The sequence below is a fragment of the Natronocella acetinitrilica genome (assembly GCF_024170285.1).
GTDB lineage: Bacteria > Pseudomonadota > Gammaproteobacteria > Nitrococcales > Aquisalimonadaceae > Natronocella > Natronocella acetinitrilica.
The window spans coordinates 169,032-226,702 of sequence record NZ_JALJXV010000009.1; the positions used below are offsets into that span (position 1 = coordinate 169,032).

A 57,671-nucleotide genomic window follows, 5' to 3' on the forward strand; every position below is an offset into this window, starting at 1 on the left:
ATCGATTATCAGGGGGTCCCGGGAGACGATTTCCCAGCCCTTGAAGTGACGTTGAAACACTTCGAAGGTGGGCACGTGGGCCACGTCGAAAAGGCGGCTTTCCTCCTTGGCGCGATCGAAGTTCAGTATCCAGGGCAGCACGATATCCGCCAGGGAAACCCGGCTGCCATCATGCCAGCGCCGCTCCAGGTAATCGTCCTCGTATTCCAGCCGGATCCGGGTGCGGGCGGTGAGCCCGTCCGGGTGACGTTCGCCCACGGTGATGAAGCGCTGTTCCTCGGCATCCCAGTCGATCCAGGCGCTGTCGCTGACTTCGATCTCCCGCAACATCTCCAGGTCCAGCCAGGAACGGCTGCGACTCACGGGAATGTCCTCCTGCACCGAGACCAGGGCACCGCTCAGGCGTTGCGGCAGGTGGAGGCCGGTGAACGGGTCCGGCATGACAGTGCGATCCTGCAGCGCGTTGGTGATCATGTTGTCGAAGATCCAGTTGCTGCCGGCAACCGGGTTCCAGGGCTCGGTCAATACGCTGGGTGCGCCGAACAGCATGCTGCCGCCCACCCGGTCGCGGTAGCGGATGGTGTAAGGCCACAGCGCCGAGCCGGACATGCCCCCGGCCAGGTCCACGGCGAGTTGCACGTCTGTGGAGCGAGGCCAGATGTTGAGCTGATCCACCAGCCAGATGCGCACCGAGTCTTCCATGGACAGGCGCAGGGCGTCGGCCATCATCTGTTGGCGCTCGTCCCAGGACTGGTAGTCCCGCCGCTGTAGCCGGTCGGCGATGTCGTCGAATTCCTCGGTGGGGGTATAGGCCTGCCAGAGTGGCTCTGGCCGGCCGCGGGGCGTGTAGAAGGCGCTGAAGTTGGCAGCGAGATCCCGCTCGATACGGGTGGACACCCAGCCGCCGGTGTAGATGTGCCATTGTCCGGCGGCGGGATCGCTGGCAATCCAGATGCGGGAGGCTTCTTCCGCGGTGCGGTAGCGCCGCTCCACCTGAAAGCCGATATCCTCCAGAAGATTCCCGACGTAGTCGCCCACCTGTCGGCGTTCATCTTCGGTGCGAATCAGCAGAACCACCCGCAGTACTCTGCCGTCGTGGGTCCAGCGACCGCGTTCGCGGCGTGCGCCAAGGCGTTCCATCTCGCGGCTGATGATCCGCTCCGCGCCTTCCGGGTCATGCTGATAGCGCAGCTCAAGCTCCCGAGCCACGTCCGCGAGGCGGGCGTAATCCGGAAATGCCGTGTTCAGCGCCAGAAAGCGTGGCACCGCCAGGCCGCCATAGATCTCTTCGGCGATGTGTCGCCGATCCACCAGCTTGTTGAAGGCTTCGCGGATTGCGGGCACATGAAAGGGGTTGATCTCACCATTGCTGAAGCGGGGTCCTGCCGGGTTGAAGGACAACTCCACCGACGAGCCGTAGGACAAGTCGTGCGCCGCGCGGGGCGCTGCACGCAGTTGCCGGAACACCGTGCTGCTGGTAATGCCCTGGGCAAAGACTTGATGTGAGCCTGTCTGGATCAGGCCGGTGATCTTGCCGGCATCTGTCTCCTGGGTGACGACGATCTGGTCCACCAGCGCGCCGCGGCGTTCGGCAAGCATGGTTTCGTCGGCTGGCACGCCGGTGTCACCGGCTCTGCCGGCGGCGTCATCAGGGCTCGGGCGCATCGCTGCAACCAGCAAGACCGCGACCACCGCAAGTCCGATCAGTCCCACCCAAATGCCTCGGCGCATCAGCAGGCTCTCCGCCGGGCAATGATCGGTGCCGCCCGGGCGGGGCGGGCAGCAGCGGTTATCGGGCAGCCCTCGGCAGTGCGATCCATGAATCTACTCTATCGTTATTTGCGAAATTTCCAATCGCATTGACGTCGCCGGCCCGGCAACGTTCCCCGGGATGCGCGATCCGCGCAGCGGCCTGGTCGAGCAGCGACGTGCTACTGTCTGCGCCAAAACAACCATGGGAGGGCATGCGTGAACGCTGCGGATCCACGTCCTGAGTGGGTAAGCCAGATTCCCGTCTTCGTGTTGCTGTGGGTGGCCGGCTTGTACCTGCGCATGCCCATCATGATGGGGCCACCGCTGGCGCCACGGATCGCCGAGGATCTGGGGCTGGGCGGTATTGGCACCGGCGCTCTTACAACGATTCCGGTGCTTTTGCTGTCCGTGGCTGCATTGGCCGGGGCTTTCATGATTACCGTGACCGGCGCACGTCGCGCGGTGGCCATCGGTCTGCTCATCGTGGCGATCACCTCCACGGCCCGGGGTCTGGCCATGGAGCCCTGGCAGCTCTACCTCATTACCGCCGCCATGGGGCTTGGCATTGCAGTTGTGCAGCCGGCACTGCCGGCGCTGCTGACCGTTTGGTGTCCGGGGCGAGTCGCCCTGGGCACAGCGGTCTACATGAACGGCATGCTGGTCGGGGAAGTCATTGGCGCCGGGCTGACCATTCCGCTGTTTCTGCCCATGGCCGGACAGGACTGGCGCCTGGCACTGGCTATCGTCTCGTTGCCGGCGCTGCTCTGTGTCGCCGGCTTCGCGCTCTATCGGCGGCCTGGGGAGGAACGGGCCGCCCAGGCGGTGCCGATCTGGATGCCCGCCTGGCGGCACAGTCTGGTATGGCGCATGGGTCTACTGCTCGGAACCAGCGGTTCGCTGTTCTTCGGCGCCAACGCCTACATGGCGACTGTGCTGGCGGGTCGCGGCGAGGTGCATCTGCTGGCGGTGGGCCTGTTGCTGTTCAATTCCGCCCAAGTGGCGGCGTCTATGCTGGCTTTCCGCTATGCCGGGCGATGGGTACGGTCCAGTGGGCCGACTCTGTTGGCCATGACCAGCACGGCTCTGCTATGCATGGTTCTGTTCTTGCTGCTACCCGGTGCTCCCGCCTTGCTGGCGGCCTTCGTGGTGAGCTTCACCACCGGCATCATGCTGATTCTGCTGGTGACTCTGCCACCCTCCCTGGCCTTTGACGAGGGTCCGGCTCCCCTGGCGGCGGGGATGTACACGGTGGGCTACGCCTTGTCCTTCGCCGTGCCGCTGCTCGGTGGCGTGCTCCTCGATCTCACCGGCTATCCGGCGGCCGCCATGGCACCGGCCATGGTGCTGGCCATGGTGGCTCTGCCCTTGTGCATGGGTTTGCCGCGAGGGGGGGATGATGCGCGTTGAGGGGCGGAGGTCGGGTGCGCAACTCAGGGACACGCCGTGAATACCTCCATGTAGGCTCGACAGCGACATCCCTGTCGCTGACGGTCCCTGAGTGGCGCACCCGACCTCCGCCTCCGGTTTTGACGGCATGATCATCCGTCGGAGAGGCGCATTATCCCTCCGTTACCGCCCCTACCTTGTCGTCGTCATGGGCCATCTGCCACGACTGGGCGATCAGTTCCTGGATGAAGTTGCGCACGATCAATGACGGCCGTCGGCCAGAGCGGGTGACCACGCAAAAAGGCGACTGAATGCTGATCCGGTCCGGAATGAGAGGGCGCAGATCACCGTTCTGGACCCATTGGGCTGCGTAGTGGTTGGGCAGGTTGCCGATGTAGTGGCCGCTCAAGATCAGCAAGGCCTGGGCCTCCATGTTCGAGGCGTGGGCACCCACGATGGCGCCGGGAAAGCTGTGCAATTCCTGCAGGTTGGCGTAGGGGCGCACCACGAACGGGTGCTCGATCAGCGCGTCGATGGTCATGGTCTCGTCCGGCGAGCCATACAACGGGTGCGTCCGGGCGCAGTAGACGCTGTGAACCTCGGTGTAGATCTGGCGATACTGCAGCCCTTCCATCTGGCTGGTCTCGGGCAGGATCCCGAGCTGCAGCTCGCCGTTGGCGATGTCGCCCATCAACTGATCTGGGCTGCCCACGGAGATATCCAGCCGGGCCTGACGGTTCTTGCGCAGGAATTCCCGCACCACGGCGTCCATGCGCAGGTTTGTATCCATGATGGTGTTATCGACGATGCCCAAGCGCAGCGTGCCGATGACCGTGCTTCGCAGCTCGCCCATTTCGCTGTCGAAGTCGTCCACCGCAGCGAGAAGAACCTTGCCCCGCTCGTAGGCGATGGCTCCCCGGTCCGTGAGTTCGAAACCCTGCCGGCCGCGTCGGCAGACAGTGAAACCCAGGCGTTCCTCCAGCGCGCGTACATGAAAGCTGATGGCGGACTGGCTCATGTTGAGTGCCGTCTGGGCACCGGCGAAGCCGCGGTGCTCGGCCACGGCACGAAACACGGCGAGGCTTTTCAGGTCGGCTGCGGACAGTTTCATGAACGCCCCTTTTTGGTGCGAATTTACATCAATATTTGTGGAGTGAGTTGCAAAAAATACCAATTTTGTTGTTGCAAAGAAACTGTTTCACTGGGCCTGCGAAATCACTGAACAGCTCCTGCTCCTGCATGATTCGGAGGTTGCAACAATGAAAAGCTTCTTCGGCACACGTCACCTTAAACGAGTTGCCACGGCGCTGGCGGCACCTGCAGTCATCGCCCTGGCGGCGATGCCCACGGCGTCGGCGGACCTGCTTGAACAGATTCTGGAAGAGGGCGTCTTCACGGTGGGCACCGAGGCCCGCTATGCCCCGCACGAGTTCATCGAGGACGGTGAAATCGTTGGTTATTCCGCTGACCTCATGGCGGAGATCATGCCGCATATGGAGGGTGTCGAACTGATCCGCATGGATCTGCCCTGGCAGGGCATCCTGCCCGGCCTGGAGCGGAGCCGCTTCGACTACGTGGTGACTTCCGTCACTGCGACGCCCGAGCGAATCGCACGCTACCATCTCAGCGCTCCCATCGCCGACGCGACCATGGCCGTCCTCAAGCGGGCCGGTGACGACAGCATCAGCACGCCGGAAGACATCGCTGGAAAGGTTGCCGCGGCCCAGGCGGGTTCGGCCCAGTTGCAGGCTCTGGAGGCGCTTGCCGAAGAGCTTGAGGCGGCCGGTACTCCGGTCTCCCGTATCCGTACCTACACCGCTGTCGATGAAGCCTACGCCGACCTGGCCGCCGGCCGCGTTGACGCGGTCGTGAACAGCCTCCCCAACGTCCTGGAAGCCGAACGCACCCGCCCGGACGTTTTCGAGGTGGTGGATACCTTCGGTGAGCCCCGTTACTTCACCTGGGCCGGTCGTCCGGACGAAGAGAGCGCGAGCCTCAATGCCTTCATGGATGAGCAGATCCGCCGGCTCAACGAAGAGGGCATTCTCAACGAACTGCAGGAGAAGTGGTTCGGCGCCCCCATGAATGTGCCCCTGGAATTGCCTGGCGCAGAGTGAGTGCCGCCCCGGCCGGTGCCCATAGGCGGCACCGGCCGGACCAGTCCCCGCCGCCCGGCCGGAGCTTCCCATGATCGACATACTGATCGGACACTACGGCGTTTTCGCCCAGGGGCTGATGACGACACTGATCGTGTCCTTGTCTGCGATCGGGGTTGGCCTGGTGCTCGGGGTCACCCTGACTTTCGGTCTCACCAGCCAGTATCGGATCATCCGCTGGCCCTGCGGGTTGTATCGCAGTTTCTGGCGTGGGACCCCCATCCTGCTGCAGCTCTTGCTGGTTTATTACCTGTTGCCGGATATCGGCATCGAGGTGGCACCGATTACAGCGGCGATTCTCGCCCTGTCATTGAATACGGCTGCCTTCCAGGCGGAGATCTTCCGCAGTGGCCTGGCCCATGTGCCGGCCGGTCAGGTGGAGGCCGCCCGCATGGTGGGCATGGGCATGTGGACGATCCGTCGACGCATACTCATGCCGCAGGTCTTTCGCCTGACGCTGCCGCCGTTGACCAACGAGGTCATCACCATCCTCAAGAATTCCTCTCTGGTGTCGGTGATCGCCGTCACCGAATTGATGCGGGTGAGCGATCAGATCGTCTCCCGCACCTTCCAGCCGCTGGAGACCTACCTCGCGGCTGCGGTGATCTATCTGTCGGTAAACCTGGTTCTGGCCCGTATCAGCGCGCTGCTCGAGCGGCGGATGCGCGGCGGCCTGGCCGCGGACTAGGAGGCGACGGTCATGATCGACTTTCAATTGCTCATCGACATGCGCGGCCTGATCCTGCTGGGGCTGTGGAATACCGTCTGGATCTGCTTTGTCGGCTGCATCATCGCCATCGTGCTCGGTCTGGCGCTGGCGTCCCTGCGCCTGGCGCAGCCCAAGGTCTTTGGTTGGCCGATCGCCGCTTATGTGGAGATCTGTCGCGGTACGCCCTTGCTGGTGATTCTCTTCCTGCTCTATTTCGGAGGCCCCAGCATCGGTCTGCGCCTGGAAGCGGAAGTGGCCGGGCTGGTGGGCATCGGGCTCTATGGCGCCGGCTACTTCGCGGAGATTTTCCGGGCCGGGTTCAAGTCCATACCGCCGGGTCACGTCGAGGCCGCGCGGATGCTTGGTATCTCTCGCTGGCATGTGCTGACCCGCATCCAGATTCCGCAGATGATGCGGCTGATCGTGCCGCCCAGCACCAACCAGTTGATCATCCTGGTGAAGGAGTCCGCGCTGTTGTCCGTCATTTCGGTGGATGATCTAACCAAGAACGCCACCACCATCGTCAATCAGACCTTTGTGGTGGTTGAACCCTACGTCGCGGTGGCACTGCTTTACTGGCTGATCATCGAGATCGTGGCCCGCGGCGGCTACTACCTGGAGCATCGACTCAAGGCCCGGCAAACGCCGCGGGTGCGGGCCGTGCAGAGAGGAGGAGAAGGACATGCGAGCAGCTGAACGGGTCCAGCCGGTCGAGGATAGTTCGGTGGAAGGCGCCGTTGTTTCGGCGAAGGGGCTCGGCAAGACCTTCGGTGATACGGAGGTTCTGAAGGACATCGATTTCTCGGTGGCTGCATCAGAGGTCGTGTGTGTCATCGGGCCGTCGGGGTCGGGTAAATCCACCCTGTTGCGCTGCCTCGCTTTTCTCGAGGCATACGATGCAGGCAGCGTGCATATCGGTGGCCAGCTGCTCGGCTACAAGGATCAGGGTGGCATGCGGGTGCGCGCCAGTGAGCGAGCCATCGACCGGGTCCGCGCGCCCATCGGCATGGTGTTCCAGCATTTCCACCTCTGGCCTCACCGCACGGCGCTGGAGAATGTCACCGAGGCGCTGCGCCTGGTTGCAGGATTGTCGCGCCGTGAGGCCGAGAAACAGGGCATGGACATGCTCGAGCGGGTCGGTCTTGTCGATCGTGCCGATCATTATCCGGAACAGCTTTCCGGCGGGCAGAAGCAGCGTGTTGCAATCGCCCGCGCCCTGGCAATGAAGCCCCAGGTCATGTATTTCGACGAGCCCACCTCGGCCCTCGACCCGGAATTGGTCGGTGAGGTTCTTGAGGTGATGAAACAGCTCGCCCGAGAGGGGATGACCATGGTCATCGTCACCCATGAGATGGGCTTCGCCGCCCACGTGGCCGACCGCGTCGTCTTCATGGATGCCGGGAAAATTGTCGAATCCGGCAAGCCCGAAGAAGTCTTTCGTAACCCAAGTAGCCCACGCCTTCAGCAGTTTCTGAATACCTGGCGCGAGCGCAGTATCTAATCAGAGGAGAATGTCATGAGTTTCGATCACGCCCGAATTGCCACGATGCCGCAGCTCAACAGCAAACCCTGCGGTAGCAACCACACCCTGGAAGACCCGATCTCCGCCGACGGCACGCCGGTGATCGGCGAGCGCTACCATGTGGCCGCCCGCGGTGGACGTGCGGTGCGTGTGAAGGCCGGTCAGACCATTCGCATCATCAATACCCACGGCACCCAGGTCTGTGATACCTGGGCATTCAACCAGGACAACCTCAACGAGTTCATGTCCTGGGAGCATGGCCGGGCCTGGATCGACGGCTTGATCCCCAAGGTCGGTGATCCGCTGATGAGCAATCGTCGGCGCCCCATCATGACCTTGACCGCTGATACCTCACCGGGCATCCATGACACCCTGATGGCGGCCTGCGATCTCTACCGCTACATGACCCTGGGCGTCGAAGGCTACCACGACAACTGCGCCGACAACCTCCGTCTGGCCATGCAGGCCATTGGTCTGGAGGCACCTGAAGTACCGCAGCCGCTCAATCTGTGGATGAATATCCCGGTGGATGACCAGATGAAGATCCAGTGGTGTGCGCCGGTTTCCCGGCCTGGGGATTATGTGGATCTGCGCGCAGAAATGGACTGCATCGTTGCCATGTCGGCCTGTCCGCAGGATATTATTCCGATCAATGGAGATGACTGCAAACCCGTAGAACTGCATTTCGAGGTACATGACTGATGCCTGATCAATCCGCCCGAGCCGCCGCTGCGGTTGATTCCCGACGGTTGTGGGAAGACCTGCGCAACCTTGCGCAATTGGGTGCCAGGGCGGACGGCGGGGTGGGTCGTCTCGCCCTGGATGAAAATGACGTGAAGGCCCGTCTCTGGCTGGTTGAGCAAGGGCGTGCGCTGGGTTGCTCGGTGCGCATGGACGCGGCGGCAAATGTGTTTCTGCGTTTGCCGGGCGGCGATGAAAACCTGCCACCGGTCGTCACTGGCAGCCACATGGACAGCCAGCCGGCCGGTGGCGCCTACGACGGCGCCTATGGAGTGCTCGCCGGGCTTGCGGCGCTGCGGGCCGTGCATGAAGCCAGAATCGCCACCCGGCGTCCGCTGGAAGTCGTGGCCTGGACTAACGAGGAGGGCGTTCGGTTCTCGCCGGGTACCTCCGGTTCGGCCTGTTTTGTCGGCGTCCGCAGCCTTGAGGAGACCCGCGCGCTCACCGACGGTGAGGGCATCAGTTTCGGCGAAGCCGCCGACGCTTGCCTTGCCCGTCTTGAAGCGCAGGGCGTGCCGACTGCGGATTTCGCGACGCCCATGTCGGCGTTCGTGGAGCTGCATATCGAACAGGGGCCCGTACTGGAGCGGGCTGGCGCCCGTGCTGGTGTGGTCACGGGTATTCAGGGGGTGAGCTGGTTCGAGTTCACCGTGCGGGGTACGGCAAACCACGCTGGCACCACGCCCCGCGCGGCGCGCCGCGATGCCCTGGAGGGTGCCTGTGCGCTTGCAGTCGCGCTACGCGAACAGGCCCGGGATGATGCCGACGAAACGCGGTTCACCATCGGCCGCTTCCGGGTGTCGCCGGACTCGGTCAATACCATTCCCGATGAGGCGGTGTTTACCGTGGATCTTCGCGATCCCGACCAGGCCAGGCTGGATGCGCTGGAAGCAACCTTCCGCGACCTTGCGGCGGGCGAATGGGCTGGCTGTTCGGTGGAGGTCACCCGGCTGTCGCGGATCGACCCGGTTGTATTTCCGGATGCGGTGACCGGGGCGGTCGCCGAGGCCGCCGAGCGGGATCTGTGCATGGAAGCGCCACGGCTCATGTCCGGTGCGTTCCATGACGCCATTCACTTGGCGCGGCACTGTCCCACCGGGATGATCTTTATCCCGTGCAAGGACGGTGTCAGCCATCATCCGGCGGAAAGCATCACCCCCGATCAGGCGGAGGATGGCGCCCGTCTGCTGGCTGCCACGCTGGTCCGACTGGCTGAGGTGGCGTAGGGTCCCTGTCGCGTCGGGACCTCGATGCCCCGGCGTGGCATTTCGGTCTATGCTCGGTCCATTGGCCCCGGATGCGCAACTCGGCGCTGGATAACAATCACTCAACGGTGTGGATCGGTCCCGTAGCCGCGTCCCTGCCCCTCCACTACCAGCAAGCGGATTCTGCCGACGTAGAGCAGGTGGTGACTTGCGATCTCCAGGCGACGCATAAGCGTGTCAACATCGCCGCCTCCCGGTGACTGCCGGACCAGGATATCGATATCCACCCCGGACGGTTTGTAATGCAGGGTCAGTGTGCGCTGCTCCGGTAGTTCCTCGATCTCATTCCAGGCGCGGGAAAGATCCTCGGTGATGACCTCCCGGGGAGGCAAGGCGTCTGCCGGTGAATCTGCCAACTCGTTATCCGGCTTGATACCCACCAGCACGTCGGACACGGCGTCAATCCGCCCGAGCAGGGCATGCTGGACCTGGGTGGCGATACGGTTGGCCTCCGACAGGCGAATATCCGGATCCAGCATCAGATGGACGTCCATCACCACCTGGCCACCCATGCGCCGAGTGCGCAAGTGCTGATGCCTGCGCACTCCCGGCACCGCGTCGATCACCTGCTCCAGTTCCCGCAGTTCGTCATCGGCGAGGCCGGTATCCACCAGCTCGACGATGGATTGGCGAATGAACCGCCAGCCCATACGGCCCAGAAACAAGGCAACGACAATCGCCGCGACGGCGTCCAGCCAGGGTGCACCGAGCATGGCTCCCGTCACGCCGACCACCACCACGATGGATGAGAGCGCATCGGAGCGGTGATGCCAGGCATTGGCCTCGATCAGCGGTGAGCGCGTGTCGTGGGCAACCTTCAGGGTGTAGTGGTAGAGCGCCTCCTTGGTGCCCACGGAGGCCACCGCGGCAATCAGCGCCAGCCATCCCGGATGCAGCAGGAGATCCGGATTCAGCAGACGCATCACCGAGTCATAGACGAAACCGCCGCCAATCATGAGCAGCAGCGCGCCGATCAGGGCGGTTGCCGCGGTTTCGATACGGGCGTGGCCGTAGGGATGGTCCTCGTCCGCTTCCTTGCTGCCCCAGCGGGCAGCAAACAGCACCAGGCCGTCACTGAGCAGATCGGAGAGGGAATGAACGCCATCGGCGACCAGTGCCTGGGACTGGCCGAAGATGCCGGCGGCAATCTTCCCCACCGAGAGGAAGCAGTTGACGACGCCCCCTACCAGGGTGACCCGCCGCTTCGCCGGCCAGTCCGAGGCCGTGTTGTTCTGTCCGTTCTGGGTTGCTGTCTGCATCGCTTTCGCGCATCAGGGTTCCGGGATCGGCTCCTATTGTGCCCTTGGTGGCCTGCGTTGTCTGTTGTCGAATGCTCTATGATGAGGCGCGATAACACACAACAGGATTGCGGGAGGAGAGCATGCGTCTGAACGGAAAGGTAGCCGTCGTGACCGGTGGTGGGTCCGGATTCGGTGAGGCCATCGCGCGGCGGTTTGCCGGGCAGGGTGCCCGAGTCGTCGTCGCCGACATCAATCTCGAGGGTGCCGAACGGGTCGCCGAGGCGATTGCGGAATCGGGTGGCGAGGCTTTGGCCGTGCGTACTGATGTCAGTCAGAACGACGATATGGCGTCACTGGTGGAATCCACAGTCAGCCGGTTCGGTACGCTCCACGTCATGGTCAATAACGCCGGGACCACGCATCGAAACGGTCCCATGCTGGATGTGGACGAGGACACATTCGACAGGGTCTATGCAGTCAACGTGAAGAGCATCTACCTGTCGGCGCGGCATGTGGTGCCGGTATTTCGTCGTCAGGGCAGTGGCTGTTTCATCAATGTGGCGTCCACTGCCGGCGTTCGGCCCCGCCCGGGGCTCACCTGGTACAACGGCAGCAAGGGAGCGGCGGTCATTCTCACCAAGTCCATGGCCGTGGAGCTTGGGCCGGAACAGATCCGGGTCAACGCCATCAATCCGGTCATGGGAGAGACGGGGCTGATCGACCAGTTTCTCGGCGACAACAGTCGCGAGGCAGTGATCTCGGGAATCCCGATGGGCCGTCTCAGCCAGCCGTCGGACATAGCCTCGGCCGCCCTGTTTCTTGCCTCGGATGACGCCGCTTTCATCACCGGGGTCTGTCTGGAGGTGGACGGCGGGCGTTGCGTGTAGCATGCGGAATCGATTTGCGTTGCAACAGGGTGTTTCATGAAAAAGGGACTTTTGATCGGCATGGTCGGCGCGCCGTTGGCACTGTTCACCTTGTATCTCGGTGCCATGCACTGGAGTGGTCAGCGTGTCGAGGCCGAGTTGCGCGAGACGCTTGCCGCTCTGGACGGGGTGGCGGGCGTTGAACTGCGGGATATTGCCATCGACCGCAGCCTGCGGCAGACACGGGTGTGGTTGCGCGTCCTGCCCGGGGGGCCGCTGGATGTCATCCATCGCCAGGAGCTGGAGGATGCCGGATTGCCCCCGTCGCCCCTGGAGTACGAGGCGACGCTGTCCATCGACCATGGGCCAGTGATGCTGCAGGGCAGTGGCCCCGGCTTCGGGCTTGCTGCTGGCCTGGTCGAGGTGACACAGCCTGCCCATCATCTGCTGAGAAAATATGGCGACCATCATCCGGAGCCGGGTCGCGGCATATTCCGGGTGGACTTCTCCGGCGATGTGATCGGGGATTACACCCAGCCCGCGTTCGAGGGCACGGCCTGGACCCGCCTTGACCACGATGATCGTGCCGATGATCTGCCCTACGATCTGTGGACAGATACAGACCATGTCCGCTACCGCTACGCCTTGTCAGACGGCCAACTGGAGGTCGCAGGAACACTCGGTGAGACCTGGCTCGAATGGGAGCACGGCGTGCGGGCAGGGATTGGCAGCGGCGATTTTGAAGCAGGTGGCGTACTCCGGCCGGAGCGGCATCGGCTGGATTATTCCATCAACCTTGCCGAATTCCATTATCGCGATAACGCCATGGACTCGGAGCAGGTTCTCCGCGGCATCGCCCTGAACGGCAGCACCGCGGGCAATGGCGGGTATCTGGATGAATTCGTGCTGTATGGCAGCATCGACGAATGGGATAACGCACTCGCCGCAGATCGCCTCACCGGGCGTTCAATGCGCATACGGGCCGAGGTGGACCGCGAAGCTGATGGCGCCTGGTTTGCCGACCTGGATCTCGCCATGGGGCCAACGCTCATGGTTCTGGGCGATGCGGGTGATGAACCGCTGGGGGTCGATGGCGCGACACTGGGCTTGCGGCTCCTGGAGGGCCATGACGGCGTCACTGTGGCGATGGAGATGACGGCCGCGGGAGAGCTGGGTGGTGAGCCTTTCTCCCACGCCGCCGCTCTATCGCTGGAGGGCCTGGAGCGCGACGCCTATGGCGCGGCATGGCTGGAACTCGAACCGGCACTGCGCGCGGACGCGGATTCAGCGATTCTGGTCGACATCCTGTCACGCCATTTCGACGCGCTTTTCGCGGGTCAACCGGCTCTGCTGATCGGCCCGGTTCGGATTGATGTCCTGGGGAACGTACTGGATATCGTGGCGAGGTTTCCGGTGCAACCCGACTGGATCGCCGAGTTCGGAAGCCCGGGGCTGTTCTGGCCGCAGGCGGGCCTGCGTGGCCGGTTGGACATGGATCCGGGGTTTACCGTAATCCTGGCCCGGCTGGCGGCGACGCAGATGGAAGGGTCTCCGCTGTTCGTGCAGAACGCCTTGCAGCAGCAACTGGATGGGTTCCTGCGCAGCATGGCCGACATTGGTCTGATCGCCGAAGTTGATGGGCGCTACAGGCTGGACTGGCGGGTGGAGGATGACCGCCTTCTGGTCAACCAGGGCCTGGACGTGACCGAGGAATATCAGATGTTGCTCTATCAGCTGCCTGGCCGCTTCTGATCAGGGGCGGCAAACGGCTTGATAAATCGCACAAAGTTGGTGCAATCTGGCCGCGATCTTGTCGAAGCCAGCGGCTTTTTACGAGCTTTCGTGACCTGCGTCGAACATTCTGATTTTCTATTAAGTCCCCGTAAGAAAAAGAATTAGTCCTAATTCCACCTAGCTATTTCAGGTCTCTTGTCCGATACTTATGTTGCGGTGCAATAATTCGCACCATTATTGGGCATTCTGGATCGGTGAGGTGGATCGTGCGACATGATCAGCAGTTTTATCGGGTTACGTACCACGAGGCGGAGCGCATTCGTCGCGAGGCTATCGAGTTGCGCAACAGGGCCATCGGGGATGCCGTGCGGGCGGCCGTTCGTAGCGTCCATGCAGCCCTGGATCGCGTCAGTTTCCTGTCCCCGAACGCACAGCTTCGGCGGGTAATACCGGACAGCGACGTCCGGACATGAGTGTCTATCCAGAGCCCCGGTGCAATCGACCGGGGCTTTTCGTTTCAAACCCGCATACGTCTCGCCCATCCTTCCTGCCTCATGTAATCTTGCAGATCGAATCCCCGTGGTATTCAGGAGTCGCCCCCAGCGCATGGATGAGTTTCGTCATTGGTGCAATCGATGAGCTTTGCCAGTGTAGACTCGGGCAGCCTGCCGAGCGGCAGGCCGGACCGAGACCGTTTCGATGAGCGGCCCAAGTCCGTGGAGCAATGGCTTGCACAGTTGCCTGTCGCGGACCCGAACGTCACCGGTCGGCGTATTCTGGATGTCCTGGAGGCGGCTTCCGCTACCAAGCTCAAACCAGAGGCCCGACTTGGCCACCTGACCCAGCTGGAGCGCATCGTCGCCTACGTGGTGGACAGTCTGCGCAAGCGCTATCACCTGCAGCCATTGCCCCTGCCCAGTCGCAGTGCCCAGGCTGCGCGTTTGCTGTTTCAGTTGTCCGAGGCCATGGTACGTGGCTATCGGCTCGTCCTGCTCACCGACCCGCGTGGCCTGTTCGGGTTGCGGCGGGGTCAGCGCGCCAGGGCGCAGCTTGGTGTCTGTCGTCACACAGGCGTGGTGCTGATGGAATGCTGGCAACTCTACCGTCGCCCGCCTCCGGGAGTCTGGATCACCCTGCACGGCAGTTGGCGGGTCGCCTCGGCCCAGCGCATTCATCGTCGTCCGATACCGGCTCTGGATGGACGACGCAGCGTCGACGACGTATACAAGCAACTGCTTTTGACAGCGGCCTGTGACCCGTGGCGCATGCCCCGTGGCCGGGTCCAGGTCGTGCATCGGATGCTTGGCGAGCTTGCGCGATATGCGGTGTTCGGCGAGGTTGATGGCAAGGGTGGACCGGCGTTCCTGGTGAATGCCGAAGGTGATGAAGAGCCGTGTCCCGTTGATGCTGCCCAGGGGCAGCCAACGGAGAATGCGCTTTACCTGCAGACGGATGGGCTCTGTCGCGTGCTCAGTGAACGCCGCGACAAGCAATTGCGGACTGATCGGGGGGGCGATGACAGGGGTGATGACGATGCCACCACCATGCAGGACATGATTGATGCGCTTGCCCGGACCACCAGCCGTGCCTTCGACAGATCACCTCAACGCGGTTCCGTTTCATTGGTCTTCGGGCTTAGCCGCATTCGCCGTGTCCTGGAGGTTGCCTCGGAGAAAGCTGCGACTGAGCCGGTGGGCAATGGCAGCGACTTCGGTGCTACTGAACTCACCTGGGAAGGCGCGGAAGACCTGGACGACGACATCTGGGAAATTTCATCGCAGCTACGTGCCGACGCCGAACACCTGGTCGCAGCCCCGGTGGAGGGTTTCTCAGGTCGCGAATACGGTGATGCAGAGACTGAACAGGAGCGAGGCTGGCATCTCGTGAATCGCAGCCCCGGAGGCTACTGCCTGCATTGCCCGGAGAATTCCGGCAGCCGGGCCCGTGTCGGTGAGATCGTGCTGCTCAGTCATATCGAGGGCGGGCACGGTGGCCGCGGCGAGACGGCGGTGGTTCGTTGGCTCAAACGCGAAGGTGGCGCGGGCATGCGTATAGGCGTGGAGCTGCTTGGCACAGAGCCCCTGCCGGTCATGGCGGCAGTTCTGAATCCGGACATGGCCACCACCGATCCCCGCGAAAGCCTGCTGTTACAGGCAGATCCCGATGGCAAGCCTGATGAGACCCTGGTCGTGCCACCCATGCAGGTCGCCACCGAATACCGGGTCGAAGTGCGTGGGTCGACCTTGGTTCGCGAACTCGAACTGCTGGAAGAGCGGCAATCCAGTCCGGTTTTCAGGCAGTTCGCATTCCGGGGGATGGGACACTAACGTCGTTATTGCTGCTGGTGTCGCATGGCCTGCTCGATGCGCTGCAGCGCGAGTTCGATCCGGTTGAGTTCCTCTGCGGTGACGCGGGCTATTTCCTGAAGGACCTCGGCGTTCTCAAGCTCCTGGGCCTGTTCATCCAGATCCCGGTCCAGCCCACGGCGAAAATCCAGATTGATCTTGCGCAATCTCTCGGCGAGAGCGTCGCGTTGTTTTTCCAGCGTCTCCCGGCGCTGCTTGAGATCCTGTTGCATTGGCGCACTCCGCGTTACGCGTTGCCCGCTGGCCGATGGTATCTTTGCGGCTGCCGGGGATGAACCCCATTGTCAGCGCGAAGGAATGTAATGTCGATAGCCCGTCGTCTGTTTCGGGGCCTCCTGCCCCTGCTGATCCTCGGATCGGCGATCCTCGTTGTTGCTGCCCTGATGGCTACCCGACCGGAGACGGTGCCGGTCCCGGCGGAGGAGCGGGCATGGCCCGTTGAAGCGGTGCAAGCTGTCCGGGGTGCACATGCGCCCATTCTGCGCTTGCACGGGTTCATCGAGTCACCCCGCGCTGCCACCCTTCGCTCGGCCGTGGAGGCGGATGTGGCCGAGGTACTCATTCGTGAGGGTGACAGTGTGGCCGCCGGTGATCCGCTGATTCGGCTTGATCCCGAGGAGCTGGAGCTCGCCCTGCGGGAGCGCCGTGCGGAGGTGGCGGACCTTGAGGCGCAGCTTGCAGTGGAGCGTCAGCGCATCGTCGGCGACCGCCGCGATCTGGAGAGCGAAGAGCGGCTGCTGGCCATTGTTCGGCGGGAGATGGAGCGTATCAGCAATCTGGCGTCTGAGGCCTTCACCTCCCAGGCCGAAGTCGACCAGGTCAGTCGTAATCTGGAGCAGCAGATACTCGCGGTGAGCGCGCGCAGGCTGGCGGTAGCCAGTGCCGATGCCCGTCTGGCACAGCTCGAGGCGCGGCTTCAACGTGCCCAGGCACTTGCTGCCCGGGCCGAGCTGAATCTGGCTCGTAGTAACGTTGCGGCGCCCTTCGACGGGCGTATCGCCGATCTCCACGTTGCACCGGGAGACCGCGTCGGCCCCGGCGAGGTGCTTGTGGCGCTGTACGACAGCGACGCACTGGAAATCCGTGCCATGGTGACCAGCACCCATGTGGCTCGACTGCGCCAGGCATTGCAGACCGGAGAGCTTGAGGCCCACGCCGTGGTGGACGGGGCCTCAGTCCCCGTCCGCCTATCGCGCCTGGCGGGTCGCGCCGACCCCGGGCAGGGCGGACTGGATGCACTGTTCGCCATTCCCCCGGGTGCTGACCTGCTGCTGGGTCGATTCGCCACCCTCGAGCTCACACTGCCCGCGGAGCCCGACAGCGTGCTGCTGCCATTCGAAGCCTTGTATGAGACCACCCGTATCTATCGTGTCCGCGACGGGCGGATGGAAGCGGTAAGCATCGAGCGCATCGGCGAAGCCCGCATGCCTGACGGACGGCGTGGGGTGCTGGTGCGAAGCGATGTGCTCCAGGACAACGATCTTGTTGTGGTCACCCAGTTGCCCCAGGCCATGGAGGGCCTGTCGGTCCGGGCCGTAGAGCGTGGTGACGGCACATGAACCCGACGGCGGCACCGGAGGAACGGTCGTGGATCGCCTTCATTGCCCGGCATCCGGTTGGCGCCAACCTCATCATGCTGCTCATGATCATCTCCGGTCTCTGGGCCCTGCAGCAGCTCAACACCCAATTTTTCCCCAGCTTCGAGTTGGATTTCGTGCAGGTGCAGGTGGAATGGCGGGGTGCCACGGCGGAAGACGTGGCAGACGCCATCACCGCTCCGCTGGAAGACGAGCTGCGCGATCTCGATGGCCTGCGGACCATGACCTCCGTTTCCGGCGAAAACATGGCAACCATCATCCTCGAGCTGGAGGAGGGCATCGACATCAGCGAGGCCACGGAGTCCATCAAGGACCGGGTGGCCCGTGTCAGGAATCTGCCGGCGGATGCTCGCGAACCGACAGTCACCCGGGTGGTGCGCTATGACCCCATCGCCCGTGTACTGGTCACGGGCGACGTGGATCCCCTGGAGCTGCGGGAGCTGGTTCGAACCCTGGAGGACGAACTGCTGGAACGGGGGGTCGCGAACATCGAGATCACTGGTCTGGCCGACCAGGAGATCCGCATCGAATTGCCCCAGAGTCGTCTGCTGGACCTGAACCTGAGCTTCCGTGATTTCGCTGGTCTCATTGCCCGCCAGAGTCTCGATCTGCCCGCCGGCGAGGTGGGCGAGGGCGATGTTGCCCGGCGCTTGCGGGGGCTCGATCAGGCGCGCACCGCTGCGGCTTTCGAAGACCTTCCGGTGACGCTACCCGGCGGTAACACCGTCAACCTCGGGGACATAGCCACTGTCAGCCGAGCGGATCGGGACAACACCGTGCGGTTGCGCTATGAGGGACGACCAGCCATCGAGTTGCTGCTGCAACGTGCCGAGCGTGAGGATGCCCTTGCCGCGGCGCGTATTCTCGATGAATTCATGGCCGAGCGGCCCGGTACTCTGCCGAGCAGCGTGCAACTCTCCGTCTTCGACGAGTTCTGGCAGTTCCTGCTCGAACGCATCCAGCTTCTGCTGAAGAACGGCGCAGGCGGTCTGTTGCTGGTGGTAGCAGTGATGCTGCTGTTCCTGTCCTCCCGCTTGGCCTTCTGGGTGGGGCTTGGTATCCCCGTTTCGTTTCTCGCCGCCATGGTGGCCCTGTTGCTTGCCGGTGGCAGCATCAACATGATCAGCCTGTTCGGTCTGATCATGGCCCTTGGCATCATTGTCGATAACGCCATCGTGGTAGGGGAAAACGCCCTTGCCCGCTACCAGGGGGGGGAGGCACCGGCGGAGGCCGCGATCAACGGCGCCCGGCGGATGCTGGTGCCGGTGATGGCTGCATCCCTGACCACCATTGCTGCTTTTCTGCCCCTGATGATCATTGGTGGGCCTATCGGCAACATCCTCTTTTCCATTCCCCTGGTGGTGGTCTGTGCGATTGCGGCCTCCATCATCCAGGCCTTTTTCATTCTGCCTGGCCACTTGCGACGCACCTTCGAGCGGGGTGAGGGCATGGCGCCCAGCAAGACCCGCGAGCGTATCGATGGCGTCTTCAACCGCTTCCGCGATGGGCCGTTCCGCCGTGCTGTCTCTGCGGCACTGGATTACCGCTGGGCGACCCTGGCCGCAGCGGTGGGCATACTCGCAGTCTCCATGGCCCTGGTTCCCGCCGGACGACTACCGTTTACGTTCTTTCCGTCCGTCGAGGGCAACATTGTTCATGCGAACGTCTCTTTTGTGGCCGGCACCCCGCAGTCCCGGGTAGAGACCTATCTGGCTGATCTTGAGCGCAGCCTGATCGAGACCGATGAAGAATATGGCGGCGGTGTGCTGCGCACGCATGTCGTCCATATCGGCCAGACCGTTGCGTCCGATCCGGCCAGTATCCGCATGGGGGATCAGTTCGGCGCGATCATGGTGGAACTGACTTCGCCGGAGTCCCGGACCGTGCGCAACCGGGAGTTCCTGCGGGCCTGGGAGGCGCGCACCCCGCCGGCGCCGGGTCTGGAAAATCTGACAATTCGTGAACGGGAGGGAGGACCACCGGGTTCGGCCATCGATATCCGGCTGACAGGTACGACGCCGGACCAGCTCAAGCGGGCGGCCATGGACTTGCAGGACCGGCTACGGCTGTTCCAGGGTGTCAGCGGTATTGCCGACGATCTTCCCTACGGCGCCGAGCAATGGGTCTATCGGCTGCGCTCCGAGGGGCGTCGGCTGGGCCTGACCACCGAGGATGTGGGCCAGCAACTGCGCGCCGCATTCGGTGGCGAGCTGGTGCAGATCTTCCACCAGCGACGGGAGGAAATCGAGGTTCGTGTGCGGCTCGCGGCGAGCGAGCGCGATGAGCTTGCCAGCCTGTTCGATTTTCAGCTGCAGCTGCCCGATGGCCAGCGGGTGCCTTTGGCCAACATGGTGGAACTCGAGGCACGCCGGGGCTTTGACTCTATCCGCAATTTCGATGGCCGTCTCGCGGTGCGTGTCAGTGCCGATGTGGATGCGGATGTGGCCAACGCAAACCAGATTCTCGGTGATCTGGAATCCGGCTTTCTACCCGAGCTGTCCGAGCGTTATGGGCTGCGTTTCGGTTTCGAGGGGCGGGCGGCGGACGAGGAGGAGACCCTTGCCGACATGCGTATGGGGCTGATCCTGGCCCTGGCCCTGATCTATCTGATACTGGCGGCGGTGTTTGGATCCTACGGCTGGCCGCTATTGGTGATGGCGGTGATTCCCTTCGGCCTGGTGGGTGCCTTTGCCGGGCACTACCTGATGGGGCTGGATCTCACCATACTCTCACTCTTCGGCTTGTTCGGCCTGACCGGCATCGTGGTCAACAATTCCATCATCCTGACCGTGTTCTATCGGGATATCCGGGATGAGAATCCCGAGGGTGATGTGCTGGATGCCCTGGTGGAGGCTTCGCGCCAGCGCCTGCGACCGGTTATCGTGACCACGCTCACGACCATTGGCGGACTGCTGCCGTTGATTTTCGAAACCTCACTGCAAGCCCAGTTCCTCATTCCCATGGCGGTGGCAATCGCCTTCGGCCTCGGGGTGGCAACGGGCATCGTGCTGTTCCTGGTGCCCGCCATGCTGGCGGTCTACGAGACGACCGCCCAGCGCTTGCGTCAAGGCCGTAAGCCCCTGGTGAACAGGACCGGTTGAGTGGCAACCGGTCCTGCAATGCCATCTGTCGCCGGCTCAGGACTTGAAGAAAGCCACTTTCTCTGTCAACTGATCGGCGAGGCTTGAGAGGTCGCGACTGGCGTCCGCCACCCGGTCGGAGACGTCGCCTGTGATCTCGGTCGCCTCGGTGATCCGGTTGATGTTCTGATTGAGTTCGTCGGCGACACGGCTTTGCTGCTCGGCTGCCGTTGCGATCTCGGTATTCATCTGGTTGATGGACGAGATGTCCTCGCGTATGCCGGCAATTGACGCCTCTGTGCGGGCGGTCTGCGCCACCGTGGTCTGAGCCAGTTCGCGGCTGTTCTCCATGACCTTCACCGCCTTGCCGGTGCCTTCCTGGAGCTTGTCGATCATGTTGCTGATCTCGCGGGTGGAATCCTGGGTCCGTGAGGCGAGGGCGCGCACTTCGTCAGCGACGATGGCAAAGCCTCGACCGTGTGTGCCGGCGCGGGCCGCCTCGATGGCAGCGTTCAGGGCCAGCAGGTTGGTCTGCTCGGCGATAGCCTGGATCACCTCCACGATGGTTTCGATTTCGGTGCTTTCCTTGTAGACCTGCTGAACGCTGCCGGCGGCATCCTCCAGCGTGTCTGCCAGCTTCTCGATGGCTTCCGCAGTCTGTCGAACCTCGGCATTGACCCGCATACCACCTTCATCGGCGTTCTGGGTCGCTTCTGCCGCCCTGTTGGCATTACCAGCCACCTGGGCCACCGACGCCGCCATTTCGTTCGTGGCCACGGCCATCTGGGTCGTTCCCTCGGACTGCTGGCGAATCTGGTTGCGATTGCTCTCCGATGCCTCGAGCAGGCCCGCCGCGGCGCCGGTCAGGTTGTCCGCCGCCGAGCGGACCTCCGTCATGGTCTCCCGCAGGCGCTCGCTCATACCCTTGAGCTCGCCCATTACACTGCGTGGGTAATCAGTATGTATCGCCGTGGCCAGGTGTCCCTGACTGATCTTGCGGATCACGGCTGCGACTTCCTCCGGTTCGCCCCCGAGGACGGATTTCAACCGCCGTATGATCAGCAGCGACACGATGATGCTGAGCAGCACGGCAATACCGGCAACAACCAGCATCAGCATGCTGAAATCGCTGGCAGTGCGTTGCACCCGGGCGATGTCGGTGGCGATGCTGGCTTCCTGATAATCGATGAAGGCATTGATGCGGTTCAGCCACTCCGTATAGGCAGGGGAGACCTCATTCAGCAGAAATGTCCGGGCAGCGCCGATGTCGTTCGTCTGCCTCAGCGCGATCAGGCGATCGCTGAGGGCAAGCGTGGTCTGCTCGATGGCCTGGATGTCCCCGAGCAGGCGTTGTTCCTGGGCACTTGCTCCCTGGGCATCGAACAACTGGTTCATGGGCTCCGCCGACTCGGCGTAGAAGGATTTCAGTACCTCGATGTCGTTCAGGTGTCGTTGCAGGCCGGCATTGCTCTCTTCCAGCACCGCATCGCGAATCGCAATGGCACGGTCATGGACGCTGCCGCGAAAGTTGATGGCGTAACGCTGCTTCAAGGTTGCACCCTCGTCCACCTCGGTGAGGGTGCTGTCGATGACGCCGACGCGCTGGACGCCCACCAGCGTCACCATGATCAATAGAGAGAGGACCAGAGCGAAGCCGAGTCCAAGGCGTTGACCCACGCTGAGATGCCTGTTGAACATTTGTTGTTTTCCTTGAAGCAGGTGACGGGTAGCCGAATGGCCATCCGCAAAAAGAAAAGCTATACAGCAACTGTACAAATCAGGATATAGACATGTACACGTGCGTTATGTGTGGTCTGTCGCAGAAACGATGGACCGCACCGGGATATGCAAACGATCCCGAAAGGACCAGGACCCCGGTGGGGTTTTCAGCGGAGAGGGGGATCGTTCGATGGGACTGCGGATTCGAGCCAATTGATGAGTTCGGCGGCGTCACCTGCCTGCTCGGCGGATAGTGAGGCCGTCACTGCCCTGTGGCGACCATCCCGATCGTAGCGGGGCGTGGGGTCCAGGTATCCCTCATCTAACAACCATTCCTGGAACTGGGTCAGGCGTTTCTTGCCGAGACCGTGGATGGATTCCTGCTGCAGGGATTGCATCAGCCGATCGGCGTCGCCATCGACGGCCTTGGCCCGCTCGGCGAGGGGGCCGATGAGCGTGGACCAGCCACTGGCCGCGGACTGTTCAAGTGTTGTCCGGTCAACTGGTCTGCCGCGTCCGCGACGCCAGGCCGCGCACCATTCCCGCGCCAGCCCGCAGCGATGATGAAGCGATTCGGCCTTTTCGGTGGGTACGGCGCCCATGCCTTTCTGCTGCGTCAGCAGGCTTTCCAGTTGCCCCAGTGTTTCTACCCGATAGTCCTGGAGCAAGCGGTGCAGCAGGGGCAGGTCATCCCGAAGCAAATGAAAAATGTGGATCAACCCGGGATCGTCTGCGGGAACCATGGGCGGTACTGCCAGATGCTCCGAGTAGGCCGCCGCGTCGGCGTCGGCAGGTGGCGGGATCCTTGGTGCCGCAATGGGCCGTAGCTGCTCGGCGGTCATCCGGGTGCCGCCGTCAGTGCCGCCCAAAACCACCCGATGCGGCGGCTCTCCCGTTGCCATGCGCCAACGTTCGGCATCTTCCGGTTGCGCCGTGAGATAGATGATCTGTCTCTGGTCTTTTGCGGCGAGGCTCCCCAGGGCCTGGGCGATGCTGTTGAATCGCTCGGGGTCGGTGGTCGTCAGTGCCTCGTCCAGAAACAAGGGCATGCGCGGGCCGTTACCCTCGCGGGTTCTGGCCCAGGCAACCCGCAGTGCAATCAGCAATTGCATGCGCGTGCCAACGGACAATTCCGGAAGTGACCGTCGCTCGCCCGTTGCAAGATGACGGGCGCAAGGCTGTCCCGCCTCGTCAAGCTCAAGGGCAAACCGATGATGGGTGAAGGTTCGCAGGTAATCATCGGCGAGACGAACCGCTTCGGGTTGATGCAGGCGTCGGTTTTCCGACTCCACCGTGGTGACCAGCCATCGGCCAAGTTCAGCCCGCATGCGCTCATTCCGGCGGCGTGAGAGATCATCCCGGAGTTGATCCCGTTCCGCACGAGCCCTCTCCAGAGGGTGGGCGGCCTCCACACCGCGCAGTTCCGCCTGGAGGCTGGCCCGTCGATCCATCAAGGCGTGAAGATCCTCGGCGTCTTGCGCGGCCCTGTCTCGTTCTGCTCGAATGGTGGCCTCGTCGTCAGCCTCGACGGCCTCCCGCAGGGCATCATCCTGTGCGAGTTGCCGCGCAAGGGACTGCTCGCCGGCCATCGCCTGGCGGTAGGCCTCTGACGCTTGCTGCCATGCGTCGCGCATGCGAATCCTTTCGTCCATGGCGACTCGATCGTTCACATCAAGACCACAGGCCTGGTAGAGCGCAGCAAGGCGTTCCTGCGCCTGGTGCAGGTCGTCCTGATGTTGCTGGATTGCACGCGCGGTGCGCTGTAGCTCCGCTCTCGCCTCCCGTGCAATACGGGTGCGGCTCTCGAGGGCATCACAGGCGCTGGTGAGACGGTCGGTATCGGACTCTGCTCCCGGAGACAGGTCGAAATCCGCCAGGTAGCCGTGCAGCTGCTCGCGCAGCTTCCCGTGTTGGCTTTCCAGCTCGCGAACCCGAGCCATGGCGCTTGCTCTTGTTCGTGACAGCTGATCAAGATCATGTAGTTGATGGGCAAGACGGAGGCTGGTGCCGGGGAGGATTTCACCTTCCAGCGGCAGACCGGCCTCGACGGCGAGCGCCGACAATGCATCGTGGGCCCTGGCGGCATCCTGTTCGGCCTGATCCCTTAAGGCTCTGGCCGCGCCTGCCCGGGACTGAGGCTGCGGGGTGAAATGGGGCCGACCGATGACTGCGAGGCCCGCCAGCAGCAGTAGCACACCGATCACCGCGAGCATGCGGAGCAGTCCGTCACCGCCGAACATGACGAGCCCCAGCGCAGGCGCACAACCGGCAACGATGAGGGTGGATCCCAGCAGATACTGTCGGCGTTGGCCGCGCCGCTGGTCTGCCATGTCCCGGGCGTCGGCCTCGCCGGCATTACGTGAGGCGTCTTCGGCGTCCAGCAGGCGCAGTCGCTCCCGGGCCTGGTTCAGGCTGTCGGCCGCCTGCTCCACGGCCCGGAGCCACTCTGGCCCCGGGGCCAGCAGATCCTGCTCCGGCGCCGTCGCAGCCGGCCGTCGGTCGGAACATGTGGCGTCCGCGGCGGCCTGATCCTCCCGGGCGCGGGCAAGCTGATCGTCCAGTCGCTTGAGGCGATCCAGCCAGCTTCTGGCGAGGGAGCTGTCCGGCAGGTCGCCGGTTTGCGTGAATCCGCTGGATCGCAAACGCTCGCGCGCATCGGCTTCATCCTGCTGCGCCTCATTGAGCCGTTTCCGGGCCGTGGACTGGGCTGCCTCCGTGTCCTCGAGCGTGGTGGGGGCCGGACAGTGCTCCATTCCCGGGGGGTAAGTGTTGAGCCGTTCCTCCATCTGCAGACGCTGTCGTCGCGCCTCAAGCCACGCCAGGGCGCTATCGCAGCGGGTGACGATGCGCCCGGCCTGCTCTGCCTGCCCGATCCGGGTTTCCAGTTCTGGCAACCGCCTGCGCTCGTCAAGAAGACGACGGTTCTCCCGGATGGCGGTGCTCAGCTGTGACTCTGCATCGCGCAGTTGCTGGGCAAGCTGGCGGTCGCGCCCCGGTTGGACGTGAAATGGGCCCTTTTCCGAGGCGAGTGCCGACAGGTCGAAGCCACCTGCCAGGGTCTGCAGAAAACGGCGGGTCAGTTTTTCATCATCACGGCTTGCTCGCAGGAGGTTATCCACCTGCAGCAGGTAGGCGTCCAAGGCGTCCGGATCGGGGAGCGGTGGTGGGAGTTGGGGTTTGCCGTCGCGGAACCACTCGATCGAGCTGCCGGTCCGCTCGACGCGCCATAGCGCGCCGTCGAGCCAGATATCGGCTGCCAGCACCAGCCCTGCGGGGTCGTTTCCTGCTGGCGCGAGGAGATGACGTAGTGCCCGAATCAGGCTGCTCTTGCCGGAGGCATTCGGTCCACTGACGACGGTGAGTCCATCTGGAAGATCAGAAATTGACAGTGGCTGATCAATGCCGGCAAGGCGCTGGATATGAAGGCTTTGCAGCCTCATGCGCTATCATCCTCACGTTGACGCAGCAAGGCATCCAGTCCGCCGATGATGGTCTCACGCAACAGATCCGAGAGCGCTTCGTCAGTCCAGTCTGGAGACGGCAAGACATCCCAGGCCCTGTCGGTAGACGCATCATCAAGACGCCGACGCGCGTCATCAAGCAGTGCCTGTCGTTGCGGGTTATCCGGCGCTTGGTCGATTAGCAGCAGGCGTTGAGCCATGAGACCGACGGGATCATGGCGACGGGCCAGTTCATCGAGGTCGGCCTCGGGTCGCAGATCGTATTCGATGCGCGAGACGAAGCAGCGCAAACCATCCACGACGGAGACATCATCCAGGTTCTCGCCGGACAGCAGTTCCTCGATTGATGAACGCAGTCGACTGCGCCCGGTAAAGCGAATGCGGACGCCCAGCACTTCGGGTTGAAACTCTGCCGCCATGACCTGCTGCGCATGACGCTTCAGTGCATCCAGCATCCTGCTTCTCGCCGCGATGGCATCGGACATGTTGTCGATGGGTACAGTGATGGAGTCCCAACGCAAGGGGGCCAGCGGCCACTGGACGAGGTCATCGAGTCCAGTTGGGCCTACCGTCACCAACCACGGCCCATGGGCACCGGTTTCCGTGGCGCGCAGGGGCGTGACAGAGCCCAGATAACCCATCGGATTGCTCACGCTCAGGGCGTCCGGCTTGTGGATGTGCCCCAGCAGCCAGGCGTCGACGCCGGCGTCGCTTAGCTCGTTGCTGCGCACCGGCGCATGCGGGCTGGAAGACTGATCCCGATCGCAATGCAGCAGGCCCAGTGTCGGACCGGTGTCTCGTGGGAGTGATTGCCCGGACAAGGGGCTGGTTCTGACAACCGGGCTCGGGAAGGACCAGCCGCAAAGATTCACCCCGGTGCCATCTGCACCCTCAAGAGGCAGATTCTCCCAACGGCCGTCCCGACCCAGCAGCCGGAAATCGGCTAACTCGTCGGCCAGCGCCGGCAGCACCTGCACGTCGTGATTGCCTGCCACGGCGGCCACCTTGATGCCGGCGGCGTGCAGCCTTTGCACCGCCCGCCGCAGCTCGCCATAGGCTTCGAAGAAGTCGTCTTCCTGTTCCACCACATCGCCGGCGAAGGCCACCACATCAACGCTGCGCGCGATGGCAGTATCCACCAGATGATTCAGGGCGGCCGCGGGTGAGAGCGGACGACTCGCCTCGGGGCTCCGCAGGAACTCCGGTAATCCTCCGGGGCGGCGACCCAGGTGCAGGTCGCCGACGGCGAGCAGTTTCAAGGGCATGCAAACAATCCAGATCCATCAGTGCCCGCCTAGTGTACCCCGTCGTTAATCCTGTAACATTCAGCGGGTCGGAAAGCGCTTAGCTGCAAGGCAGAGCTCGCCGGGAATGCTTATTGCCTTTCCAAGAGGCCTAACGCCGCAGATGAGCGCTTTCCGGCTCGCCCTTCGGGAGTGCGTCTGAGTCGACATTGCGGTGTTGCGCCCCTTGTAAAGGGCTGGCCATTCACTGCGGGTCGCGCCTTGCCCTGTCGGCTCAGTCACACTCTGAATGCTACAGGATTAACAACGGGGCACACTAGCTTACCTGAACATCGACCGGGCCCGGGAGACACTAGATTCGAAACCGCTGGAGTTCCTGGGTGACCCCGGTGACTGCTTTGGCGATTTCGTTGGCTGAGCGGGTGGAGGCCTTGGCCCGTTCCCTGTTGCTGGCCGCCGTCACGTCGATATCCGCGAGGCGGCGGTCGATCTCGTCGGCCACCTGGCTCTGCTGTTCCGCTGCGGCGGCGATTTCGATACTGGTCCGGGAAATCCTGGAAACCCGTTCGATGGCCTCGTCGAGTGCGCCGGATGCGGTCTGCATTTCATCGGCGCTGCGGGAGGAATCTCTCACCCCATCCAGCATGGTCGCCGTGCTCTGGGCGGTTTCTTCCTGCAGTTGCCTGATCAGCGTTTCTATCTCGCCGGCGGAGGTCTGGGTCTGGCGGGCCAGGTTGCGCACCTCGTCCGCCACCACGGCAAAACCACGACCATGTTCGCCCGCCCGGGCCGCCTCGATAGCCGCGTTAAGGGCGAGCAGATTGGTCCGTTCGGTGACCTCACGGATCACCCCCACCACCACACCGATGTTCTGGCTGCGATCCTCGAGGCGCTGAATCTGCTCGCTGCTGTCCCGGAGCCGCTGTGCGAGTTCGGCGATCACCTTGTTTGCTCGTTGGACGGTGCTTCGAACATCGCCGAGTAGCTGATCCGTCTCCTCGGTGGCGCCGGCCATGTCGGCAGTATTGCGGGCCACTTCCTGAATGGATGTGCTCATCTCCGTGACTGCGGCGGCCAGTTCCGTGGTGCGAGTGGATTGCTCTGCCGCGCTCTCCGACGTTTCTTCCGATCCGCGCTGTACGTGCCGACCGAGTTCCCCAAGGCGCGTCATCACCCCTGACACGCTGCGTAAAGTGGTCTGTATATGCTCCAGGGACGTGTGCATACCCACGGTCGCGGAGCCTGTGGGGTTCGGAAAGCGATACTGCAGATCGACGGTGCCACCATCCCGCAGGTTGGTCGCAATCTGGTTGAGTTCGGCTCCCTGCAGGGCGTCACGTCGAAAAGTCAGGGACAGATACACGAGCACCAGCGTCTCGAAAACCACGTAGGCGGCGTGGATCAGCACGATGCCAAGACCCATCTCGGCTCCCGGCGGGAAAGCGTAGACCGGCGCTCCGGCAAGCTGCAGGTGATGAAAAACCAGGTGGTGAACCGCGATCACCCCGGCAGCAACGACAATGGGCAGCCAATCGCGATAGACCAGCAGGAATGCCAGCAGCACGAAAATACCGAAGTGCAGCTCCAGCATGCCCTGTGTCTGGTGGATGGTCAGCCCCGCCAGCACCATGTAGGCGACACCCACACTGATGCGGGTGATGCGGGCGCCCGGTGCCAGTCGAGCCAGTGCCGTGGGAATGGCGGCAGCCGGGAATCCGGCCACAAACCAGGCGAACCAGGTCCCGTGCTCGGTCGCCAGCAACAGCGACCCGAAAGCGATCATCCACAAGACGACCACGGACAGGCGGTCTCCCCGCCGGTACAGTTCGGACAGATCGTGATGGCCTGAGTCGACGAGCGCGGCGCGCATGGGACAGGTTCTCCAAGGAAGAGATTAGAGTCTAAATGGCCCCGGTCGGGACGACCGTGAGCTACTCCACGTTATCGGCGAGCGTCGGTCATTCATTAGCCGCATCATCGATTGCGGGAACGACTTATCGCCGGCACCGCCGAACGTGTGTTCAAGCCGGCGGATATCATCGAGTGGGACAACCACGCGTTCAAGGGCGAGACACGCTACTCGCTGGTGGAGATCGACGACCGTGAGGCGGTCCATGCCCAGTGCACGGACGATACTGCTTCCGGGCTTTTCCTCCGGGAGGAGATCGATCTCGAGGCCACCCCGATCATTTTTTTGTTTCCACGAGGCGTGGAAATAAAAAAAGCGCTGCAATGAGCAGCGCTAATAGGGACATCGATCAGTGTCTCCTTAAGGAAGTGGGGAAGACTGCAGCGCTTCCTTATCGCTCCCGGAATTTTTCCTGCTCTACTTTCATGTATTCAACCAGCGCTGCGAGATCTTCTGAATCCCAGGCCAATGGTTCGGCAGCCATTGGGGCAACCATGCAGATCTGGATCATTTCGTCCAGATGAACTTCAGTCATGCCGAAGTCCGTAAGTGCCATTCCCACTCGGTGAGGAAACGGCTGGGCGAAGGTATCTGCATAACCGGAACTCGCCATATGGCAGGTGGCACAAGCCATACCGTTGGTCGACAGGCTGTTGTCGTAGAAAAGCTCTTCGCCTCTTGCCAGCAGTGCCGCCTGTTCACCTTCATAGGGTTGATAGTCGGCGGGACGCGCAACGGCGTCACGCAATTCGGCGGATGCTTCGCCTTCAGCTTCCCCTTCAGCCTCACCCTCGGCCTCTCCCTCAGCCTCTCCCTCAGCCTCGCCTTCGGCCTCTCCCTCAGCCACCGGCTGAATCAGTGCTGATAGCCTTGATGATTGTTGCTCGATCAGCTCCGCCGCACCTAAGCTCGCACTTGAGCCGTAAACGGCCACCAACAGCAATGGAGCGGAGGCAACGACGCCGCAGGACAAGGCACTTAACAGGTGTTGTCGTTTTTCTGCTCTCTCGGTCATGCGATGCCCTCCCAGGCTTTTGGTTGTACTCAACTTAAAAAGTCTAGGTGCCGGCTCTCATACCGGTAGTTGGGGAATCTACGTAGGCAGGTCCATGCAATCACGAATCGTACAAGCGCGACTTCAAGGACGTCGTCTTGCGCAGGATCTTTTCGTTTTTTATCAAGGTGACTAAGTCGATGCTCGTTTTCTGCCGGTGAAAACGTCGCCGGCAGCCAGCGGTCGCGGTTGAGCGGCTCCATCGCCCTGATCAAGACTCTGCCGATAATCCTGAGTTGATTTTGCGATACCCACCCCACTGGGAACCCTTGATCCTGCAACGGTTGCGAGTATCCGTATCAGCGCCAGGTGGTGGGTGGTGTGGCTGGCCAGAAAGGACAGTTCCCGCTCCATGGTCGAATCAAGATGGACGCGGCGCTTCTGGCCGGAAATGGTCACAGTCTCAGGCATGCGCACACGGGAAGGACCGCTACCCTGCGCCAGTTGCTGTAGTTCCTGACTTATTTCGTCGATTCGAAACAGCGCGAATGAGGGAGCGGTCTCGACACTGGAACCCCGCGTGCGGTTCTCATAGTCGACCGTCGTGCAGTCTCTCAAGAGGGACTCATAGTGGTTGAGCACGTGTCGGACCTGCTCACCGATGCTGCCGCTACCAAGATCGGGATGCTGGCGCTGAAAGGTGCTGCTCGACGTCTGAGTGATCAGCGTGCGTAGCTGTGACAGGAGGTTGATGTTTTCCGCAATCAGTGCCCGACGGGACTCATCCATTGTCTGCTCCATGCTAGTTTCGGGACACAAGGCAATAGGCTCTTTCAAAGCCTACGTGAACAGCCATGGAGCGGTATGCGCGATTCTACGTATCCTAGGGACGCGCTGAAATATTCACGCCGCCGCGCGCCGCGCCTGGCATCACGAAAAATCTGTGTGTAACGCGACGGTGTGAATACTTCAGCGCGTCCCTAGGGGTTTTTCCGAATGTTGCTGTGCCCTCTGTGGCCGTTACGCTTTCGTCCATGAATCGGCGAAGCGAAAAGCCCCAGGGGAGGGCAAACATGCAAGACGCAACGGTCAATGTCACCGTCTACCGCTGGGCAGGCGCCTGGGGGCCTTTTCGGGTCAGGATTCCCTGCGGCGAATGTTCGCTGACGAAAGACGTTATCGAGGACACGCTTGCATCCGAACTGGCGGATGTGCCAGTACGCCTATCCATGCGGGACTGGTTAAGCGAGTGGTGGCGACCGCTGAGAGCCGGCGGCTGGCATGCGCCGATCGTGATGGTGGATGGCCGTGTTGTCAGTCAGGGTAATGCGCTGAACCGCGGCGTGTTGACCCAGGCTGTTGTCCAGGCGCACGCCCGCAAATCCCGGCTTGCCGGCAATCACGTCTATGGAAAGGCGTCCTGCCCGCATTGCCATCGGGCGTGCGGCTATCTGAAAGATGCTGGCCTGGATTACACCTACCATGACGTTGTCCGTGAGCCGCGGGCGCTCTATGCCATGCTCGCCAGGGTCAAGCCGATCGTCGGTGCCAAGACCCCGATTACCGTTCCGCAGATCTGGATCGATGGACATTACATCGGCGGCGCGGACGCCTTGTCTCATCTGCTCGATCGGGAAGTGACGCCCAATTTCGATCGGGGCCAGTGCTCGTTGTCGCCGGGCGATGGACTGAACGACGGACAGTACGTTTAAGGAAGCGCTTCCTTAAGTCAAGCTGGGCACCGGCCCATTCGTCATTCCTATGGCAATGCTGCCCTGCGGCAAGTACATATAGTCAAGGTGGCCTCGTGCGCGGACACTGTGTCCACGTCGTCTGGAGTAGTATCCGCGCACCAACGACTGCGCAATCACGAAGGGAGAGTTCGATGAACAGGCGTTTGGCTTCAAGATTGGGATTGCTCCTTGTAGTGGGTGCGCTCATTGCGTTTGGTATCGCCTTTCGGGAGAGCCTGAGCATCGGCATGCTGGAGCGTGGCCTTGATGATCTGGGCGCCTGGGCACCGCTGGCCTTCATCGCTGCGTATGCGATTGCCACGGTGGCGTTCATGCCCGGCCTGATCTTCACCATCGCGGGCGGCGTGCTCTTCGGGCCGGTCTTTGGCACGCTCTTCAGCCTCACCGGCGCCACCATCGGGGCCATGCTCGCATTTCTGGTCGCGCGCTACGTGGCTTCAGACTGGGTGGCGGCACGCGCTGGGGGACGACTCGAGCGTCTGATCAAGGGTGTGGAGCGGGAGGGATGGCGCTTCGTTGCGTTCACTCGTCTGGTGCCGGTATTCCCCTTCAATATTCTTAATTACGCCCTCGGCCTTACCCGGATCGGTTTCATGCCCTACGCCCTGGCCACGTTCATCTGCATGGCTCCGGGGGCGTTCGCCTACACCTGGGTTGGCCATGCGGGGGCGGAAACCGTCGCCGGGGGGCGCAGCGGTATTCAGGCCATCCTGATCGCCATCGGGCTGCTCGCCGCCGTCATCTTCCTGCCAAGGCTCATTCGTCGCGTCAAAACCGACCCCTCGGTGGAGCAGCGCGACGAGACCAAGCCCGCCACGTCGGAGGGCGGTCGGTGAAGCGCCATGACCTGATCATTATCGGCGGCGGCGTCGGTGGCCTGGTGACGTCCAGCGTGGCCGGGCAACTGGGGCTGGACGTTGTGCTCATCGAGCGTGAGAACAAGCTTGGCGGTGACTGCCTGCACTATGGCTGTGTTCCCAGCAAGACCCTCATCCGATCGGCCGAAGTGGCGCACCTGACGCGTCGGGCAGGGGATTTCGGTATTCAGGCAGGTGAGCCGGTCACAGACCTCGGTGCGGTGACGGATCGCGTGCGTGAGGTGATCGAGTCCATCCAGAAGCACGATGATCCCGAGCGTTTTCGCGGTTACGGCGTGGATGTGCGCTTTGGCGAGGCCCGCTTCACCGGCCCGCATTCGGTATTGGTGAATGGCACCGAACTGCACGGGCGGCGATTTGTGATCGCCACGGGCTCCCGGCCGGCGATTCCACCGGTTCCCGGGCTGGAGGAAGCGGGCTACCTCACCAACGAGACCATCTTCGGCCAGCGCGAGCTGCCGCGACGTCTGGGCGTACTCGGCGGCGGGCCGATCGGTCTGGAGTTGGCGCAGTCCTTCGCCCGCTTCGGTTCCCAGGTCACGGTGATCGAAATGGCGGATCGGATTCTGCCCCGGGAAGACCCCGAAGTGACCGGTGAGTTGCAGGAACTCCTACGGGAAGAGGGCCTGACCATCCACACCGGCACTGCGGTGGAGCGCGTCAGCGTGGAGAACGGCGAAAGGCTGTTGCACTGTCGGCAGGGTGACTCGACGATGACGGTACCCGTTGACGAGATCCTGGTGGCCGCCGGCCGCAAGCCGAACGTCGAGAGCCTTGATCTGGACAAGGCCGGTGTCGCCGTGGAGCGTGCCGGGATTACCGTTGACCCGCGCATGCGCACCTCGGCAAAGCACATCTTTGCCTGCGGTGACGTGGCCGGCCCCTATCCGTTCACGCACATGGCGGAGTATCAGGCCGGGGTGATCATTGCCAACGCCGTGTTCCGGTTCCCGAAAAAGGTGGATTATCGGGTGGTCCCCTGGGTGACATACACCAGCCCCGAACTCGCTCATGTTGGTCTGACGGAACGCGCGGCCCGGGATCAGGGTCTGGATATCCAGATTGCGCGGTTTCACTTCCGGGATGTGGATCGTGCACTGGCCGAAGGGACGGGCCAGGGCATGATGAAGCTGGTTGTGCACAAGGGTCGCGTGGCGGGCGCCACCATCCTTGGTCCCCACGCCGGAGAACTCATCCACGAGATGGTGCTGGCCATGCAGGCCCGGGTGCGGATCTCGACCATTGCGGCGGCAATTCATGCCTACCCGACTTTGGCCCAGGTGCACCGCCGGACAGTGAATTCCGTGTTGTCTGCGCAACTTTTCGCGCCGCGGACTCGTACCCTGGTTCGCTGGATCAACAAATTGCTTCCCTGAACAGCCGGCCCGCCGGGCACTGCTCAGATTGATCGAAGGAGAGACAATGGCCGTTACCGAACTCGTACCGAACTACGGAGACTTTCCCGCCATATCGCGGGGCCGGCTGAACACGCTGCAGGTGAATCTGGGCTACGTCTGCAACCAGACCTGCTTTCACTGTCACGTGAATGCCGGGCCGAACCGCAAGGAAGTCATGGAACGGGAGACTGTGGACGAGTTGCTGGCGTTCATGCGCGATAGCTCCATCGGCGCACTGGATCTCACCGGTGGCGCACCCGAGATGAACCCCCATTTTCGTTATTTCGTCGAGGCGGCAACCGCCATGGGCGTCTCGGTGACCGATCGCTGTAACCTGACCATACTGGAGCAGCCCGGATACGAGGATCTGGCGGAGTTTCTCGCCCGCCACAAGGTACAGGTGGTGGCCTCATTGCCGTGCTACATGGAAGACAACGTTAATTCCCAGCGTGGCGACGGCGTCTTCGAGGACAGCATCGCAGGGCTCAAGCGCCTCAATGCACTGGGTTACGGTGCCGAAGGCAGCGATCTGGAACTGACCCTGGTGTACAACCCCCTGGGCGCGAGTCTCCCGCCTTCTCAGGTTGAACTGGAATCGGCATACCGCGAGCATCTGGGCTCGGAGTTCGGCATCCGCTTCACACGCCTGTTCACCATCGCCAACATGCCCATCAACCGCTTTGCCAAGACCCTGGCGAAGGAGGGCAAGTATGGCAGCTACATGCAGCTGCTCCGGGATGCACACCGCGACGAGAATCTGGACGCGGTGATGTGCCGGTCGCTGATCTCCGTGGACTGGAGAGGCTATGTCTACGATTGCGACTTCAACCAGATGCTGCACATGCCGCTGGGTGGTGGCTCGGTGACCGGGACGCATATCCGGGATCTGTCTGCCGCCAGGGTTGATGGCATGCCCATTGCCGTTGCCGATCACTGTTTCGGTTGCACAGCGGGGCAGGGCTCCAGTTGCGGCGGCGCGCTGGACTAGTCCGCGAGAAGCCGGAGGCAAAGCCATGGCCACCGTAACCCGACAGCCTGTGAGTCTGGAGCTACCGCCGGTGTTGCGGGTCTCGCTTCCGCATGTGGCGACGCTGGTTCTCTATCTGTTGCTCACCACCTGGGCCAGCCAGTTCATGCTGGATGAACCGCCGGTGCCGTTGCTCTGGCCGGCCACCGGTATCGGCCTGGCGATGGTGTACCGCTTTGGTTACTCAATCGGGTTCACGCTGATGGTCGCGGGCACGATTGCCCACACCGGATTTGGCGCCGACTTCTGGATGGCGGTAATCCTCAGTGCGGGCGCCGCGGCCGGTGCGATGGCTGGTGCCTGGATTCTGCATCGGCTGGATTTCGATTTCCGGCTGGAGCGGGTCAAGGATGTGCTCCTGCTGTTGCTGGTCGGCGCCCTGGTCAGTGCGTTCGTCAGCGGGCTGACCGGTACCCTGGCCATGGTGGGCGTGACATCCGCCTTTGCCGAGACCCTGGGATTGTGCTGGCTGGCGGATACCATGGGCGTGGTGCTGTTCGCGCCGGTGCTGATCAGCTTGTATCCGCGCCAGCCGCTGCGGCTCATGCGGACTGTTCGGGCTGCCGGCTTGATCAGTGTCGTGCCTGCAGTGACCTATCTGGTTTACGCCGGCGGTTTGCCGGATCATGTTGCTCTGCCCATGTCCTACGCAGCCTTCCCGATCGCGCTGTTTCTGGCGTTTCGGCTCATGCCCGCTGGTGTTGCCCTGGCCACGGTGCTGGGGGCAATGGTAGCGGTTGGCTGCACCGTGCTTGGCAAGGGGCCCTTCGCCCAGGCCGCCGACATGCGCCCGGACCTGGTCTCGCTATTCGTGCAACTTGCCATTCTGCAACTGACAGCGCTGTTGCTGGTGGCCATTCGTCACGAGCGGGTGGAAGCCGAGCGACGGGCTCGGGATCACCTGCGGACACTGGCCCGGGTGGGCCGAATGAATGCCATGAGCACCATGGCCGCGGGCATTGCTCATGAAATGAACCAGCCGCTATGCGCGGTCAACAGCTATGCCCAAGCCGCCATTCGCATGCTGGATCGTCGAGCCGAGCCCGAAGCCCTGGCGGAGCCGCTCCGACGAATCGTCGATGGCACACAGCGAGCCTCGGATATCGTCAAGCGGACACGCCATTTCCTTGAGACCGGAGAAGAGGACCGGACGCTCTGTGACATCAATGCGCTGGTACGCGACGCGGCCGCATTCATGAAGCCGGAATTCCAGCGTCATCAGATTCGCCTGCAGGTGCAGACCACGGATGCCCGGGCGCTGGTGGATGCCGATGGGCTGGAACTGCAACAAGTGCTGGTGAATCTCATGCAGAACGCCCTGGAGGCGATCACCGGCCTGGGTACCGGGTCGAATCATTGGGTCCGCGTCACCACGGCGCTGGTGCCTGGCAAACATCAGGTGCAGGTGACAGTCACCGATAGCGGGCCGGGACTACCCGATACAGATGTCAGCACGCTGTTCGACCCCCTGGTGAGTCATCGTGACGGCGGCACGGGGCTCGGCCTGGCCATTGCCCGTTCCATTGTCGAGGCCCACGGGGGCGGCATTTCGGTAACGAATAGTGGCGATTCTGGCGCGGAATTCCGGATTGTGCTGCCGGTCCGCACAAACAGGGAGTAGGGCGATGCGCGACAGTGTTTTTCTCGTCGATGACGATCAGGATGTGCGCGAGGCGGTGACCTTCCTGCTCACGGCGGAGGGTTTGCATGTTCAGGCCTTCGAGTCCCCATCCGGGATTCTCGATTACATCACACCGGATCACGTGGGCTGTCTGCTTCTGGACGTGCGCCTGCCCGGAATGAACGGCCTCGAACTCCAGGAGGCGCTGCGGGAGCGAAACATCCGCCTGCCGGTCGTGTTCATCTCCGGGCATGGCGATATTCCCATGGCTGTGCGGGCCATCAATGCCGGTGCACTGGATTTCATCGAGAAGCCCTTCAATGATGAGTTGCTGCTTGAGAAGGTGAACAACGCACTGGAAATCAGCCGCACGGCCCGGGAACAGCAAGAGGACAGACTGGACGTGGAGAAACGCCTGTCCACGCTGACACCCCGCGAGCGCGAGGTCATGGAAGGCATCCTCTCAGGCAAGCTGAACAAGGTCATCGCCTACGATATGGGCGTTAGTGTGAGAACGGTAGAAGTCCACAGGGCTCATCTGCTGGAGAAACTCGGTGCACGGAACAGCTCCGACATGGTTCGCCTGGTGTTGTCCACCGATGCCTACCGGGACTGGCTGCTTTGAGTGCGATCGCCGCCGGCCGACCGTCCGTGTTCCCTGTGCCAACGGCGGACGTCCGGCCACCGATCCACATCCCAGCTCGTGTCGATTTCTGCCAGCGCAATGCCGAGACGTCGCGCGTTGCGTCGCGTCTGCGCGAGTACGCGTCCGGTGCCCCAGTCGATACCCGAGAAGATCGCCGGATTGATTCTTTGCCGCGCCCCGACGAGCACATAGCCGCCGTCCTCCGCCGGTGTGACCACCATGTCCTCGCCCGAGTCGAGAACCTCGAACGCCCGGCGAATCGTGTCGGCCCGCAAACCGCCGCAATCCGCGCCGATGATCACTGCCATGGGCGCGCCCTCAAGCGCCTGCCCGAGCGCCTTGGCCATTTTCCGGCCCAGATCACCGGGGCGTTGAACGCGCAGGCTTGCACTCAGGTCTCGTGCCCGTGCCCTTAGCCACGGGTGGCCGCGGGAGGGCGCAGCGTGCAGTTCCAGTGGTGCGGCGCCGCTGTCGGCCGCGACAGCGAGCACCGACAGGCAAAGGCGTTTGTAAAGTCTTGCTGCTCCAGCACCCAGCACCGGCCGCAGGCGTGTCTTCACGCGTCCCGGAACGGGCGCCTTGGCGAAGACGATAAGTCGGGCGGCAGGGAACAGATGGGGCATCGAAGCGCCTCGTGTAGCGAAGGGATCAACGTCAACCTTACCTGAGGAGAGAGCATGGAAGGTATGCCTGTAACTGCCCTGATCGGCATTCTGGTGGTGCTGGCCGTTGTCAGCGTCGTGATCGCGCCCCGGGTGCGAACCGCCGACGGATTTTTCCGCGGCTGGTCGGACACAGGGGCCGCTCCCGGCGTGCTGACACTGACGTTCTCCCAGGTCACCACCTGGATTTTTGCGCGATCACTGCTCAACGCAGGCATCCTGGGTTACTTCTTCGGCATCGCCGGCGCCATCGCCTACACCGCCTATTACGGATCCTTTCTCACCGGCTGGCTGATTGTCGACCGTCTGCGTTTTCGCTACGGGGTCGACAATATCCAGGCATTCCTGCAGAGCCGCTTTGGTCGCGCCGGCACAGCCTGTTTCAACCTGCTGATCTCCCTGCGCCTGTTGACCGAGGTGTTTGCCAACCTGCTGGTGGTGGGGATTGTTTTCGGGGTTGCCGGCTCTTCCGCCTACGTGCTTTCGATACTCGCTGTTGCCGGTGTGACCCTGGCCTACTCCATGAGCGGCGGGTTGCGGGCGTCCCTGCGGACCGATCTCTGGCAGATGTCCCTGCTCACCATTCTGCTGGTGGTGCTCACGGCGATGATGGTGGTCCACCCCCTGTTCGAGGTGTCGGCAATCGCCGCCAGCAGCCCGGAGCTGGTCAGCCCGGGATGGATACTCCTGCTGGTAGCCCTGCTGCAGGTCCTGAGTTATCCCATGCATGATCCGGTCATGATGGACCGCGGGTTCCTCGCCGATCGGTCAACCACGCGCCGCAGCTTCCTGCATGCCTTCTGGATATCGGCCCTGTGCATACTGGCGTTCGGCATGCTCGGCGTGTTTGCCGGCCTGCACCGGATCGGTGACGAAGAACTCATCGCCACCTTGAATCGCCTGCTCGGCACGCCGGCGATGCTGGCGCTGGGCGTCGCGCTGGTGCTGTCCGCGGCCTCCACAATGGATTCAACGTTCTCCAGTGCCTCGAAACTCGCCATCATGGATATGCGACTGGGGAATCCATCGGCGCGGAATGGTCGCATTGCCATGCTGCTGTTCTGTGTGGGCGGCCTGATCCTGGTGTTCGTGGGGACTGATGATCTGTTCGCCGCCGTCGCCGTGAGCGGAACCGCGTCCCTGTTCCTCACCCCGGTGATCGCCTACTGCATTCTCGGCGGCCGTGATGTGAAGCCCTGGAGTTTCTTCGTCACGTTCCTTGCCGCGGTCGGCGGCTCGGCGTTGTACTTCGTCGAGACGTCCGGCTATGTGAACCTGATTGGCGCATTGACCGGCGTTGAACAAAGTTACAGCAAGCTGCTGGTGGTGACCCTGTGCATTCTCGCGATTGGCTTCCTGTCCTTCGGCCTCGCGCTCAAGCCCCGCAAGGAGGAGGCCCGGAACCATGGCTGATGCACCTGGCCGAACCTGTCCCTTGATCTATCGCACCAATGCGCGGGGGCTGCTGACGGCACCGTTGGTCCAGGCGGAAACCCTGTACGTGGTTGGCGGTTTGTACGGCAATCACCTGTCACTGGCCTCCATACTCGCGCTGGCGGATGCCGAGGTCCGCGCCGGATTGGCTGTTCCCACGCTGGTGTTCAACGGCGACTTCAACTGGTTCAACGCCGAGTTGCGGCACTTCCGCAGCATCAACGAAACCGTGCTGGAGCATGTCGCCATGCAGGGCAATGTGGAACTGGAGATTGCCCAGCCGTCGCCCGGAGCAGGGTGCGGCTGCGCCTATCCGGACTGGGTCGATGGGGGCGTCGTGGAGCGATCGAATCGCATCATGGAACGCTTGCAGGGCGTCGCCGCCAGTGCGCCGGACATTCGGGAGAGACTCCGCAGACTTCCCTGCCAGTTACGGGCCCGGGTGGGCGATCTCCGGCTGGGCATCCTGCATGGCGACCCCGACTCGGTGGCGGGCTGGGGCCTGGCCCTGGAGGCCATGCCGCCGGCAGGGGAGTGCAACGACACCATCGGCACCTGGTTCACGGACGCGGAAGTCGATGCCTTCGCCTGTACCCATACCTGTGTGGCCTACATGCAGGATTTTCGCATTCATGACCGCCACTGCCTGGTGGTCAATAACGGTTCCGCCGGCATGGCCAATTTTCGCGGTGATCGCCGCGGCCTCATAACCCGGGTCAGTGTATCGCCGCCGCTGGTTCAGCCCATGTATGGAACCACCCTGTGCGGAGTGCACTGCGACGCCGTCCCGGTGGATTGGGACATGACCGCGTGGGACGGCTGGTTCGGGACGCGGTGGCCGTCCGGCTCACCAGCGGCCCGGTCTTATGGAAAACGCATCAAGGAAGGGCCCGGCCACCGGCTCGAACGCGCGAATAGATCAGTGTCTCCCTAGGCGTCCCCGAAGCGGTTCAGCAGATAACGGGCAATATCCCTGGATTCGTACATCCATTCCACCTCACCGTCTGCCGACTCGATTCTGAGGCAGGGAACCATCTGTTGTCCTCCGCCCGCAACCAGCTCGGCCCGGTGGGCGGGGTCATGCAGAATGTTTTTCACCGGGATGTAGACGTCCAGTGCCGCCATGCGATTCTGTACCAGCACGCAGAACGGGCAGAACGTCTTCACAAACAGTTGCAGGTCATCCGGGCGATGTCTGCGATTTTCTTCGTTCATCGGCTGCTGCCCCAGAATACGCATCATGAATCTCGTCAGCACTGAAAACGCCTCGTCTCGAGTGGTCGCGCAGTTTCATCCTTTGGAAGGACACCGTCAATACGGGAACTACGCATTGGGATTCCCGGCAAATAGCATCACAGTGCTCCTAGCGTGACGTCCGGGCTGCCTGTATGACGCCGTGGCAGGCGTTGCGTTCCGTTCCGTTTTAAATCCTGATTGACAGAGGGATCACCATGTCCGCTGAATACAAGATCAAGGCTTCTCCCAAAACCATTGATACGGCCGATGCCCAGGCCCGGCCGCTGCTTGAGGGGGCCAAGGCAAAGCTTGGCTTCGTGCCCAATATGTATGCGCACATGGCAAAAGTGCCGGGTGTTCTGAGTACCTATATCCACGGTTACGAGTTCTTTCGTGGCCAATCCGGCTTTACCCCGGCGGAGCAGGAAGTGGTTCTGCTGACGATCAGCCGCGAGAACGGCTGCGAATACTGCGTGTCGGCGCATAGCATGATTGCCGAGAATGTCTCCAAGGTGCCGGCTGATGCGCTGCAGGCCCTGCGGGATGGCAAGCCTCTGTCAGATGCCCGCCTGGCCGCTCTCAGCAACTTCACCGCAGTGATGTTGCAGTCCCGCGGCAAGCCGTCCACGGACGAGGTTCAGGCCTTCCTGAAAGCCGGTTTCGAAGAAGAGCACATCCTGCAGATCGTGCTTGCCATGGCTGTGAAGACCCTGAGCAACTACGCCAATCACGTGAACCATCCGGAACTCGACGAGGCCTTTTCCGGGCACGCCTGGAAGGCGTGAGACAGCTCCGCTCCCGGACTGCTTCCGGGAGCGATCCAATCAGGCCGTGACAGCCCGCCTGTCCTGCAGCCATTGGAACAATCGGGTCGCGGTATCCCCCAGTTCCTGTACCGGCAGATCGAACATCGGGCGCTCCTCGAGCCAGTCCGCCAGCGCCGTCATGTCGGATGTGTCCGGAGATCGCCCTTGTCGACCCAGACTGGACTGCAGGCAGGCCGCGACCACGTGTTGGACTGCCGTTGGTCGAAGCTCCGCTGCCGAACCGTCGCTGTCCTGCGCCATCACCGGACGGACGACTGCGACAACGTCGAATTGCTGCGTTTTCAGGCTGTCATTTGGCAGGGCCAGACGAAACGGGTTCGACGCTCCCCAGGTATGCAGAAACGGGGACACGATATCCCTGTCCAGGGGTAGCGCCCGCCGTAAATCATCCCGTGCTGATTCCGGAATGCGCGCGGCCAGCCCGGCGGGACTAATCGGTGATGCGTCATCCGGCAGCCAGAAGCCGCCGGAATGACCGTAGCCGATCAATCGGCCCATCGTCACCGCCAGGGTGTCCTGGATGGATTCCGGTCCGTCCGCCACGAGCAGTGCCGAGGACGGCCCGGCTGCGCGAGCCTGCAAGGGAACAAGCGTACCGCCTATACAGGTCCGGTCAGCCGTGGCCACCATGTCCCGCAGCAGCAGCCGATAGAGCACGGGAACGAGCTCCCCCAATGTCAGTCCGGAAGTGAGAACGCTCTGGTCCGTGGTCACCGCGTAGCCCACCCTGGATTCAACAACGCGGAGAGCCGCGTGATCGCCGGTGACTGTCTCCGCCAACTGCAGGAAACTGCCCTCGATTCGAGACGCAAGCAACTGCGGCACAGTGATGATGGACGTGAATGCGCCAATGCGTACGCCGATGTCCACGCTCTTGCGGGCTGATGTGCGAGTCGATTTCTCGGAATCGTGGTGTGACGACGATACGGTAGTGTGTGCCGTAGCAACCTGGCGCAATAGCCCGGACGCAGCCCAGTCGGCCAGCAGATTCCATGTGTCGCGTCGTTGTTCCCAGGCTGCCTCCGGGGCCAGTGGAGCACCCGCGTTGCCTCTCGCAGCCAGCAATTCATCGGTAATGTTATCCGGGTCCGAACCGTCGGTCGCCTTGAGCCAGATCCAGCCGGCGGCCGGATTGGGGGTATAGAGCGTGCCGCTATCCTCGGCGTAGAGCGCGAGGGAATCGCTACCGATGATCTCCGCCGTCCGATGGGCCCGCAGTATCGGGCGGTCCAGTCGTCGGCCTGCCGCCCAGTCCGCAAGAATCATGTCCTCAGCCCGCGGCAGTGGAAAGTAGGGCAAGTAGCGCTCAACGTCGGCAGGCGGATAGATACGCTGATAGTCCCCGGCTCGGGCAGCTTCCTGCTCGGATGCGCTGATCAGGCGCTGTTCCGGTGTCTTGCCTGACGGTGTTCGGGATGGCTGGTTGATTCCAACCAGATTGACCATGTCCGCCACAAGTCGGCGCTTCATGTTCTCTTCCACGTCACCGCCATCCTTGGGCGCAGCGCATACCTCCAGCGACGGACTCAGGTTGCACTCCAGTATCCATGGGTTGAGGTTGGCATCCACCAGACAGTCGAGGCCAAGCAGTTCATAGCATCCGCTGGTGTCGGCCTTCACGGACCGGGTGCGCTCAAGCATGGCTTCCCGCGCCGAGATCACCGTGAGGGTCACCAGGTCACGGAGGCGCTCGAACAGGGCATCGTCGTCATGACCCTGCTCCTTGAGCCACTTGCGGTAGGTGGCAAGGCTCAGGAACACCACCGGCGTTGTCGAATTCTGGTTGGTCGCGTTGATGTCCGGGTTGGTGAGATGGGCATAAGGATTGGCGAGGTCATTGAGATCGAAAACGTCCGAGGCCAGCTTGGTGGACCCTTCTCGAAACAGATAGACCCTTAATGGCACCACCGACGTGATGAGGACATAGAGACGTAAAACATACTTGTGGCCGTCGATGGTGTGCGGGTTATCCAGATAACGCTGCACCAGCCAGCGATCACCAACAGGGACCGTAGCGATGTCCTGCACCACGGCGATGTCCTTGCCACGCGCCGCGTTCTTCGGTTTTCGGATATAGCGTCGTTCCGGGTGAGCGTGTGCGTCCCGAATCAGGGCGTGATAGTCCCCAGGCATGATGTAGGTCTCGGGGAAGAACCGCATGCGCCGCGCGTTGGGGCTGTCCGCTCCCTCCTGCTCGGCGATACGTTGACGTGTTGCTGACAGCGTCTGGTACAGGCGGCTCTTGATGGTCAGGGCGTTGTTGCCCGGAATGTGGTTGATGGTCTTGCCGTCGGTGAGCTTTTCGAATGCGCTGGGTTTGGGCATTCCCGTATACCAGCAGGTATCCCAGTTCTGTTCGTCTCCAGAGGTCCAGCGATTCGCCGTCAGGGCCTCCTTGAAGAAGCGATCCTGCTCCGGCTCACGTTTGCCGCCCAACCACATGCGCCGCGCCGACTGCTTGCCAACCATGGCGACCTCCCGAGTGAATTTCCTGTTATGGCAGAAGCTTATCACCCGCAGGTCGCGCTGCCGCTACGTTGAATTACTAATACTGTCGTCGCTCTCGATCACCGAAACTCGGACGAGGCAGATCACGATTCCGTGTCTGCCGTTGTATGACGGGAGGTAACATGTCCAGGAAAGAGAAAGGTCGACAGGCGTTGCTCAAGACACTGTCGAAAGGTCTGGTCTTCTCCGCTCCGTTGCTCATTGTGGCAGCGTATGCGTCGGGTACAGCGACTGCGGCGGAACTGGTTATCGATGAGCAGGAAGAAACTTCCTACGTGCAGGCGGTAGCCGAAGGAGAGGGAGAGGGAGAAGGAGAAGGAGAGGGCGAAGGAGAGGGCGAAGGAGAGGGCGAAGGTGAAGGTGAAGGTGAAGGCGAAGGTGAAGGCGAAGCCGAGGGTGAGGGCGAAGGCTCCTGACTCGCCACGTGTTTCACCATGACCGTCGTGCCCGTCGCCTGGCGGCGGGCACGACGCTTTACCTGTATGGGGGCAGCGCTGAATCGATCAACGTGCCTCGTCATTCTGTGATGAATCGGAGCGACAGGGCGCGCCACAGGGCGCACAGGCACTGGTCTGGCTCTGACGTTGCGTCAGGGTGGTCTCGAATCCCCCCTCTCCCATGTTCATCCTGAACGTCAGGCTGGAGACGTGATCGGCAGTAATCAGGCCACCGATCACCAGAAGCGCCGCCACAACCCGCCAACGCTTGTAATGGACCACACGTGTTGTCTCTTTCATACGCGCACCATCACTGGTTGGACAGGGAGAACCAGGGGCGTGCCCGGATACCTATTAACGACCCGATCCATGCGGCGGCGAACCAGACCCAGCCGTGCAGGCTGGCTGACGCGATGCCGCTGAACAACGCACCGATATTGCATCCGAACCCCAATCGCGCCCCGTAGCCCATCAAAAGTCCGCCGACGACCGCCGCCAGCAGGCTGCGGGAAGGAATGCCCCCGGCACTGGCCTTGTTGAAACGACCGGCCAGGCCCGCCGCCAGCATCGCGCCAACCAACAGTCCGAAATTGGTTACCGAGGTGACGTTTACCAACACGCTGTCGGCAAGCGCCAGGGCAGGGTAGTCCCAGGTCCAGAACTCGAACTGGCTCATGTCCACGCCGACACCCTGGAGCACCTTGGCACCCCACAACCCGAATGCGAAGGTGATCCCCCAGGGGTGTCCCGAGAGCAGAAGCACTGCCAGGTTGCCCAGGGCCAGCACGACAACAGCCCAGACCATCGGCCACTGCCCCTTCACCAGATTGCTGGCAAGGCCCCTGTCCGGTCCGGCGAATACACGCCGTTCAACAGTGCCGTGATGCCTGCGCTCGATGCGCGCAAACCACCAGGCCAGGCCAGCGCAGACCAGCAGTTGCAGGGCAAGAGCGTTGGCTACGCCAAGATGGGTGATGAGGCTGATGGGATCGACGCCCGGGAGTTCCAGCCACCACGGCAGGTGAATCGTGCCAATGACACTGCCGACGATGAAGAAGATCAGGGTTAGCACCATGCGGATGTTGCCGGCGCCAACGGTGAAGAGTGTTCCGGAGCCGCATCCGCCTCCCAGCTGCATACCGATGCCAAACAGAAACGACCCCACCACCAGGGAGACACCCACGGGGGCAATCGCCCCGCCCATGGCACTGTCTGGGGAGACATTTCCGAGCAAGGGGATGAACAGGATCGACGCCAGTGCCAGCAGGGCGATCTGAGCCCGCATGCCGGCGCTGCGTTTTTCCACGACGAAGCGCCGCCAGCCGCCGGTAAAGCCGAACGCGCCGTGGTACAGCGCGATGCCGAGAATGATGCCAACACCGAACAGGGCCACCAGGTAGGGCGCGGTTTCCAGCGCAATCAGCGCAGCCAGCAGGCCGCCACCGATCACGGCAGCTGAAACGACGAACCCGTCAATGCGACGCTCGGCATCCGGGGGCGCTGCCCCGGTGCCGAGGGATTCCGCTGTACTCGACATCAATAACCCCGGATCAATTCAGGAAACGGTCGATGAGCCCACCGAGGCCACGGCGTTCGGTCTGCAGCGGACGATTCTCGTCCTGTGACCACTCCACCATGGAGCCGTCATACATGGCGACATCAGTCTGTCCGGCAATCTCGCTCATGGCGAACCAGCCCATGGCTGCCCAGTGGCCGGTGTTGCAGAAGGTGATGGAGCGCTGATCGGAATTGACCTGGGCCTGCTCCATCAGCTGTCGCACGGTTTCCTCGTCGACCATGAACGAGGTCCCTTCATGGGTGAGCTTCTGCTGCTCCAGGTTCAGGGAGCCGGGAATCGTGCCGGCAGCTCTGGAGGCCGGATGCTTGTCCCGGCCCAGAAACTGGTCGGCGGGCCTGTTGTCCACCAGCTGTATGCCAGCGTTCGGAGCATTGCTCACGTCGTCGGATGAGGCAATCAGCTCAGGCCTGAAGTTCACGGCGAAGCTGCGGGGCTCTGGCTCATTCCAGCCACTTTCCACGGACTTGCCGGCCTCGACCCAGGCCTTGTGTCCGCCATTCAGAATACTGACCCGGTCGTGACCGAGCACCTTGAAAGTCCAGTACACCCGGGCGGCGCTGCCGAAATCGGTGGAGCCGACGCCGGCGGGTACGATGACGACGTCGGTGTCATTGTCGATACCAAGGCCGCCGATCAGCTCGGCGAGATCGTCCTCGGCGGGCAATTTGCCGGGCACGCCATCGCTGTCCTGTCGCCAGCCGGCCTCGGTATAGCTTGCGTAGACGGCCCCGGGGATATGGGCCTCCTCGAAGTCGCTCTGGCTGCTGCCATCAATGGCGCTGCGCACGTCCACCACGACCAGATTGTCTTCGCCAAGGTGCTGGTCGAGCCAGTCCACCGATACCAGGGGTTGCATGTCTCTCGCTCCGACCAGCCCCGGGAGCGCGATCAGCAGAGCGCCAACCACAAACAGGACGCGTGTTTTCATGACTTTCACCTCGTGGGAGAAACACTTCAGCAATTCGGGCCGCATAGCTTAGTCAATAAAAAGGAATAGGGAAGGGGGTTCTAAGGCCGAATCGGCATAACGATAGTTGTCGTGTTGCGGCGCTTACAGCCTGGTCTCGTCGACACTCTCAGCCATCCCGCTGCAAGCGCCTGAACGCCGTTCGCAGTTCATCCTCGGACCGCACGCCCTCCAGGACCTCGTACATATCTCCGTCCCCGTCGAACAGCAGCAGCGTCATGTGGGACACCCCGTGCTGGCGGGCAAAGCCGCGCCCGTCACCGGTGTTGATATCCATGATCCGCCACTCCATGGCTTCCTGAAATTCCGGATAAACCGACTCCACGTTCCTGCGCAGTCGGCGGCAATGCGGACAGCCCGGATCGTGGATCTGAACAATGACAGGTCGGCCGCTGCCGAGCATGCTGACGTCAGCCTGGGCCTGGCGGGCATTCCATTCCATGCCGATCCACATTCCCGGCACGGCCAGTGCCAGCATGGTCAGAAAGCCGCGGCGGGTATAGCGATTCACCTTTTCTCTGGACAATCCACCCGACGATGGCGGGGTTTTCGCGCTGTTGGAGGATGACTTCGTCTTGCTCTTTTTCGCCATGATTGCCGCTTCTGCCTCTTGGTTCGGACAACCGGTCAACAGTAAGAGGGACAGGTCGGAGGTGTCAGTTGGTAGAACTACTTATTGTAAGCCAAGGTGGCGCACCGAGCCGGCGTTGTAGCCAGCGATTGCCAATGAGTAGCAGCGCCGACACAGGAATCAGCCAGATGAACAGCCCCGCGAAGGCACCCAGGCCGGGGATGCCCAGCAACAGGATAATACTGGGTGCGCAGCACGCGCCGCCGGCAAAAAGGGCTGGCAAGCCACCGGCCATGGTACCGATCCTGCCGCTGCCTCGGTGGCTGCATTGCGCGGGAGCGGCTCGCAGCGCCATGGCGCCGTGCACGTTGGCGGCCAGCAGGCTACCCAGGACGGCAGCAATGAGCAGGTTCACCGGACTCGCCAGCCAGACAATGGGGCCAAGCTGCACGATGCCGAGCCCTTCGAACAGGAACCAGGAACGCATCCGAAGCGCCTGCTCCAGAGGGATCGCCCCGAACTGGGCGTACCAGTCACGGTGGTGGGCCAGGCTGATATCGTCGATGGCGTAAAGGTAAAAGAGCACGTAGAGCAGACCTGCCGTTGCCGGCACGATACCTGCGATCCGATTTCCCGCGCGGCGCATCATTCAATCACGACGGTGTCCGGGTAGAAAGCGGTCCAGGCGAACCACATGGCCTCGAAGCCGTTCACCGGTTCGAGATCGGCCAGGGCCGGATGTTGCGGGCCGTCAGCGTTGAATTCGACGTTCTCCAATGCCGCCAGGCTGTCAGTTTCGCCCCGATAGACCCAGGCCGTGTCCAGTCCGGGATCATGGAGAATCAAGTAATCTTCGTCGGCACCCTGATGAACCAGCGCGCCGTCCGCGCGCAGGCGGTCCAGGTTGATGGCGACGGCCTCGGTGGCCGTTCTGAAACCGAAGACTTCCTGTTTCGGCGGGTAGCGCTCATCTTCGTGCATCACCGGAAACATCCGTCCCGCGTTGGGTGCGTAGTAGCCTGAAATCGGTGTGTAGGAGCCGTAGGGGTCGCGGTTGTAGTTGCGTGCGAATCGTGTCCGGTCGGATAGAACCCGGGTATCCGGGTGGCGTTCGACCCAGCGTTGCCAGGTGGTCCAGAATACCCGGAACTCCTGCAGCTTCTCTCCCTTGTGCGGGCCATGGATGCCGGCGGCAAGAATCTGTGGCCAGTAGGTGTCGGTGCCGCGGTCGTACATGATCAGGTTGCTGTTCACCAGCCGGCCCGAGACACCAAGCTCGTTATCGCCGCGCAGGAATCCCAGCGCCGTGCCGGTAAGTGGACAGTAGGTGATGCTGACGTTGTCGCCGTCGATGGTGTCATTGACGATCTCGTGCCACACCAGGATGCGTTGCGGATAGGCGCGGGCCTCACCGTTGCGGTAGACGCCGATGATACGGTCGTCCGGTCGCAGGAATGCGTCTCCTTCCTCGGCGTCCCACCAGCGTGGTTGGTCGATGGAGGGAATCCCATCCTTCCCGGGGCCGCCGGACAGACTCTCGGCCCAATAGCGCGGGGCGTCCTCCGGCAGTAGCGGATTATTGCCCAGGGGCAGGGGCGACGTGGCTACTGCAGCCGTCGCGAAGAGTCCGATGGAGAGACAGATGGATGTGTACAGGCAAGCACGCATGGCAGCCTCCAGGGAATCCGGTAATCCATGGCCATAGCTTGTCTGACACCTTCCCGCATGCCCACGGCGCGGACCATTGGAGGAACTACCTAGACGAGATCTGCAAACGCAGGGCCAGGCCGGAACCGCGCAGTGTCTGCCGACCCACCGCCTCGCGCACGGCGTCCTCGCCTGCTGTCAGGCAGAGGGATTGCCTCGCACGGGTAATGCCGGTGTACAGCAGTTCCCGGGTGGGAGACGTGCTGCCGCCCTCCGGTAGCAGCAGGGTGACGTGGTCGAACTCCGAGCCCTGGGACTTGTGCACCGTCATGGCGTACACCGTCTCATGGTGCGGAATCGCCGAGGGCAGTAGCCTGCGCAGGCCCTGCTCGGCCCGGAACCAGACGCGAAGGTTGCCCTCGGCGTCTCGCAGCATGATGCCGGTGTCACCGTTGAACAGCCCGGCCCGATAATCGTTGCGGGTTATGATCACGGGGCGGCCGTGGTAGTCGCGCTGGCCTGGTTCGAAGGCCCCGGAATGGTGCGCCAGCCTTGCGCTGATGCGCTGGTTGAGCTGGTCGCTGCCGCTTGGGCCCACTCGGGTGGCAGTGAGCAGGCGGCGCTGTTCGATCAGGGTCAGTGCTTGCGCCGGGTCCGTGACCTGCTGTAGCTGGAGATAGTGTTGTGCCTGCTCGTCGCACAGGGCATCCAGGGCCCGCTCCGAACTATCCGACGAATACGCCAGGTCCGGGTGGGTTGCCTGGAGCAGTCTGATGGTGCCGTCCACGTCGCCGGCATTCACCAGGCTGGCCAGGCGGCCGATACCGCTGTCCCGGGCGAAGCGATGGCTGGTCTGCAGGGTCACCACGTGGTCGCGCAGGGGCAGTGGCTCGGAAGGGGTGTCGGCGGGCAGTGTCGCCAGCAATTCACCGCCCGCCTGGCGCTGCGCCGGGGAGTAGACATTGACGCCGCCGGCATCACAGAGCTCGGCGAGGATCGAGCCGCTTTCCACGGATGCAAGCTGATAACGATCACCCAGCAGGACCAGGCGGCAATGGTCCGGGAGTGCCTCTGCCAGTTTCGCCATCATGGGCAGATCCACCATGGATGCCTCGTCGACGATGACCACATCCGCCGGTAGTGGATTGTCCGCATCATGCCGCGGCCGCACGCTGCCCTGCCTGAAGCCGAGCAGGCGATGCAGGGTGCTGGCCTGCTGTGGACAGGCCGCCTGTGACTCGGCGTCCAGGTTCATGGCCGTGAGACCATCGCGGATGCTTTCCATCATTCTTGCGGCAGCCTTGCCGGTAGGCGCAGCCAGACGAATCACCGGTGGTGCGTCGCCCCGCTGCAGGGCAGCCCGGATCAGTCGCCACATGAGGCGCACCACCGTATAGGTCTTGCCGGTGCCGGGCCCACCGGAGATGACGCACAGCTGATGGCGCTCCGCCGTAAAGGCGGCGACCGCCTGCCAGTGGGGTTCGCCATCGGCAACCCGGCTGTAATCGAAGTCAGCGCCGCCGGGCAGCAGCCCTGTCACATCCACAGGGGCCGGCGGCGTGGCAGCCAGGGTGTTGAGTCGCGCCGCAAGACGTGTCTCGTAGCGCCAGTAGCGCTCGATGTAGAGCCTGTCCTGATCAAGGATCAGCGGGCAGGCCGCCTCGGGCCCACCCACCAGCGGGCTGCCGGTGAGTGCTTCGATGAACGCATCGGCAGCCATGAACGGCCGTTCCCCGGGCAGGGCGGGGCCGGGCTCTGGTATCTGCAGGCAGGTGTGGCCATCCTCCAGGGCGCGGTTGGCGAGCACCATCGCCAGGGCCACTGCCGGTGTTCCGCCATGGCGCAGGCACCAGTCGGCAAGGGCCCGGTCCAGGGGCCGCAGGCGGCCCTCGTCCACGCCGACGGCGATACGTTCCAGCAGCCCGCTCACCGTGCTGCTCCTCCATCGAACAGGGCGTCAAGTTCCAGGATCAGTGCGTCGGATGGCCGGTCCACGAACACCCCCTCATCCGCGTTGATGCCGTTCATGCCCCGGACAAAAAGATACTGCGCGCCGCCCAGGTGCTGTTCCGGTGTGTAGCCGGGCAGCCCGCGCTGCAGGTAGCGATGCAGTGCGACCAGGTAGATCAGATACTGCAGATCGTAGTGCCCGGCCCGCACGGCGATACCGAGTTGGGGGGCGGCATAGTCCTGCCGACGGGCGCCCAGCAGATTGGTCTTGTAGTCGATGATCCAGTAACGCCCATCGGCCTCGACGGTCAGATCGATGAAGCCGTGCATCAGGCCGTTCAGCAACTGCTCCCGGCGTTCCGCTGCCAGGTTGATGGCGTAGCCATGGGCGGCAAGGCAATCGGTGACGGCGCGGGCGTTGGTGCCTCCGAGCCGCAGGAAGAATTCCATTTCACTGCGTCGGTGCGGCGGCTCCACCGCCTGCAAAGGGCCGATCCCGGGCAGGGCGGTGGTCAGCGTGGCGTCGAGCAGTCGCCGGATATTGTCCACCAGGCGCTTGCCATCGGCGCCATCGGGTACCACCAGGCCGTGCCGGCGGAGCCTTTCCACGATCCAGGGCTGCATCGCCGGTTCCGGCAGCGGCCAGGACTGGAAGTCCAGCTCTTCCAGCATGTCATGAACGGCGGTGCCGAAGGCCGGTCCAGCTGGCGACACCATGACTTCTGCCTCTACGCCCCAGGGGTCGGTTTCGCCGCTCTGGTGGCTCTCGTCCTCGGCGCCCTGATCCGGTTCCGGTCGGGCACTGGCGTGACTGACCAGCCCTGAAAAGCTGAACACGCGCCAGGGTTGCCGGGGGGCGGGGAAGTCGTCCCGTGCCCCTCGATCAAGTTCGGCCTGTGCCGGCTGCATGCTCTGCATTCCCGCAGGCTCGGGTGACAGGTGGTCCACCTGAATGGCGTGGGGTGCGCGTTGCTGTAATTCCTCCAGCCGCTGACCCAGGGTTTCCGCGCTGACCCAGCCGGGTGCCTTGCGCTTGCCGCCCCAGGCCCCGGCATCGGCGCCGTCCATGCCGTGCAGCAGCAGGGCGAGGGCGCTGTCCGGGGCGCCGCCAACAGGTGCCCAGGACAGATACAGTGCCTGCTCCGCCCGGGTCAGGGCCACGTAGAGCAGGCGCATGGCCTCGGCACGGTGTTCCTCGATGGCGCTTCGTTGTGCGGCGCTGTCGTCCTGCTCGCTCAGCGCCGCCATGGGTGTGCCCAGGTGGTCGTGGTAGAAGTAGGGGGCCACATCGGGCTTGCCGCTACTGCCCAGCAGGGCTGCGTAGGGGAGAAACACCACGGGATATTGCAGCCCCTTGGCCTTGTGGACGGTGCTGATCCGCACCAGATCCTCGTCGCTTTCCAGACGCAGCTGCCTGGCATCGGCGGACTCCGCGTCCGCCGGTGTGGTCATGGTTTCCTCCAGCCAACGGATCAGGCCGGCCATGCCGAAGCTCTCCGCCGCCGCACTTTCCAGGCTGTCGGCCAGGTGTAGCCAGTTGGTCATGCGTCGCTCACCGTCGGACCAGCCAAGCAGCCGGGCTGCGGCCCCCTGCAGCCAGGGTTGCAGCATGTCCAGCGGGCCGTTTCGATGCCAGCGCTCATGGGCCGACTGGAACTCCTCGATGACGGCACGCCAGGCGTCTTCGTCCTCACGCAGCGCAATGAGATCGGCCATGCTGTGGGCGAAGAGTTCGCAGGTCAGGGCGGCACGAACCAGTCCCTCGTCCAGCGGATTGGCCACGGCCTGCAGCAGTTGCAGGAGTTCGCCGGCCTGGCGGCTGTCGAAAACGCTGTCCTGATGCAGGCAGACCGCCGGAATGCCATGGACGGCCAGTGCCGCCTGGGCTTCCGTTGCTTCCCGGTTGCTGTTCACCAGGATGCCGATGTCGGCGGGGGCGATGGGTCGGCATTCGCCGTCGGCACAGCGCACCTCGCCGACCCCGGAGCCATGGAGCAGATCGGCAATGGTCTTGATACAGGCGTGGAGGAGCCTTGGCTTGGCTGCGTTGCCGGGCCACGGCTTGCCGTCCTCACGGTCGGGCAGGGTCCAGACGGTCATGGCAGGCAGTGGTTCGGTACCGATGCTGTACACGCGGTCGCCGGACGCTCGGCCCGGCTCCACCGTATGAAAGCGGATGCCGTCTATCACAAAAGCCTGCTCACCGCCTTGCCGGAACAGCGCCTCGATGGCGTCCAGCACGGCGGGGGTGGAGCGGAAGTTGCGGGGCAGGGTGAAGCAGTCGTCGGCGTCGTGGCCGGCCCGCAGATAGGCGTGCACATCGCCGCCGCGAAAGCGGTAGATGGCCTGCTTCGGATCGCCGATCATGATCAGACCGCCCGGGCGTTCCCGTTCCCGGGCGTAGATACAGCGCAGAATGTCGTACTGGCTCGGGTCCGTGTCCTGGAATTCGTCCACCAGCGCCCAGGGCCAGGTCCGGTGCAGGGCGTCGCTGAGTGCCGGCCCGATGCGGGGGTCATGCACCGCTTCATGCAGGGCCATGATCATGTCATTGAAGCTGAACTGCCGCCGCGCCCGCTTTCTTGCCAGCGTCTCGACTTCAACCCAGCGCAGGGCATCCACCAGGGCACTCCCCCGGGCCATCCGCTGGAGTGGAGCAAGAGCCTGGCACAGGGGCAGCAGGTGCGGGTCGAACCAGCTTTGGTCCGGCCGCTTGCGTACCTGTGCGGCAACGCTGTCGGCATCGCCCAGGTATTGCACCCACTCCGGCAGCAGGGGCGGTTTGTCGGGCTGGCTGAACAGCCCCTGCCTCAGAGCGTCCAGCATGTCGGCCACACTGTTGCCGGGCAGGTTGATTTCCTTCAGCAGGCCGCTGTCGCCAAGGAAGCTGCCCGCGTCCACTGCCTGCTCCAGTAGGGCTGCCAGCTTGCCGGCATCCGTTTCCCAGGCGTTGCGGGCTTGCTCCGCGAGTTGCGCGATGTGGTCGGCATCGGCGAGCCGGAGCTGGCTTGCCGGTTTGCGGAGCAGGGGGTCCAGCTCGGCATACAGGCTCGCCGGGCCGGGCCAGCAGGCGGTGAAGGCCATGACCGCATCCCGGGGCTGGTTCACGGTTCGCGCACGCCAGTAATCCCGCGCTGCCTCAAGCCACAGGGAATTGTCATCCACCTGCTTGCCTCGGTCGAACGGCAGCCCGCTGTCAAACGCGTTCTCCGCCACCGCGCGCTGCGAGAAGCCGTGAATGGTGGTGATGGTGGCTTCATCCATGGTCGCCGCTGCCTGCACCAGGCGTCGGGTGACCGACGCCCGGTCTTCCCCCCTTGCCACCGCGGCCTGAACCAGTTGCTCGGCGAACTGCGCGTCGTGGGCGTCGTCGTCCAGGCCATGGGCGGCGATGGCCGCCGCCCGGGCCAGTCGGGTGCGGATACGCTCGCGCAGTTCCTGGGTTGCCGCGCGGGTAAAAGTCATCACCAGGATGTCCCGCGGTGTCAGTTGCTCTTCAAGCAGCAGGCGCAGGTAGAGACCGGCCAGGCTGTATGTCTTGCCGGTGCCCGCGCTGGCCTCGATCAGGTGCAGACCGCGTAGCGGCATGGTTGCGGCGTCGAACGGTCGAGGTGCTGTCATTGACGCACCTCCAGCGGCTCCATCCGGGTCAGCAGGGGTTCGCAGAGGGCCGTGCACAGCGCGACGAAGCGTGCCTGCTCGCTGTCCTCCCGGAGGCCGTTACTGCGCTCCAGCAACGGCTGGAACCAGGCATCGTTGTAGAGGTGGTGGGGCACATATGCAGTCGGTGACAAGCGCACGGCCAGGCGCTTCAATTCCTTTTCGGGATCATGCTTCGCCGGAATCGGCCCAACCTGGCCGTAATAGTCGTCTGCCAGATCCGGATGAAAAGTCAGTGGCCGGGATTCGCCATCGCGGAACAGTTGTAGCAGCGTCCGCAGTTCCGTAGTGGCCTGGTCCGGCTCGATCGCGACTTGCCAACCCACTGGTTCGCCCTGATCCAAGGCGATGAGTTCCAGTCGGTTCGGGCCGCCGGCGGCGGCGCAGGCAAGCAGATCCACCCAGGACCGCAGGGCATGACGCATGCGCAAGGGCCCCGGCTGCAGGCGGCGCACCGCACCCGGCCAGACATCCGCAACCCGGCCGCGCAGGCGCAGGTCCTCTGCGAGTGTCAGGTCGACTTCGAAAGGCTCCGGTCCGGGGGTTTCCCGTTGCCAGGTGCGCCATGGCGACAACAGTTGGTTCACTGCCACCACTTCGCGCCTGAACAGGGGTTCATCCAGCGGCGGAGGCGGCAGTTCGCCAGCAAGGCGAAGATGCTCAGGCGGTGTCTCCGGCAGTGGTGCGTCGTCCGTGATGTCGGCCTTGTGCAGCAGGTGACGGCGGAGCATGGCTGCAGCAAGCCGGTCCAGGGTCAGCGGGTCCTCTTCTTCTAGTCGCTGGCGATCGTGCCCCAGGCGCAACTGCAGCCGTTGGCGAAAAAAATACTCTGCGGGGTGGCGCAGGAGTGCCTGCAGATCCCGTAGCTCGACAACACTGTCCCGGTCGTCCGTCAGCTGGCTTGTATCCAGCCAGCGCGTCGCTTGGGCGCGGGCCCGACCCTGGGCTTCCGTGGCGGCCTGCCATTCAGCGCCGAAAGTGAAGACGCGCTCCGGCGCGGCAGTGGAGAAGTAGCGCCGGCTGAACGGTTGCATGGGTTGCCGGGTGATCAGACGTTGCCGCGCCTCATTCGGATCGCAGTCACCGAAGTAACCGGTGACCAGAAAGTCCAGCAGTTCGCCGACGATGGGTGATGGTTCCAGCCGGTCGCCGCTCTGCATGTCCTGACCGGTATAGCTGATGTAGAGCGTCTCGCCGGCGGCGAGCAGGCACTGCAGGAACAGCAGCCGGTCATCGTCCCGCATGCTTCTGTCGCCGAGACGCCGGTAACGGCGCACGATATTGAATCCGCGATTGCGTTCCTGGCGGGGAAAGTCACCGTCATTCATGCCCAGCAGGCAGACCACCCGGAAGGGGACGGTGCGAAGCGGGATCATGCCGCAGAAGGTGATGCCGCCGGACAGAAACGGTTGCCGCTCGCTGGCGGCCTGCAGGTTTGTCAGCAGGAGCTCCCGCACGCTTTCCCATTCAAGTGGCGTCTCGCCGAGGCAGGCGCCGGCGGCCTCGAGAGCGCGAACGGCATCCTGCACCGATGCCAGGGCGGCTTCTTCCCGGGGGTCGTCAGGGTCCGGCTGGATGAGGGAGGCGACCAGGCGGTTGATCCGCTCGTGCCACGTCTCCGGCGCTGCCGGCGTGGCGAGCTGCTGCCGCCATTCCCGCAGCCGCTCCACGAGCAGCCAGAGCTTGCCCAGCGCTGCGGTGCCGCCGCCTTCGAGATCGCTCCAGGGCACCACCCGATCCACCGGAGTGTCGTCCACGGAGAGGCTCAGTCCGAGCAGCAGGCGGTCCAGCCCGAACTGCCAGGTGTTGCGACCGTCCTCCCCGGCACCCATGTGCCTGCGGGTGTCCGCGTCGAGTCCCCAGCGGACGCCGGCGCTTTCGACCCAGTCCCGCAGGCTGGCGAGATCCGCTTCGTCCAGTCCCAGGCGGCGCATCACCGCCGGAACCGCCACCAGGGTCATCAGGTCATTGGTCGTCCAGCGTGACTGGCCAAGATCCAGCAAGGCAGTAAAGGTGCGGGCGATGGGGTGGGACGCCAGCCGGGGCTGATCAGACAGCGTGTAGGGCAGCCGTTTGCGTGGATCACTGCCACCGAAGACGCTGCGAATGGCGGGGCTGTATTGTTGCAGATCCGGCAGCATCACGACGATATCCCGGGGCTGCAGGCCCGGATCCCGTGACAGCAGGTCCAGCAACTGGTCTTGCAGCACCTGCACCTCCCGCAGCGGCCCGTGGCAGGCATGAATCTGCAGGCTGCGGTCCTGCCCGGTGGGCAGGGGGCGTGGCGTTGGCGCCGCCAGATCGACGATGTCCCGCTGGATTGCGCCCAGCAGTGACGCGTTCTCCGGCCGGCGATAAGCCATGACGTCTCCGAGTTCGGGCTCCTGGATGCCCGATAGCTCCTCGGAGTAGAGCAGTCGAATGAAATCGCGTCCCGAGCGCCCCAGGGAGGCCAGCAGGGGGTTGCCTGACTCGATGGGCGCCTCCCCGGCGGGCAGCTCTGTCTCCACCGGAAAGTCTACGCTGAGTCTGTTCGCCTCCAGGTCGCCCCAGTACACGGGAGAGGGGTTTTGCAGCAGGAAGTGGACATCGATCCGGCCACCCAGGGCATAGAGCGCCCGCAGATAATCCGGCGGCAGATTGCCGAGCCCAAAGCAGAACAGACGCGAGGGCAGGTCCGCCACGTCGAGCCGTCCCGCCGCACACAGGCTGATGAAGGTTTCCATGATCCGCGCGCGGTGGTTCCCGCCCAGTCGCTTCACCAGTCGCCGCCAGACCTCCGCCTGCCAATCCGCCGGCGGCCGCCGCTCGCCCTGACTCTGCTCCCACTGCAGCAGCATGTCCCGTCGATACACCAGGTATTCGTCGAACACATCGGCAAGCTGCGTTGCCAGCTGGAAGCGATGCAGCGGCTTCTGGTCACCGGCGAGATAAGCCGAGATCTGGGGCAGGGATTCGGTCAATTCCGGCAGTAACTGGTAGAGGTGCCACTGCAGGTGTTCCCGGCTCCAGGCGGTGGAGTCCGGATTGCCGGGCAGCGCCTTTTGCAGCAATTGCCAGATGAAGCCCGCCGGCAGGGGGAACTCCATGTTGGCGGCAATGCGCTCACTACCGGCGATCTGCATCT

Annotated in this window: 46 protein-coding genes (2 of these 46 cut by a window edge); 24 read left to right on the plus strand and 22 right to left on the minus strand. The window is 63.2% G+C overall.

Annotated features, from left to right (window positions below; all coding sequences use genetic code 11):
- On the minus strand, window positions 1-1,731 hold the 5' portion of the coding sequence (locus tag J2T57_RS17975; protein ID WP_253482708.1) for an ABC transporter substrate-binding protein. The gene continues 804 nt to the left of window position 1, outside the view; only the first 1,731 of its 2,535 coding nucleotides appear in the window; it begins with the start codon at window positions 1,729-1,731; the stop codon falls past the left edge of the window.
- A 237-nt stretch (window positions 1,732-1,968) separates the two neighbouring features.
- Here J2T57_RS17975 and J2T57_RS17980 point away from each other — a divergent pair, with 237 nt between their 5' ends.
- On the plus strand, window positions 1,969-3,159 hold the full coding sequence (locus J2T57_RS17980; RefSeq protein WP_253482711.1) for an MFS transporter: 1,191 nt from the start codon (window positions 1,969-1,971) through the stop codon (window positions 3,157-3,159).
- 151 nt (window positions 3,160-3,310) lie between these two features.
- Here J2T57_RS17980 and J2T57_RS17985 read toward each other — a convergent pair whose 3' ends face one another.
- A complete protein-coding gene (locus tag J2T57_RS17985) occupies window positions 3,311-4,249 on the minus strand; it encodes a LysR family transcriptional regulator (protein ID WP_253482714.1) in 939 nt (312 codons plus the stop codon).
- A gap of 148 nt (window positions 4,250-4,397) precedes the next feature.
- On the opposite strand from J2T57_RS17985, the gene J2T57_RS17990 reads away from it, so the two are divergent.
- From J2T57_RS17990 to J2T57_RS18015, 6 genes are all read left to right on the plus strand, one after another.
- Window positions 4,398-5,255, plus strand: coding sequence for a transporter substrate-binding domain-containing protein (locus tag J2T57_RS17990; protein WP_253482717.1), 858 nt, complete (start codon window positions 4,398-4,400; stop codon window positions 5,253-5,255).
- A gap of 70 nt (window positions 5,256-5,325) precedes the next feature.
- Window positions 5,326-5,982 (plus strand): amino acid ABC transporter permease, encoded by a 657-nt coding sequence (locus J2T57_RS17995; RefSeq protein WP_253482720.1) that lies wholly within the window; start codon window positions 5,326-5,328, stop codon window positions 5,980-5,982.
- 12 nt (window positions 5,983-5,994) lie between these two features.
- Entirely contained in the window at window positions 5,995-6,699 is a 705-nt protein-coding gene (locus J2T57_RS18000; protein ID WP_253482723.1) for an amino acid ABC transporter permease, read from the plus strand.
- Window positions 6,686-7,504 carry an amino acid ABC transporter ATP-binding protein gene (locus J2T57_RS18005; protein ID WP_253482726.1) on the plus strand — a complete coding sequence of 273 codons (819 nt, stop codon included), beginning with the start codon at window positions 6,686-6,688 and terminating at the stop codon, window positions 7,502-7,504. The genes J2T57_RS18000 and J2T57_RS18005 overlap by 14 nt, the downstream gene beginning before the upstream one ends.
- A gap of 15 nt (window positions 7,505-7,519) precedes the next feature.
- A complete protein-coding gene (locus J2T57_RS18010; protein ID WP_253482729.1) occupies window positions 7,520-8,227 on the plus strand; it encodes a DUF1989 domain-containing protein in 708 nt (235 codons plus the stop codon).
- Window positions 8,227-9,492, plus strand: coding sequence for a M20 family metallo-hydrolase (locus J2T57_RS18015; protein WP_253482732.1), 1,266 nt, complete (start codon window positions 8,227-8,229; stop codon window positions 9,490-9,492). Before J2T57_RS18010 ends, J2T57_RS18015 begins: the two co-directional genes overlap by 1 nt.
- A gap of 101 nt (window positions 9,493-9,593) precedes the next feature.
- On the opposite strand, the gene J2T57_RS18020 is transcribed toward J2T57_RS18015, so the two are convergent.
- Window positions 9,594-10,790, minus strand: a complete 1,197-nt coding sequence (locus J2T57_RS18020; RefSeq protein WP_253482735.1) for a cation diffusion facilitator family transporter — start codon at window positions 10,788-10,790, stop codon at window positions 9,594-9,596.
- A 122-nt stretch (window positions 10,791-10,912) separates the two neighbouring features.
- Between J2T57_RS18020 and J2T57_RS18025 the strand changes: the two genes are divergently transcribed.
- The 4 genes from J2T57_RS18025 to J2T57_RS18040 all read left to right on the plus strand — a co-directional run bounded on the left by J2T57_RS18025 (window position 10,913) and on the right by J2T57_RS18040 (window position 15,699).
- Complete coding sequence (locus tag J2T57_RS18025; protein WP_253482738.1) at window positions 10,913-11,659, plus strand: SDR family oxidoreductase; 747 nt, start codon at window positions 10,913-10,915, stop codon at window positions 11,657-11,659.
- Between the two features lie 36 nt (window positions 11,660-11,695).
- Entirely contained in the window at window positions 11,696-13,390 is a 1,695-nt protein-coding gene (locus tag J2T57_RS18030) for a DUF945 family protein (protein WP_253482741.1), read from the plus strand.
- A 248-nt stretch (window positions 13,391-13,638) separates the two neighbouring features.
- Entirely contained in the window at window positions 13,639-13,845 is a 207-nt protein-coding gene (locus J2T57_RS18035; protein WP_253482744.1) for a hypothetical protein, read from the plus strand.
- A 162-nt stretch (window positions 13,846-14,007) separates the two neighbouring features.
- Window positions 14,008-15,699 (plus strand): cyclic-di-GMP receptor FimW-related protein, encoded by a 1,692-nt coding sequence (locus J2T57_RS18040; protein ID WP_253482747.1) that lies wholly within the window; start codon window positions 14,008-14,010, stop codon window positions 15,697-15,699.
- Between the two features lie 5 nt (window positions 15,700-15,704).
- Here J2T57_RS18040 and J2T57_RS18045 read toward each other — a convergent pair whose 3' ends face one another.
- Window positions 15,705-15,950, minus strand: coding sequence for a hypothetical protein (locus J2T57_RS18045; protein ID WP_253482750.1), 246 nt, complete (start codon window positions 15,948-15,950; stop codon window positions 15,705-15,707).
- A gap of 90 nt (window positions 15,951-16,040) precedes the next feature.
- On the opposite strand from J2T57_RS18045, the gene J2T57_RS18050 reads away from it, so the two are divergent.
- Window positions 16,041-17,297 carry an efflux RND transporter periplasmic adaptor subunit gene (locus tag J2T57_RS18050; protein ID WP_253482753.1) on the plus strand — a complete coding sequence of 419 codons (1,257 nt, stop codon included), beginning with the start codon at window positions 16,041-16,043 and terminating at the stop codon, window positions 17,295-17,297.
- Window positions 17,294-20,437 carry an efflux RND transporter permease subunit gene (locus tag J2T57_RS18055; protein ID WP_253482767.1) on the plus strand — a complete coding sequence of 1,048 codons (3,144 nt, stop codon included), beginning with the start codon at window positions 17,294-17,296 and terminating at the stop codon, window positions 20,435-20,437. The genes J2T57_RS18050 and J2T57_RS18055 overlap by 4 nt, the downstream gene beginning before the upstream one ends.
- 36 nt (window positions 20,438-20,473) lie before the next feature.
- On the opposite strand, the gene J2T57_RS18060 is transcribed toward J2T57_RS18055, so the two are convergent.
- The 4 genes from J2T57_RS18060 to J2T57_RS18075 form a co-directional block, all read right to left on the minus strand.
- Window positions 20,474-22,114: a methyl-accepting chemotaxis protein gene (locus J2T57_RS18060; RefSeq protein WP_253482770.1), complete on the minus strand. Its 1,641-nt coding sequence runs from the start codon at window positions 22,112-22,114 to the stop codon at window positions 20,474-20,476.
- Window positions 22,115-22,302: 188 nt separating this feature from the next.
- A complete protein-coding gene (locus tag J2T57_RS18065; protein ID WP_253482774.1) occupies window positions 22,303-25,575 on the minus strand; it encodes an ATP-binding protein in 3,273 nt (1,090 codons plus the stop codon).
- Window positions 25,572-26,861: a metallophosphoesterase family protein gene (locus tag J2T57_RS18070; RefSeq protein ID WP_253482777.1), complete on the minus strand. Its 1,290-nt coding sequence runs from the start codon at window positions 26,859-26,861 to the stop codon at window positions 25,572-25,574. The genes J2T57_RS18065 and J2T57_RS18070 overlap by 4 nt, the downstream gene beginning before the upstream one ends.
- Before the next feature lie 331 nt (window positions 26,862-27,192).
- Window positions 27,193-28,710: a methyl-accepting chemotaxis protein gene (locus J2T57_RS18075; RefSeq protein WP_253482780.1), complete on the minus strand. Its 1,518-nt coding sequence runs from the start codon at window positions 28,708-28,710 to the stop codon at window positions 27,193-27,195.
- A 111-nt stretch (window positions 28,711-28,821) separates the two neighbouring features.
- Here J2T57_RS18075 and J2T57_RS18080 point away from each other — a divergent pair, with 111 nt between their 5' ends.
- Window positions 28,822-29,076, plus strand: a complete 255-nt coding sequence (locus J2T57_RS18080; protein ID WP_253482784.1) for a DUF3047 domain-containing protein — start codon at window positions 28,822-28,824, stop codon at window positions 29,074-29,076.
- Between the two features lie 64 nt (window positions 29,077-29,140).
- Here the strand turns inward: J2T57_RS18080 and J2T57_RS18085 are convergent, their stop codons facing one another.
- Window positions 29,141-29,764 (minus strand): c-type cytochrome, encoded by a 624-nt coding sequence (locus tag J2T57_RS18085; RefSeq protein ID WP_253482787.1) that lies wholly within the window; start codon window positions 29,762-29,764, stop codon window positions 29,141-29,143.
- A gap of 171 nt (window positions 29,765-29,935) precedes the next feature.
- A complete protein-coding gene (locus J2T57_RS18090) occupies window positions 29,936-30,544 on the minus strand; it encodes a hypothetical protein (protein WP_253482790.1) in 609 nt (202 codons plus the stop codon).
- Between the two features lie 272 nt (window positions 30,545-30,816).
- On the opposite strand from J2T57_RS18090, the gene J2T57_RS18095 reads away from it, so the two are divergent.
- The 6 genes from J2T57_RS18095 (at window position 30,817) to J2T57_RS18120 (ending at window position 37,045) form a co-directional block, all read left to right on the plus strand.
- Window positions 30,817-31,455 carry a glutaredoxin domain-containing protein gene (locus J2T57_RS18095; RefSeq protein WP_253482793.1) on the plus strand — a complete coding sequence of 213 codons (639 nt, stop codon included), beginning with the start codon at window positions 30,817-30,819 and terminating at the stop codon, window positions 31,453-31,455.
- Between the two features lie 173 nt (window positions 31,456-31,628).
- Window positions 31,629-32,333 carry a TVP38/TMEM64 family protein gene (locus J2T57_RS18100; RefSeq protein ID WP_253482796.1) on the plus strand — a complete coding sequence of 235 codons (705 nt, stop codon included), beginning with the start codon at window positions 31,629-31,631 and terminating at the stop codon, window positions 32,331-32,333.
- Complete coding sequence (locus J2T57_RS18105) at window positions 32,330-33,751, plus strand: dihydrolipoyl dehydrogenase family protein (protein ID WP_253482799.1); 1,422 nt, start codon at window positions 32,330-32,332, stop codon at window positions 33,749-33,751. Before J2T57_RS18100 ends, J2T57_RS18105 begins: the two co-directional genes overlap by 4 nt.
- Window positions 33,752-33,797: 46 nt before the next feature.
- A complete protein-coding gene (gene arsS / locus J2T57_RS18110) occupies window positions 33,798-34,760 on the plus strand; it encodes an arsenosugar biosynthesis radical SAM (seleno)protein ArsS (protein WP_253482814.1) in 963 nt (320 codons plus the stop codon).
- 25 nt (window positions 34,761-34,785) lie between these two features.
- Window positions 34,786-36,420 carry an ATP-binding protein gene (locus J2T57_RS18115; RefSeq protein ID WP_253482830.1) on the plus strand — a complete coding sequence of 545 codons (1,635 nt, stop codon included), beginning with the start codon at window positions 34,786-34,788 and terminating at the stop codon, window positions 36,418-36,420.
- Window positions 36,421-36,424: 4 nt separating this feature from the next.
- Complete coding sequence (locus tag J2T57_RS18120) at window positions 36,425-37,045, plus strand: response regulator transcription factor (protein WP_253482834.1); 621 nt, start codon at window positions 36,425-36,427, stop codon at window positions 37,043-37,045.
- On the opposite strand, the gene J2T57_RS18125 is transcribed toward J2T57_RS18120, so the two are convergent.
- Window positions 37,024-37,689: a TIGR04282 family arsenosugar biosynthesis glycosyltransferase gene (locus J2T57_RS18125; protein WP_253482854.1), complete on the minus strand. Its 666-nt coding sequence runs from the start codon at window positions 37,687-37,689 to the stop codon at window positions 37,024-37,026. The genes J2T57_RS18120 and J2T57_RS18125 overlap by 22 nt on opposite strands.
- Before the next feature lie 54 nt (window positions 37,690-37,743).
- Between J2T57_RS18125 and J2T57_RS18130 the strand changes: the two genes are divergently transcribed.
- Window positions 37,744-39,141: an SLC5/6 family protein gene (locus J2T57_RS18130; protein ID WP_253482857.1), complete on the plus strand. Its 1,398-nt coding sequence runs from the start codon at window positions 37,744-37,746 to the stop codon at window positions 39,139-39,141.
- Window positions 39,134-40,096, plus strand: a complete 963-nt coding sequence (locus J2T57_RS18135) for a metallophosphoesterase (protein WP_253482860.1) — start codon at window positions 39,134-39,136, stop codon at window positions 40,094-40,096. Before J2T57_RS18130 ends, J2T57_RS18135 begins: the two co-directional genes overlap by 8 nt.
- Here J2T57_RS18135 and J2T57_RS18140 read toward each other — a convergent pair.
- Window positions 40,093-40,419: a glutaredoxin family protein gene (locus tag J2T57_RS18140; protein ID WP_253482863.1), complete on the minus strand. Its 327-nt coding sequence runs from the start codon at window positions 40,417-40,419 to the stop codon at window positions 40,093-40,095. The two genes, J2T57_RS18135 and J2T57_RS18140, sit on opposite strands and share 4 nt — an antisense overlap.
- Window positions 40,420-40,613: 194 nt before the next feature.
- On the opposite strand from J2T57_RS18140, the gene J2T57_RS18145 reads away from it, so the two are divergent.
- Window positions 40,614-41,183 (plus strand): carboxymuconolactone decarboxylase family protein, encoded by a 570-nt coding sequence (locus J2T57_RS18145; RefSeq protein ID WP_253482877.1) that lies wholly within the window; start codon window positions 40,614-40,616, stop codon window positions 41,181-41,183.
- A gap of 39 nt (window positions 41,184-41,222) precedes the next feature.
- Here J2T57_RS18145 and J2T57_RS18150 read toward each other — a convergent pair whose 3' ends face one another.
- Window positions 41,223-43,694, minus strand: coding sequence for a tubulin--tyrosine ligase family protein (locus J2T57_RS18150; protein ID WP_253482880.1), 2,472 nt, complete (start codon window positions 43,692-43,694; stop codon window positions 41,223-41,225).
- A 161-nt stretch (window positions 43,695-43,855) separates the two neighbouring features.
- Between J2T57_RS18150 and J2T57_RS18155 the strand changes: the two genes are divergently transcribed.
- Entirely contained in the window at window positions 43,856-44,149 is a 294-nt protein-coding gene (locus J2T57_RS18155; protein WP_253482883.1) for a hypothetical protein, read from the plus strand.
- An 87-nt stretch (window positions 44,150-44,236) separates the two neighbouring features.
- On the opposite strand, the gene J2T57_RS18160 is transcribed toward J2T57_RS18155, so the two are convergent.
- The 9 genes from J2T57_RS18160 to recC all read right to left on the minus strand — a co-directional run.
- Window positions 44,237-44,470 (minus strand): hypothetical protein, encoded by a 234-nt coding sequence (locus J2T57_RS18160; protein WP_253482886.1) that lies wholly within the window; start codon window positions 44,468-44,470, stop codon window positions 44,237-44,239.
- A 10-nt stretch (window positions 44,471-44,480) separates the two neighbouring features.
- The gene (locus tag J2T57_RS18165) at window positions 44,481-45,707 is read right to left on the minus strand and encodes a YeeE/YedE family protein (protein ID WP_253482890.1); all 1,227 of its coding nucleotides are present in this window, start codon (window positions 45,705-45,707) and stop codon (window positions 44,481-44,483) included.
- A gap of 13 nt (window positions 45,708-45,720) precedes the next feature.
- On the minus strand, window positions 45,721-46,677 hold the full coding sequence (locus J2T57_RS18170; protein WP_253482893.1) for a sulfurtransferase: 957 nt from the start codon (window positions 46,675-46,677) through the stop codon (window positions 45,721-45,723).
- Between the two features lie 148 nt (window positions 46,678-46,825).
- Complete coding sequence (locus J2T57_RS18175; protein WP_253482896.1) at window positions 46,826-47,242, minus strand: thioredoxin family protein; 417 nt, start codon at window positions 47,240-47,242, stop codon at window positions 46,826-46,828.
- A gap of 130 nt (window positions 47,243-47,372) precedes the next feature.
- Entirely contained in the window at window positions 47,373-47,936 is a 564-nt protein-coding gene (locus J2T57_RS18180; RefSeq protein WP_253482898.1) for a hypothetical protein, read from the minus strand.
- On the minus strand, window positions 47,933-48,955 hold the full coding sequence (locus tag J2T57_RS18185) for a DUF3179 domain-containing protein (RefSeq protein WP_253482901.1): 1,023 nt from the start codon (window positions 48,953-48,955) through the stop codon (window positions 47,933-47,935). Before J2T57_RS18185 ends, J2T57_RS18180 begins: the two co-directional genes overlap by 4 nt.
- An 85-nt stretch (window positions 48,956-49,040) precedes the next feature.
- Window positions 49,041-50,864, minus strand: coding sequence for an exodeoxyribonuclease V subunit alpha (recD, locus tag J2T57_RS18190; RefSeq protein ID WP_253482904.1), 1,824 nt, complete (start codon window positions 50,862-50,864; stop codon window positions 49,041-49,043).
- Entirely contained in the window at window positions 50,861-54,505 is a 3,645-nt protein-coding gene (gene recB / locus J2T57_RS18195; RefSeq protein WP_253482918.1) for an exodeoxyribonuclease V subunit beta, read from the minus strand. The genes recD and recB overlap by 4 nt, the downstream gene beginning before the upstream one ends.
- Window positions 54,502-57,671, minus strand: the 3' portion of a protein-coding gene (gene recC, locus J2T57_RS18200) for an exodeoxyribonuclease V subunit gamma (RefSeq protein ID WP_253482921.1). Its footprint extends 139 nt past the window's final position; 3,170 of the gene's 3,309 nt are visible here — the last part of the coding sequence; its start codon lies beyond the right edge, outside the window; its stop codon occupies window positions 54,502-54,504. The genes recB and recC overlap by 4 nt, the downstream gene beginning before the upstream one ends.

Bases quoted from the DNA above. Each gene is read 5' to 3' on its own strand.
- J2T57_RS18065 (WP_253482774.1), bottom strand. From the start codon at position 25,575: ATGAGGCTGCAAAGCCTTCATATCCAGCGCCTTGCCGGCATTGATCAG.
- J2T57_RS18125 (WP_253482854.1), bottom strand. From the start codon at position 37,689: ATGCCCCATCTGTTCCCTGCCGCCCGACTTATCGTCTTCGCCAAGGCG.
- J2T57_RS18050 (WP_253482753.1), top strand. From the start codon at position 16,041: ATGTCGATAGCCCGTCGTCTGTTTCGGGGCCTCCTGCCCCTGCTGATC.
- J2T57_RS18170 (WP_253482893.1), bottom strand. From the start codon at position 46,677: ATGAAAACACGCGTCCTGTTTGTGGTTGGCGCTCTGCTGATCGCGCTC.
- J2T57_RS18120 (WP_253482834.1), top strand. From the start codon at position 36,425: ATGCGCGACAGTGTTTTTCTCGTCGATGACGATCAGGATGTGCGCGAG.
- J2T57_RS18075 (WP_253482780.1), bottom strand. From the start codon at position 28,710: ATGCGCGCCGCGCTCGTCGACTCAGGCCATCACGATCTGTCCGAACTG.
- J2T57_RS18040 (WP_253482747.1), top strand. From the start codon at position 14,008: ATGAGCTTTGCCAGTGTAGACTCGGGCAGCCTGCCGAGCGGCAGGCCG.
- J2T57_RS18045 (WP_253482750.1), bottom strand. From the start codon at position 15,950: ATGCAACAGGATCTCAAGCAGCGCCGGGAGACGCTGGAAAAACAACGC.
- J2T57_RS18085 (WP_253482787.1), bottom strand. From the start codon at position 29,764: ATGACCGAGAGAGCAGAAAAACGACAACACCTGTTAAGTGCCTTGTCC.
- J2T57_RS18100 (WP_253482796.1), top strand. From the start codon at position 31,629: ATGAACAGGCGTTTGGCTTCAAGATTGGGATTGCTCCTTGTAGTGGGT.
- J2T57_RS18115 (WP_253482830.1), top strand. From the start codon at position 34,786: ATGGCCACCGTAACCCGACAGCCTGTGAGTCTGGAGCTACCGCCGGTG.
- J2T57_RS18185 (WP_253482901.1), bottom strand. From the start codon at position 48,955: ATGCGTGCTTGCCTGTACACATCCATCTGTCTCTCCATCGGACTCTTC.
- J2T57_RS18000 (WP_253482723.1), top strand. From the start codon at position 5,995: ATGATCGACTTTCAATTGCTCATCGACATGCGCGGCCTGATCCTGCTG.
- arsS (WP_253482814.1), top strand. From the start codon at position 33,798: ATGGCCGTTACCGAACTCGTACCGAACTACGGAGACTTTCCCGCCATA.
- J2T57_RS18070 (WP_253482777.1), bottom strand. From the start codon at position 26,861: ATGCCCTTGAAACTGCTCGCCGTCGGCGACCTGCACCTGGGTCGCCGC.
- J2T57_RS18020 (WP_253482735.1), bottom strand. From the start codon at position 10,790: ATGCAGACAGCAACCCAGAACGGACAGAACAACACGGCCTCGGACTGG.
- J2T57_RS17995 (WP_253482720.1), top strand. From the start codon at position 5,326: ATGATCGACATACTGATCGGACACTACGGCGTTTTCGCCCAGGGGCTG.
- J2T57_RS18155 (WP_253482883.1), top strand. From the start codon at position 43,856: ATGTCCAGGAAAGAGAAAGGTCGACAGGCGTTGCTCAAGACACTGTCG.
- J2T57_RS18030 (WP_253482741.1), top strand. From the start codon at position 11,696: ATGAAAAAGGGACTTTTGATCGGCATGGTCGGCGCGCCGTTGGCACTG.
- J2T57_RS17985 (WP_253482714.1), bottom strand. From the start codon at position 4,249: ATGAAACTGTCCGCAGCCGACCTGAAAAGCCTCGCCGTGTTTCGTGCC.
- J2T57_RS18095 (WP_253482793.1), top strand. From the start codon at position 30,817: ATGCAAGACGCAACGGTCAATGTCACCGTCTACCGCTGGGCAGGCGCC.
- J2T57_RS18010 (WP_253482729.1), top strand. From the start codon at position 7,520: ATGAGTTTCGATCACGCCCGAATTGCCACGATGCCGCAGCTCAACAGC.
- J2T57_RS18130 (WP_253482857.1), top strand. From the start codon at position 37,744: ATGGAAGGTATGCCTGTAACTGCCCTGATCGGCATTCTGGTGGTGCTG.
- J2T57_RS18090 (WP_253482790.1), bottom strand. From the start codon at position 30,544: ATGGAGCAGACAATGGATGAGTCCCGTCGGGCACTGATTGCGGAAAAC.
- J2T57_RS18015 (WP_253482732.1), top strand. From the start codon at position 8,227: ATGCCTGATCAATCCGCCCGAGCCGCCGCTGCGGTTGATTCCCGACGG.
- J2T57_RS18055 (WP_253482767.1), top strand. From the start codon at position 17,294: ATGAACCCGACGGCGGCACCGGAGGAACGGTCGTGGATCGCCTTCATT.
- recB (WP_253482918.1), bottom strand. From the start codon at position 54,505: ATGACAGCACCTCGACCGTTCGACGCCGCAACCATGCCGCTACGCGGT.
- J2T57_RS18060 (WP_253482770.1), bottom strand. From the start codon at position 22,114: ATGTTCAACAGGCATCTCAGCGTGGGTCAACGCCTTGGACTCGGCTTC.
- J2T57_RS18025 (WP_253482738.1), top strand. From the start codon at position 10,913: ATGCGTCTGAACGGAAAGGTAGCCGTCGTGACCGGTGGTGGGTCCGGA.
- J2T57_RS18135 (WP_253482860.1), top strand. From the start codon at position 39,134: ATGGCTGATGCACCTGGCCGAACCTGTCCCTTGATCTATCGCACCAAT.
- J2T57_RS18165 (WP_253482890.1), bottom strand. From the start codon at position 45,707: ATGTCGAGTACAGCGGAATCCCTCGGCACCGGGGCAGCGCCCCCGGAT.
- J2T57_RS18160 (WP_253482886.1), bottom strand. From the start codon at position 44,470: ATGAAAGAGACAACACGTGTGGTCCATTACAAGCGTTGGCGGGTTGTG.
- J2T57_RS18180 (WP_253482898.1), bottom strand. From the start codon at position 47,936: ATGATGCGCCGCGCGGGAAATCGGATCGCAGGTATCGTGCCGGCAACG.
- J2T57_RS18145 (WP_253482877.1), top strand. From the start codon at position 40,614: ATGTCCGCTGAATACAAGATCAAGGCTTCTCCCAAAACCATTGATACG.
- J2T57_RS17990 (WP_253482717.1), top strand. From the start codon at position 4,398: ATGAAAAGCTTCTTCGGCACACGTCACCTTAAACGAGTTGCCACGGCG.
- J2T57_RS18005 (WP_253482726.1), top strand. From the start codon at position 6,686: ATGCGAGCAGCTGAACGGGTCCAGCCGGTCGAGGATAGTTCGGTGGAA.
- J2T57_RS18150 (WP_253482880.1), bottom strand. From the start codon at position 43,694: ATGGTTGGCAAGCAGTCGGCGCGGCGCATGTGGTTGGGCGGCAAACGT.